Annotated in this window: 49 protein-coding genes and 2 pseudogenes (2 of these 51 only partly in view); 18 read left to right on the plus strand and 33 right to left on the minus strand. The window is 38.9% G+C overall.

Features of this window, described 5'->3' with window-relative positions; translation table 11 throughout:
* The 4 genes and pseudogenes from PLEUR7319_RS33905 to PLEUR7319_RS0102315 form a co-directional block, all read left to right on the plus strand.
* Positions 1 to 419, plus strand: partial view of a transposase DNA-binding-containing protein gene (locus PLEUR7319_RS33905; RefSeq protein ID WP_019503594.1) — the 3' portion only. 244 nt of this gene lie to the left of the window's left edge; the window shows 419 of its 663 coding nt (coding positions 245-663); the start codon falls outside the window, past its left edge; its stop codon occupies positions 417 to 419.
* Between the two features lie 43 nt (positions 420 to 462).
* Positions 463 to 1541, plus strand: a pseudogene (locus tag PLEUR7319_RS39885) (IS630 family transposase).
* A gap of 9 nt (positions 1542 to 1550) precedes the next feature.
* Positions 1551 to 2324: an IS4 family transposase gene (locus PLEUR7319_RS33910; protein WP_237743507.1), complete on the plus strand. Its 774-nt coding sequence runs from the start codon at positions 1551 to 1553 to the stop codon at positions 2322 to 2324.
* A 95-nt stretch (positions 2325 to 2419) separates the two neighbouring features.
* Entirely contained in the window at positions 2420 to 2812 is a 393-nt protein-coding gene (locus PLEUR7319_RS0102315) for a hypothetical protein (protein WP_019503396.1), read from the plus strand.
* Between the two features lie 67 nt (positions 2813 to 2879).
* Here PLEUR7319_RS0102315 and PLEUR7319_RS0102320 read toward each other — a convergent pair.
* A pseudogene (locus tag PLEUR7319_RS0102320) lies at positions 2880 to 3230 on the minus strand (Uma2 family endonuclease); the annotation flags it as partial.
* 152 nt (positions 3231 to 3382) lie between these two features.
* Between PLEUR7319_RS0102320 and PLEUR7319_RS33915 the strand changes: the two are divergent.
* The 3 genes from PLEUR7319_RS33915 (at position 3383) to PLEUR7319_RS33920 (ending at position 6695) form a co-directional block, all read left to right on the plus strand.
* A complete protein-coding gene (locus PLEUR7319_RS33915; protein ID WP_019503597.1) occupies positions 3383 to 4825 on the plus strand; it encodes an aldehyde dehydrogenase family protein in 1443 nt (480 codons plus the stop codon).
* A gap of 136 nt (positions 4826 to 4961) precedes the next feature.
* Entirely contained in the window at positions 4962 to 6122 is a 1161-nt protein-coding gene (locus PLEUR7319_RS0102330; RefSeq protein WP_026102257.1) for an iron-containing alcohol dehydrogenase, read from the plus strand.
* A 195-nt stretch (positions 6123 to 6317) separates the two neighbouring features.
* Positions 6318 to 6695, plus strand: a complete 378-nt coding sequence (locus PLEUR7319_RS33920; RefSeq protein WP_019503599.1) for an NAD(P)-dependent oxidoreductase — start codon at positions 6318 to 6320, stop codon at positions 6693 to 6695.
* A gap of 25 nt (positions 6696 to 6720) precedes the next feature.
* Here the strand turns inward: PLEUR7319_RS33920 and PLEUR7319_RS0102340 are convergent, their stop codons facing one another.
* Together PLEUR7319_RS0102340 and PLEUR7319_RS0102345 are read right to left on the minus strand one after the other, a co-directional pair.
* Positions 6721 to 7644, minus strand: a complete 924-nt coding sequence (locus PLEUR7319_RS0102340) for an alpha/beta hydrolase (RefSeq protein WP_019503600.1) — start codon at positions 7642 to 7644, stop codon at positions 6721 to 6723.
* A 9-nt stretch (positions 7645 to 7653) separates the two neighbouring features.
* On the minus strand, positions 7654 to 10158 hold the full coding sequence (locus PLEUR7319_RS0102345; protein ID WP_019503601.1) for an acyl-CoA dehydrogenase: 2505 nt from the start codon (positions 10156 to 10158) through the stop codon (positions 7654 to 7656).
* A gap of 91 nt (positions 10159 to 10249) precedes the next feature.
* On the opposite strand from PLEUR7319_RS0102345, the gene PLEUR7319_RS37690 reads away from it, so the two are divergent.
* On the plus strand, positions 10250 to 10819 hold the full coding sequence (locus PLEUR7319_RS37690; RefSeq protein WP_019503602.1) for a hypothetical protein: 570 nt from the start codon (positions 10250 to 10252) through the stop codon (positions 10817 to 10819).
* Positions 10820 to 10873: 54 nt separating this feature from the next.
* Here the strand turns inward: PLEUR7319_RS37690 and PLEUR7319_RS0102355 are convergent, their stop codons facing one another.
* From PLEUR7319_RS0102355 to PLEUR7319_RS37695, 4 genes are all read right to left on the minus strand, one after another.
* Complete coding sequence (locus PLEUR7319_RS0102355; RefSeq protein WP_019503603.1) at positions 10874 to 12055, minus strand: acetyl-CoA C-acyltransferase; 1182 nt, start codon at positions 12053 to 12055, stop codon at positions 10874 to 10876.
* A 145-nt stretch (positions 12056 to 12200) separates the two neighbouring features.
* Entirely contained in the window at positions 12201 to 12572 is a 372-nt protein-coding gene (locus PLEUR7319_RS0102360; RefSeq protein WP_019503604.1) for a four helix bundle protein, read from the minus strand.
* A 99-nt stretch (positions 12573 to 12671) separates the two neighbouring features.
* Positions 12672 to 15014, minus strand: coding sequence for a 3-hydroxyacyl-CoA dehydrogenase/enoyl-CoA hydratase family protein (locus tag PLEUR7319_RS0102365; protein ID WP_019503605.1), 2343 nt, complete (start codon positions 15012 to 15014; stop codon positions 12672 to 12674).
* A 13-nt stretch (positions 15015 to 15027) separates the two neighbouring features.
* Entirely contained in the window at positions 15028 to 17556 is a 2529-nt protein-coding gene (locus tag PLEUR7319_RS37695) for a long-chain fatty acid--CoA ligase (protein WP_019503606.1), read from the minus strand.
* Positions 17557 to 18240: 684 nt separating this feature from the next.
* Here PLEUR7319_RS37695 and PLEUR7319_RS0102380 point away from each other — a divergent pair.
* Complete coding sequence (locus PLEUR7319_RS0102380; RefSeq protein WP_019503607.1) at positions 18241 to 18528, plus strand: hypothetical protein; 288 nt, start codon at positions 18241 to 18243, stop codon at positions 18526 to 18528.
* Positions 18529 to 18644: 116 nt separating this feature from the next.
* Here PLEUR7319_RS0102380 and PLEUR7319_RS0102385 read toward each other — a convergent pair whose 3' ends face one another.
* The 8 genes from PLEUR7319_RS0102385 to PLEUR7319_RS33935 form a co-directional block, all read right to left on the minus strand.
* Complete coding sequence (locus PLEUR7319_RS0102385) at positions 18645 to 18953, minus strand: PDZ domain-containing protein (RefSeq protein ID WP_019503608.1); 309 nt, start codon at positions 18951 to 18953, stop codon at positions 18645 to 18647.
* A complete protein-coding gene (locus PLEUR7319_RS0102390) occupies positions 18916 to 19698 on the minus strand; it encodes a PRC-barrel domain-containing protein (RefSeq protein ID WP_051044365.1) in 783 nt (260 codons plus the stop codon). Before PLEUR7319_RS0102390 ends, PLEUR7319_RS0102385 begins: the two co-directional genes overlap by 38 nt.
* Positions 19699 to 19799: 101 nt before the next feature.
* A complete protein-coding gene (locus PLEUR7319_RS0102395) occupies positions 19800 to 20105 on the minus strand; it encodes a chaperone modulator CbpM (protein WP_019503610.1) in 306 nt (101 codons plus the stop codon).
* On the minus strand, positions 20102 to 21103 hold the full coding sequence (locus PLEUR7319_RS0102400) for a DnaJ C-terminal domain-containing protein (RefSeq protein WP_026102259.1): 1002 nt from the start codon (positions 21101 to 21103) through the stop codon (positions 20102 to 20104). The genes PLEUR7319_RS0102395 and PLEUR7319_RS0102400 overlap by 4 nt, the downstream gene beginning before the upstream one ends.
* Before the next feature lie 334 nt (positions 21104 to 21437).
* Positions 21438 to 21875, minus strand: a complete 438-nt coding sequence (locus PLEUR7319_RS0102405) for an Hsp20/alpha crystallin family protein (RefSeq protein ID WP_019503612.1) — start codon at positions 21873 to 21875, stop codon at positions 21438 to 21440.
* A gap of 269 nt (positions 21876 to 22144) precedes the next feature.
* A complete protein-coding gene (locus PLEUR7319_RS0102410) occupies positions 22145 to 22687 on the minus strand; it encodes a WGxxGxxG family protein (RefSeq protein ID WP_019503613.1) in 543 nt (180 codons plus the stop codon).
* 566 nt (positions 22688 to 23253) lie between these two features.
* Positions 23254 to 23523 carry a hypothetical protein gene (locus PLEUR7319_RS0102415; protein WP_019503614.1) on the minus strand — a complete coding sequence of 90 codons (270 nt, stop codon included), beginning with the start codon at positions 23521 to 23523 and terminating at the stop codon, positions 23254 to 23256.
* A gap of 128 nt (positions 23524 to 23651) precedes the next feature.
* Complete coding sequence (locus PLEUR7319_RS33935) at positions 23652 to 24533, minus strand: M48 family metallopeptidase (protein ID WP_036798497.1); 882 nt, start codon at positions 24531 to 24533, stop codon at positions 23652 to 23654.
* Between the two features lie 271 nt (positions 24534 to 24804).
* Here PLEUR7319_RS33935 and PLEUR7319_RS0102425 point away from each other — a divergent pair, with 271 nt between their 5' ends.
* Positions 24805 to 25146, plus strand: coding sequence for a hypothetical protein (locus tag PLEUR7319_RS0102425; protein ID WP_019503616.1), 342 nt, complete (start codon positions 24805 to 24807; stop codon positions 25144 to 25146).
* Positions 25147 to 25325: 179 nt separating this feature from the next.
* Here the strand turns inward: PLEUR7319_RS0102425 and PLEUR7319_RS33940 are convergent, their stop codons facing one another.
* The 3 genes from PLEUR7319_RS33940 to PLEUR7319_RS0102440 are packed head-to-tail and all read right to left on the minus strand — an operon-like array spanning position 25326 to position 29301.
* Complete coding sequence (locus tag PLEUR7319_RS33940) at positions 25326 to 27635, minus strand: CHASE2 domain-containing protein (RefSeq protein ID WP_019503617.1); 2310 nt, start codon at positions 27633 to 27635, stop codon at positions 25326 to 25328.
* A 35-nt stretch (positions 27636 to 27670) separates the two neighbouring features.
* Entirely contained in the window at positions 27671 to 28648 is a 978-nt protein-coding gene (locus PLEUR7319_RS0102435) for a DUF1822 family protein (RefSeq protein WP_019503618.1), read from the minus strand.
* 17 nt (positions 28649 to 28665) lie between these two features.
* Positions 28666 to 29301 (minus strand): hypothetical protein, encoded by a 636-nt coding sequence (locus tag PLEUR7319_RS0102440; protein ID WP_026102260.1) that lies wholly within the window; start codon positions 29299 to 29301, stop codon positions 28666 to 28668.
* A 484-nt stretch (positions 29302 to 29785) separates the two neighbouring features.
* Between PLEUR7319_RS0102440 and PLEUR7319_RS0102445 the strand changes: the two genes are divergently transcribed.
* Positions 29786 to 30625: a DUF928 domain-containing protein gene (locus PLEUR7319_RS0102445; RefSeq protein WP_019503620.1), complete on the plus strand. Its 840-nt coding sequence runs from the start codon at positions 29786 to 29788 to the stop codon at positions 30623 to 30625.
* Positions 30626 to 30658: 33 nt separating this feature from the next.
* Here the strand turns inward: PLEUR7319_RS0102445 and PLEUR7319_RS0102450 are convergent, their stop codons facing one another.
* Both PLEUR7319_RS0102450 and PLEUR7319_RS0102455 read right to left on the minus strand, forming a co-directional pair.
* Positions 30659 to 33166: a CHAT domain-containing protein gene (locus tag PLEUR7319_RS0102450; protein WP_019503621.1), complete on the minus strand. Its 2508-nt coding sequence runs from the start codon at positions 33164 to 33166 to the stop codon at positions 30659 to 30661.
* A gap of 60 nt (positions 33167 to 33226) precedes the next feature.
* Positions 33227 to 34966: a ShlB/FhaC/HecB family hemolysin secretion/activation protein gene (locus PLEUR7319_RS0102455; RefSeq protein ID WP_019503622.1), complete on the minus strand. Its 1740-nt coding sequence runs from the start codon at positions 34964 to 34966 to the stop codon at positions 33227 to 33229.
* A 640-nt stretch (positions 34967 to 35606) separates the two neighbouring features.
* On the opposite strand from PLEUR7319_RS0102455, the gene PLEUR7319_RS0102460 reads away from it, so the two are divergent.
* The 5 genes from PLEUR7319_RS0102460 to PLEUR7319_RS37700 all read left to right on the plus strand — a co-directional run bounded on the left by PLEUR7319_RS0102460 (position 35607) and on the right by PLEUR7319_RS37700 (position 39651).
* Positions 35607 to 36119 (plus strand): hypothetical protein, encoded by a 513-nt coding sequence (locus PLEUR7319_RS0102460; protein WP_019503623.1) that lies wholly within the window; start codon positions 35607 to 35609, stop codon positions 36117 to 36119.
* A gap of 241 nt (positions 36120 to 36360) precedes the next feature.
* Positions 36361 to 37533 carry a transposase gene (locus tag PLEUR7319_RS0102465; RefSeq protein ID WP_019503624.1) on the plus strand — a complete coding sequence of 391 codons (1173 nt, stop codon included), beginning with the start codon at positions 36361 to 36363 and terminating at the stop codon, positions 37531 to 37533.
* A gap of 202 nt (positions 37534 to 37735) precedes the next feature.
* Positions 37736 to 37915 carry a hypothetical protein gene (locus tag PLEUR7319_RS42440; RefSeq protein ID WP_019503625.1) on the plus strand — a complete coding sequence of 60 codons (180 nt, stop codon included), beginning with the start codon at positions 37736 to 37738 and terminating at the stop codon, positions 37913 to 37915.
* 200 nt (positions 37916 to 38115) lie between these two features.
* A complete protein-coding gene (locus PLEUR7319_RS33945; protein ID WP_019503626.1) occupies positions 38116 to 38316 on the plus strand; it encodes a hypothetical protein in 201 nt (66 codons plus the stop codon).
* Between the two features lie 804 nt (positions 38317 to 39120).
* The gene (locus PLEUR7319_RS37700; RefSeq protein WP_019503627.1) at positions 39121 to 39651 is read left to right on the plus strand and encodes a pentapeptide repeat-containing protein; all 531 of its coding nucleotides are present in this window, start codon (positions 39121 to 39123) and stop codon (positions 39649 to 39651) included.
* Between the two features lie 259 nt (positions 39652 to 39910).
* Here PLEUR7319_RS37700 and PLEUR7319_RS0102485 read toward each other — a convergent pair whose 3' ends face one another.
* The 6 genes from PLEUR7319_RS0102485 to PLEUR7319_RS41840 form a co-directional block, all read right to left on the minus strand.
* Positions 39911 to 40852 (minus strand): DUF1350 family protein, encoded by a 942-nt coding sequence (locus tag PLEUR7319_RS0102485; RefSeq protein WP_019503628.1) that lies wholly within the window; start codon positions 40850 to 40852, stop codon positions 39911 to 39913.
* An 87-nt stretch (positions 40853 to 40939) separates the two neighbouring features.
* Positions 40940 to 42466, minus strand: a complete 1527-nt coding sequence (locus PLEUR7319_RS0102490; protein WP_019503629.1) for a hypothetical protein — start codon at positions 42464 to 42466, stop codon at positions 40940 to 40942.
* A gap of 77 nt (positions 42467 to 42543) precedes the next feature.
* On the minus strand, positions 42544 to 44256 hold the full coding sequence (locus tag PLEUR7319_RS0102495) for an IS1634 family transposase (protein WP_019503630.1): 1713 nt from the start codon (positions 44254 to 44256) through the stop codon (positions 42544 to 42546).
* A gap of 79 nt (positions 44257 to 44335) precedes the next feature.
* On the minus strand, positions 44336 to 45010 hold the full coding sequence (locus tag PLEUR7319_RS0102500) for a hypothetical protein (RefSeq protein WP_237743498.1): 675 nt from the start codon (positions 45008 to 45010) through the stop codon (positions 44336 to 44338).
* Between the two features lie 245 nt (positions 45011 to 45255).
* Positions 45256 to 45831, minus strand: a complete 576-nt coding sequence (locus tag PLEUR7319_RS41835; RefSeq protein WP_071592894.1) for a Tn3 family transposase — start codon at positions 45829 to 45831, stop codon at positions 45256 to 45258.
* Positions 45813 to 46637, minus strand: coding sequence for a DUF4158 domain-containing protein (locus PLEUR7319_RS41840; RefSeq protein ID WP_036798188.1), 825 nt, complete (start codon positions 46635 to 46637; stop codon positions 45813 to 45815). Before PLEUR7319_RS41840 ends, PLEUR7319_RS41835 begins: the two co-directional genes overlap by 19 nt.
* A 128-nt stretch (positions 46638 to 46765) precedes the next feature.
* Here PLEUR7319_RS41840 and PLEUR7319_RS0102515 point away from each other — a divergent pair, with 128 nt between their 5' ends.
* Both PLEUR7319_RS0102515 and PLEUR7319_RS33955 read left to right on the plus strand, forming a co-directional pair.
* Positions 46766 to 47380, plus strand: coding sequence for a tyrosine-type recombinase/integrase (locus tag PLEUR7319_RS0102515; RefSeq protein WP_019503302.1), 615 nt, complete (start codon positions 46766 to 46768; stop codon positions 47378 to 47380).
* A 38-nt stretch (positions 47381 to 47418) separates the two neighbouring features.
* Positions 47419 to 47874 carry a pentapeptide repeat-containing protein gene (locus PLEUR7319_RS33955; protein ID WP_019503301.1) on the plus strand — a complete coding sequence of 152 codons (456 nt, stop codon included), beginning with the start codon at positions 47419 to 47421 and terminating at the stop codon, positions 47872 to 47874.
* A 319-nt stretch (positions 47875 to 48193) separates the two neighbouring features.
* Here PLEUR7319_RS33955 and PLEUR7319_RS0102525 read toward each other — a convergent pair whose 3' ends face one another.
* The 7 genes from PLEUR7319_RS0102525 to PLEUR7319_RS33965 form a co-directional block, all read right to left on the minus strand.
* On the minus strand, positions 48194 to 50947 hold the full coding sequence (locus tag PLEUR7319_RS0102525) for a filamentous hemagglutinin N-terminal domain-containing protein (protein ID WP_019503632.1): 2754 nt from the start codon (positions 50945 to 50947) through the stop codon (positions 48194 to 48196).
* 206 nt (positions 50948 to 51153) lie between these two features.
* Positions 51154 to 51621, minus strand: a complete 468-nt coding sequence (locus PLEUR7319_RS0102530) for a hypothetical protein (protein WP_019503633.1) — start codon at positions 51619 to 51621, stop codon at positions 51154 to 51156.
* 341 nt (positions 51622 to 51962) lie between these two features.
* Positions 51963 to 54200 (minus strand): filamentous hemagglutinin N-terminal domain-containing protein, encoded by a 2238-nt coding sequence (locus PLEUR7319_RS33960; RefSeq protein ID WP_019503634.1) that lies wholly within the window; start codon positions 54198 to 54200, stop codon positions 51963 to 51965.
* A 136-nt stretch (positions 54201 to 54336) separates the two neighbouring features.
* The gene (locus tag PLEUR7319_RS0102540; protein WP_019503635.1) at positions 54337 to 54744 is read right to left on the minus strand and encodes a hypothetical protein; all 408 of its coding nucleotides are present in this window, start codon (positions 54742 to 54744) and stop codon (positions 54337 to 54339) included.
* 286 nt (positions 54745 to 55030) lie between these two features.
* Entirely contained in the window at positions 55031 to 55249 is a 219-nt protein-coding gene (locus tag PLEUR7319_RS42445; protein ID WP_019503636.1) for a hypothetical protein, read from the minus strand.
* 451 nt (positions 55250 to 55700) lie between these two features.
* Complete coding sequence (locus PLEUR7319_RS0102550) at positions 55701 to 57236, minus strand: bifunctional aminoglycoside phosphotransferase/ATP-binding protein (RefSeq protein WP_019503637.1); 1536 nt, start codon at positions 57234 to 57236, stop codon at positions 55701 to 55703.
* Positions 57237 to 57341: 105 nt separating this feature from the next.
* Positions 57342 to 57671 carry the 3' portion of a hypothetical protein gene (locus tag PLEUR7319_RS33965; protein ID WP_019503638.1) on the minus strand. It continues 117 nt past the right edge of the window, so the window shows 330 of its 447 coding nt (coding positions 118-447); its start codon lies off the right edge, out of view; its stop codon occupies positions 57342 to 57344.

The raw sequence follows: 57671 nt of genomic DNA on the forward strand, positions 1-57671 counted from the left end.
TCGTATTAGCAGTGGGAGATACAACCTATCTCGATTACAAAAAAATCCTCGACAAAAGAGCCGAATATGGACCGATTGGCAATGGGGGAAATGGACTAATTCTACATAGCACCTTAGCCCTTGATGCCGACAATGGACAACCAATAGGATTACTAACAGAAAAACTGTGGCATCGAGAGCATGAAGAAAAAGGGGAAAATCTAACGAAGAAACAGAGGAAGAAAAAACAAGCAGAAGCCAGAAAACGCCCAATTGAAGAGAAAGAATCTTATAAATGGATAGAAGCTCTCAAAGAAGTCGAAAAACTCTTAAAAATCTCCGTTCCAGAGCCTACAAGGCCCAAAATTATCCATGTATTTGACCGAGAAGGGGACATTGCGGAAGTCTTTGCTCAAGTCAGTAATATGAAGTCCGCTTAATTAGTTCTAAAATTAATTGAAGCTATCAATATGACATAAATCAATGCCCAGCTCCCTCAAATTAAAATCTCATCTGAGTTTAGAAGAACTAAAACAACGTTATCGAAACAGTTGTGACTCAGTAGAACGTTCTCATTATCAAATCATATGGCTTTTAGCTAGTGGCAAGACTGTAGCAGAAGTAAGTAGTATTACCAACTATAGTACAAAATGGATTTATAAGTTAGCTAGTCGCTATAACCATTTAGGAGAGGAAGGGTTAGGCGATCGCCGACATCAAAATCAGGGGAATAAACCTTTGCTAGATGATGTGCAGTTAGCTCATTTGTGGCAAAGATTACAAACCCCACCAGTAGATGGAGGTTTATGGAATAGTCGTAAAGTGGCAGACTGGATGTCGGAGCTTTTAGAACGTCCCGTGAGTAAACAAAGGGGATGGGAATATCTTAGAGGGTACGAACTCAGACTCAAACAACCGAGACCAGCTCATACTGAATCAGACCCTTTTGAGCAAGAAAAATGGAAAAAAAACTTCAAAACAGATATCAAAAACTATGCCGAGATAATCCCCAGGCCATAGTAGAACTATGGACTATGGATGAACACCGTTTGGGATTAAAACTAATTCCAAGACGAATTTGGGCAGAAATTGGCGAAAATCTGACAGCAGATGTTAATTGGAAGTATCAATGGCTCTGGTTGTATGGTTTTGTAGCTCCCCAGTCAGGAGAAACTTACTTTTGGATTCTTCCCTATGTCAACAAAGAGTTGTTTTTACAAGTTTTAGAAGATTTTGCGCGAGAGTTTAATCTTGGTGAAAGTAAACAGATTCTGTTAGTTTTGGATGGGGCTGGCTGGCACGTCAGCAAAGAAATTACTCAAAATTTACCATTAGGTTTACATCTGGAATTTCTCCCTCCTTATTCCCCTGAATTACAGCCAGCCGAAAGACTGTGGCCGATAGTAGATGAGCCTCTGGCTAATCGTAGCTTTACTAATTTGGAGCAATTAGAAGAAATCTTGTACACCAGATGTCAAGTCATTTTGCAACAACCAGAATTGGTCAAAGGAATTACTAATTTCTCTTGGTGGCCACAGTCTAGTTTAGCAACAGCCGTTTAATTAGAACTAATCAAACGGACTTCATATAAAACCTCAAATACAGGGTTAGTAGTAAGAGCAGCACATAATCGAGCACTTGAGGGAGAAAACAGTTATCTATGGTCATGGCTACCATCCCAACCGATCAAGATGGAAGTAGCGATAGAACTAGCCAAAACCAAACAGAGGACAGAGCGAATCGCAGTTTTGGCAATTAGATATGCACCTATTAAACTTCGTAGTCCCGCCAGAATTAAAGAACCAGAATCTTTTGAAGTTTATGGGGTTTATGCCGTAGAAATTGACCCCCCAGAGGGCTGTGAACGCGTAGAATGGATGATCTTGACTACAGAACCCGTTACAAATGAGGAACAGGCACAAACCATTTTACGGTGGTACACTTACCGTTGGCGAATTGAAGAATATCATAAAATTCTCAAGTCAGGATGTAAGGCGGAAAGCTATCGTCTATCTGGAAATAGTATGCAGGTATTATTAGGATTTTTAACAAATATTGCGGCACAATTGTTAAAAATGACTTATTTAAATCGAACCGAACCAGAAGCACCGGCATCTTCGGTTTTAAATGAGGTACAACTTGAGGTTTTAGCTGCCAAAGGAAGAAAATCAGTCCCCGTAGTAGATTTGACGGTAGCCTGGGCGATGCAAGCTGTAGCTCGTTTGGGCGGTTACTTGAGTCATCGAAAGAAAAGTAATATTGGTATTACCGTTTTATGGCGCGGATTTTTAGAATTGCAATCTTTGTGTGAAGGATGGCAATTACGCTCCCATTTTAAAGTTTAGGAGGGAGTTGATTGCTACGAGGTGCGGGAGTAGGATAAGGATTTGGTTAGCGAACTTTATTACATAATGAATTAGGACTTTTTCTGGTCTTAACTATGCCCAATGCCCGTCAACAGAAGGATGTAGCCAGTCGTCTAGATGAACTTAAACATCTTCTCAAACAACTCCAACAAGATATTGAAGACATCCGCTCTGAAGGAGAAATTGCTCCGTCTGGTTGTTGGATTGTCCGTTACCAAGCCAAAGGACAAAAGGGGGGTCGTTATTGGTATTACAAATGGATGTCCCATGAACCGATTTTTGTCACCAAAAATGGGACTCCATCTCGTCATCGATATTTAGGCAAAGCTGGAAGTAAAGATTATTTGAACGCGGTTGAAGCTCTATCTCGTCGTGGCCGAATTGAAGCATTGGAGCGAGGGATGAGTACACTTTCAATGGGGTTGGAGGATTTGGTAGAGGAAGCATCAAGATTCAGCAAAGGTTAGCGAACATTGTTACCTAACTTATACTCTTTTCCAAAGATGCCGTGAAAAGTCAGCGCATATGTCGCCCGTCGGGGGAGAGAATTTCAATTAGCCAGTCTGGGGCTATAGTAAACCTATTAGCTATCTGTCCATTGGCATCCAAGGGAATGTTCTGCCATTCAAATACAGCGATGTCGGGAACTATCGAACGTCCCGCAAAAGTACAGCGTAACTCAGGAAAAGCGTATGCTAATTTTTGTTTTTCTCCTGCTTCATTAATAGCGGAAGCTAATTTAATTTGTAATCTGCTGTGTTTTCCTTGTGGCATCGGTTTTTGATAAATTTTTCCATTGATATATTCCCTTGCTGGTTTGGTTTCTGGTAATTTTAAAAATTCTTCCAGGGTAGGTATGGGATTTGATCGCCGTAGGGATGTCATTGGCTATATCTCCTGTTTTGATAATTTTTTCATCGTATGTTGTATGGTTTTAATCGATACAATTGAACTTCGAGTGACTGCGATCTACAAAGACTCAACTTTAGTTAGAGATAAGTTTATAACTTTGAACCCATAAAAAATAGAGCGATAGGTTGGTAAAAGACTTTGCCACCATCGATCCTGCCACTGAAGAGAAACTAGCAGATATAGCTCAAGGTGGAGTTGAAGACATCGATCGCGCGGTTATTGCTGCTCGTCAAGCCTTTGAGCGGGGTTCTTGGTCGTCGATGACCCCATCCCAGCGACAGCGCATTCTCTATCGCTTAGGCGATCTGATTCTGGAAAACGCCGACGAACTGGCTTGGTTAGAAAGCCTTGATAATGGTAAACCTGTAAGTGTAGCTAGAGTTGCCGATATTCCTTTGACGGCTGATTTGTTTCACTACATGGCGGGTTGGGTTCGCACTCTTGAAGGCTCGGTCGTTCCCGTCTCGGATATTGCCGTTCCTGGTGCAGAATTTCACGCTTACACTCTCCGCGAACCAATTGGAGTTGTGGGACTGATTACTCCTTGGAACTATCCTTTATTAATCGCTGCGGGTTGGCAGATGGCAGCCTGTCTTGCTGCGGGTAACACCGTCGTTTTAAAACCCTCGGAAGTGACACCCCTATCGATCCTCCGCTTTGGCGAACTTGCTTTAGAAGCAGGTATTCCCGAAGGAGTAATTAATATCGTTCCAGGTGCTGGTTCTGATGCGGGGGCGCGTCTTTCCAGTCATCCCGATGTGGATAAAATTGGCTTTACAGGTTCTACTCGCACTGGGCGGGGTATCCTCAAAGCCATTGCCGATAGCAATTTGAAAAAAGTCACCTTAGAGTTGGGTGGAAAATCTCCAGATATTATTATGGATGATGCCGATCTTGAAGTTGCCATTCCTGGTGCTGCCGAAGGAATCTTCTTCAATCACGGTCAGTGTTGTTGTGCGGGTTCTCGCCTGTACGTACAGGAAAAGATATTCGATCGCGTCGTGGCAGGTATCAGCGATTACGCCAAAACCATTCGCCTCGGTTCTGGTCAAGATGCTGACACCCAAATGGGGCCATTGGTATCTAAAAATCAGGAAAATACAGTTCTCGGCTATATCCAATCGGGTCTGGATGAAGGTGCAGAAATCACCACAGGCGGACATAAAGTTGGCGATAAAGGCTTTTTTGTCGAACCTACCGTGTTTGTGAATACCAATTCCCAGATGAAAATGGTGCGCGAAGAAATCTTTGGTCCCGTGTTATCGATCGAACGTTTTAGCGGTTTGGAAGATTTGGTTCAAAAAGCCAACAATACCGAGTTCGGACTAGGTTCTGGTATTTGGACGACGGATTTAAGCAATGCTCACAAAGTTGCTAAAGCAATTCGCGCAGGTACTGTATTTATCAACTGCTACAACGTCTTTGATGCTGCGATGCCTTTTGGTGGCTACAAACAATCGGGCTGGGGACGCAATCGTGGTAAAGAAGCCTTTGAAGCCTATACCGAAACCAAAGCCGTATACGTGCGACTAGACGGAATTCATCACACCTCATTTGCCTGTGGTTAACAGGTGGAAAAATTTTGGTGGCAAACATTTGCCTCTCAATTCCAACTTATTATTTAACAAAGCTAACAGCTAAGAGCTAAAAGCTAAGAGCTAACCGCTTCGCGGTTTAATTACCATTCCAAACTAGAGGTAAATCATGGCTGAATATTTCTTCATGCCCCCGATGAACATTGCTGGAAAAGGTGCCCTCAAAAGTGCAGGGGATGAAATGGTGACAGAGGGCTACAACAAGGCACTAATTGTAACGGATGAAGTCTTACACCGTAAAGTAGGGGCAACCAAAGTTCTGACTAACTTACTGACTCAACTCAGTCTTGAATATACAGTGTACGATCGCGTTACTCCCAATCCTACTGTAGCGGAAGTCCAAGAAGGCGCGGAATTACTCAAAGCAGAAAACTGCGATTTCATTATTTCCTTTGGCGGTGGTTCGCCCCACGACTGCGCTAAAGGCATTGGCATTGTCGCTAATAATGGTGGCTCGATTCGAGACTATGCTGGGGTAAACAAACTGAAAACAAAAATGCTACCCATGTTTGCTGTCAATACCACATCAGGAACGGGCAGCGAAATGACCCGCTTTGCCATCATCACTGATGAAGAACGGCAATCTAAATTTCCCGTAGTTGATTGGCGTTGTACTCCCAGTGTTTCCGTTGACGATCCAGAACTGATGGTGGGGATGCCTCCTGGATTAACTGCTGCCACGGGTATGGATGCCCTCAGTCATGCGATCGAAGCGTATGTCTCTACGGCTGCCACTCCCCTAACTAATCCTGGCGCACTCCAGGCGATCCAACTGATAGGAAAATCACTGCTTACAGCCTATAAAGACGGTAAAAACGAACAGGCACGAGCGGATTTAACCTATGCCGAATTTTTGGCAGGAATGGCGTTTAATAATGCCAGTCTCGGTTATGTTCATGCCATGTCCCATCAGATTGGTGGAGTGTATCATAACCTGGCTCACGGTGTTATCAATGCGGTGTTGATGCCCTATGTTGAAGCTTACAATGCCGAAGCCGTACCCGATCGCTTTATTGCGATCGCTCAAGTCATGGGAGCAGAAGTAGGGCAATCTACTACACAAGCGATCAATTATGTACTGACTAAACTGCGTCGGTTCAATCAGGAACTAGGCATTCCCTCCACTCTAGCTGAATTGGGAGTCGAAGAGTCGGCAATTCCTTTGATGGCAACCAATGCACTTCAAGATCCCTGCTGTTTGACCAATCCCCGACAAGTAAGCCAGTCAGAAATGGAACGACTGTTTCAACAAGCATGGCACGGGGGTTAAATTTAACGGCGTTGGTCATTATGTAATGTCGCACTTCGAGGTTATTCTTCGTAGCTCTAAGCTCTAAGCCTCTCCAATTTCCAGATTATCTTCAAACAGACAAATAAATTATGAATAGCATTACGCATTTACCAACGCCACTCATTTTAATATCTATCAAACTTTAATCTCTTTCTACTTAAATCGAGCAATTTTATGACTAATAGCGATCAGGAAATCTTTTTCGACCAACTAACTCCCGATAATGCCACTATGCTACTCATCGATCATCAAGTGGGTACTAAAGGACACGGTAGATTTGTGTACGACAAATTAATCTTACCCTTGCTTTTAGGACGCATCTATGTCGATAAAAACCGTCAGAAACGAGAAGTAATGCAGAGTGATCTTGACTGGACTATAGTTCGACCCACCGAACTAACTAATGAACCAGAATCTGGTGATTATCGAGTTTTAAGCGATCTCAAAGGACAAAAAGCTCAAACTATTGCTCGTGCCGATGTCGCGGATTTTTTAGTCAAACAACTAGATAGCGATCGCTATTTACATCAAACACCGTTAATTACCCACTAACAAAAATTGGTTATTTGTTTATTTTTTAGTATCCCTCAATTTTTAAGTATGTTTTTGCCTCGTATCCCCCAGTTACTTCGTGGAACAAGGGGATTTCTCCCTCACACGTCAAATGTTTTGCTAGCCAATTTTCGATGTCAACGAAAACATCTTGATAATTAAGATCGTTATGTAATTCATGATAGCTTTCAGTATACTCTCGTATTTCTTTATCAGCCAAAGTTACTCGTTCAAACAACAAACGACTACTTTCAGGCAGGGTAATTCGGTCTGCTCCACCGTGAAGAATGAATAAAGGAACTTGAAGCATTGATGCGTGAGCTTCAATCCAGGCAACTGTATTAATAAATTCTGTTGCTAATCGTGCTGTTCCCCGAGTATGACGCAGGGGATCTTGAGCTAGTTCTCTAAGTACTTCCGCATTACGAGAACTAGCAGTGATGTCAATTCCTGTATCTAAAGCAAAACGAGGAAAAAATCGAGAAAGAATTCTGCCAATAGTCAATTTCCAAGGAGAAACACCTACTTGTAAAGCAGGAGCTAATAAAATTAGTCCTTGTAGGCGATCGCCATAGTGGAGGGCATAGTCTAGAGCGATTGTACCCCCTAAACTTTGACCCAATAAAAATATTGGCAGATCAGTTTCTTTGCTGGAAATTAACTGCAAAAAAGCTCTGAGGTCTTCTCGAAACTCACTCCAGCTATTGATGTATCCTCTTTGACCAGGAGAACGTCCATGTCCTTGCAGATCGAAGGCATAAACAGCATAGTCACGATTGACCAGAAATTCGATCATGTTATCAAAGATATCACTATGTACCCCTAAACCATGAACAATCGGTACGATCGCCCTTGATAAGACTTGAGGATGCCAGCTTTGATAAAATAAGCTAACGCCACCAGCACCTGAAAAATTGCCTGTTTGATGTTTGAAATTTTTGACCTTCATCTCGTATCCTCACTGCTCTAATAAATGCAGTTTATTTACTGTGGGTTTCAATTTGGTTGTGTCATCTTTTCCTTCACTAATTACTGAATGTCTTTGATATTCTTCCAAAGTAAAAGAATCAACTTGAATCGCATCATTGCGAGCCGATTCTGCTTGAGTCAATAGTTCGACTTCATCGAGATCGATAATTCCTAGTTCTAAAGCATCACGAACTAAGGTTGTGGGTTTACCCGCAGGTAATTTACCTTTTTTAGTTGCAGTTTTAATTTTCTGGAAGATAGATTCAGCTTTAACTGATAACAAGAATGCATTTTCTAATCTGCCTAAAGCTTCTTCGATATTAGTGGGAATATGAATATCTGCGGTCAGGCGATCTCTTTGAGAACCTGGAGTTTGGATAATGCGGGCAATCTGACTGCCGAGTTTATCAGTGGGCATCTTACCAACAGGATTCAGTCGCCACCAAGCTGTAATAACTCCTAATAAAGGTACTGGTAGATTATCAAAAATACCTATAAATCCCTGTTGAATTTGAGACAAAGCATATTTCAGCGACCAATGAACAAGAGGAAGATCTGCCTGATTGCGTCCTTCGGCTTCAAAGCGGCGTAAAGTAGCAGTAGCTAAATACATCCAAGAAAGAATATCTGCAAATCTACCTGTGATTTTTTCCTGCCGCTTAAGACTGCCACCAAAAGTGATCAAGGATAGATCCGTTAGACAAGCAAAAGTAGCTGATGCCCAGGCTAACTTACGATAATATTTCGCAGTCGTTCCAGTTACTGGTGAACGGGCTAAATAACCACGAGAAAAACTAAGTAAGACAGCGCGGAAGAGATTACGTACTATTGAACCAAGATGATGCCAAAAAACACGATCAAAAGCTTGAACATCGGATTGATTTAAAGCATCGATTTCTTGATAAACATAGGGATGGGAACGAATTACACCCTGTCCATAAATAATCATCGTGCGGGTGAGAATATTTGCCCCTTCAACAGTAATGGGTATGGGTATAGCAGTGTATATATTAGCTAGTAGGTTTCTGGGACCTCGACAAATCCCTGCACCACCGACAATATCCATGCCATCGTTAATAATTTGACGGGATAGTTCGGTAAAGTTGTATTTAGCGATCGCCGAAATTACTGCCGGTTGCTCACCTCGATCTACTGCACCGACTGTATACAGTCTCGCTGCTTCCATTAAGTAAGTTAATCCGCTAATTCGAGCTAAAGGCTCTTCAATCCCTTCAAAACGACCAATATTTAGTCCAAACTGTTTTCTAACTCTGGCATATGCGCCTGTAACTCTGGTGACTAATTTAGCAATACCAGTGCAAGTAGCAGGAAAACTAATTCCTCGTCCTGCAGCCAAAGACTGCATCAGCATTTTCCAGCCTCGCCCTGCTTGTTCAACTCCACCAATTATTTGGTCTACAGAAATAATTACATCATGCCCAATGGTGGGAGAGTTATAAAACGGTACGCCCATTGGATCGTGTCGGTGATCGATGATTACTCCAGGAGTATTAGTATGTACTAAGGCGCAGGTAATCCCGACATCTTCTCCTTTACCTAATAGGTTATCTGGATCGCGCAGTCGAAACGCCAATCCCATCAAAGTCGCGATCGTGGCAAGAGTAATATAGCGTTTCTCCCAGTTCAAGCGCAGATATAATTTACCATCATCGCCCTGAAATACTACTCCATTGGACACAATGCTACCTGCATCAGAACCAGCATTAGGTTCAGTTAGGGCAAAACAAGGAATTTCTTCACCGCTTGCCAATCGAGGTAAATAATAGTCTTTTTGAGCTTCTGTTCCATAGCGTAAGAGTAATTTAGCTGGTCCTAGAGAGTTAGTTACCCCGACTGTAGCAGTGTGGGTAAATGAACGCGAAGCTAACTTGGTCATAATACTGCTGTATGCCAAGTTAGAAAATCCCAACCCTCCATATTTTTTGGGAATCATCATGCCAAAGAAACGCTCTTGTCTTAAATAATCCCAAACTCGGGGAGGCAGATCTTGACGAGAATGAATTTCCCAATCAGTTGCCATTTGACAGACTGTTTCTACCTGGTTGTCGAGGAAAGAACGGATTTTATTGAATTCGGAGTTCGGAGTTCGGAGTTCGGAGTTTTCAGGTATTAGTGGATAAGATTCTGCAAGGAGGCGTTTGAAATTGGGTTTACCAGAGAAGAATTCACCATCTACCCAGACGTTTCCCGCTTCGATCGCTTCTCGTTCAGTATCAGAGATTTTGGGCAGGAGTTTTAGTGAGGCGATCGCTTTAACAATATAGGCTGTAATCAGTCTTTGACGTAGCAGGGGAAGATTAAAAGTTAACGCTACAACACCAAAGATAATCCAGCCCCAAAGTGGTACATGGCAAATACCTAAAATAGCGGCTACATATAAAGACCACAACCAGAGAGGAACACCGATGTAACCTAAGATAACGAAAAGAAGAATAAAAGTGGGGATAATGATTTTAAGTTCGAGAATATTCATAACGATTTCTAAACTAGTGATGTAAATGACGTAATTAATAGTTAGTGATTAGTGAGGGGTAAAAATAGTAATATCGAAAAATCTATAAGTCATGGCAAAAACATCGAAAGGATTCGGCGATCTACTTAAGTTTGAGAGGAAAAAAGGTAAAAAGTCACCTAAATCGGAACCGAAAATTACCATTTTGAAAACAGAAAATGATAATGAGCCTTATGTTGAGTCCAATGTTAAGGAACAAGAACAAAGAATTGGCGCAATTGTAGGTTTAGATGAAGACGGAGAAGTGTTAGACGTTAATGCTCAGACTTTAGCTTCCTATCGCAGTTATCTCGAACAACATTTAACATCTCTTTGTTCTGTCACAGGCATCGAAGATTTAGGGTGTTTTGGATGGGAAGAGTACTACACTATCGGCCCTGGTTCTAAGAAGGAACACGAACGGTTAAGAAAAACCAAACCTTCTTATCAAGATACTTATGAATTGCTGGGGTTTGAAAATCGAGTACAGGATGAATCTTATGGTCTCTTGGTTAACGTTAAAAGAATCTCAGATAAGAAGAAATTTTGCCTCACTTTATCAGATTTAAAAGCTACTGCTGAGAATACCAAAAACTATCAACTTCTTGATGATTACTCAGTGTGGTTTGTAAACTGGCGATAAAGAAATTACTGATTCTGTGTGGGCGAACGGCCGTTCGCCCCTACCAATCCGAATTCATAACATCAGATTTTCAAACACTCCCGCAGCACCCATACCACCGCCAATACACATGGTTATCATGCCGTAGCGAATACCTCGTCTTTGTATTTCGTGAAGTAAAGTAGCAGTTAGTTTTGCTCCCGTGCAACCTAAAGGATGTCCTAAAGCGATCGCACCACCATTGACGTTGATAATATCTTCATCAAGTCCCAGTTTGCGAATAACTGCTAAAGACTGTCCAGCAAAGGCTTCATTAAGCTCAATTAACCCAATATCATTTAAGGTTAAACCGACTTGTTTGAGTACTTTGGGTACGGCTGCTACTGGTCCAATCCCCATGATTTCTGGTGCGACTCCAGCTACGGCATAACCTAGCAGTTTAGCCATCGGTCGTACTTTAAGCTGATTTATCATTCTCATGCTCATGACCACTGCTGCTGCCGCTCCATCAGACATTTGCGACGAGTTACCTGCCGTTACTGTACCTTGAGCATGAAATACTGGTTTTAATTTTGCCAAGGCTGCCATACTGGTATCGCTACGAGGTCCTTCATCTACCTCAAATATCCGTTCTAATGTTTGAGGTTTACCCTCAGCATAGATAGTTTCTTTAAATTTAACGGGGATAATTTCAGCTTGGAAACGGTCTCTACTGATCGCAGCTAAAGCTCGTTTGTGCGATCGCAGGGCAAATTGATCTTGATCGTGTCGGGAAATATGATACTCTCTAGCTACATTTTCGGCAGTAATACCCATGGTGATATAGGTATTGGGCGAGTTTGACATCAGCTCAGGGTTGGGGGAAAGATAGTTCCCACCCATCGGCATTAAGCTCATGGATTCTGCACCACCAGCAACAATAAGATCTGCTTGTCCTGTCATAATTGCCTGAGATGCCATAGCGATCGTTTGTAGTCCCGAGGCACAGAAACGATTGACCGTACAACCTGGTACCGAATCAGGTAATCCTGCCCGTTGAGCGACAATTCTACCTAAGTTAAATCCTTGTTCCCCTTCGGGAAAAGCACACCCCATAATCACATCATCGATTCGCTCTGGTTCGAGGTTGGGAACTTTGGCGATCGCACCTGATACCACAGTCGCTCCTAAATCATCGGGACGCACGTTACGTAAAGTTCCCCGTGGTGCTTTACCAATGGCAGTTCTAACACTGCTGACTATATATGCTTCTTTCATAACCCTATTTAGAGTTCGGAATTCGGAATTTTTATTTAAGTTCAGAGTTCGGAATTCGGAATTCGGAGTTATTAATAACTCCGAACTCTGAAATACTGATCACCAACTCTCTTTCTACTAACTCCTAACTACGAACTACTAACTCCTAACTCATTTGTATTTTTTGTTTAATTTTTTTAGTTATGACAACTAAGATTTTGATAATCTCTTCGCATTCTTGTCTGAGTAATCTAATTCTTTGTTCTTTAACTAAGTCAGCCTCTACTAAAAGAATGAGCCAATACTCCGTCTCTCTAGCTTCCTTGAGGGCAATTTCTAATTTATGCAGAAAATCACGATCCGATTGAGCAGATTGAGCTTCACGAACATTTGCTCCAATTGATGTACCACTTCTAATTAGTTGTTTGTATAAAACCCTGGTTACATCACTTTGTTCTGACAAAAACTTACAAAGTTTCACAACTCTAACCGCAAAACTTAGGGTTCTATCCTGAATTTTCTGCTTCTCATCACTCATAATAAACTAACTATCCATAAGCATCTCCAAAATAATTTTTCCCCAACTAAATAGATTTCTAATTCCGAACTCCGAACTCCGAATTCCGAACTCAAAAAACTAATTCCGTAAAGGTTTTTTAGTTTTCAACAAATGGGCGATCCTTGCTTGTGTTTTTTCTTCTTTGAGTAGTGGCACAAACAAATCTCTTTCTAGTTGCAGTAGATAATCTTCACTAACTAAAGAGGGTGATGAGAGTTCGCCACCTGTGAGAACATAAGCTAAACGATTGGCAAGAAAGCGATCATATTCGGAGATATATCCTCCTTGCTGGAAGACATAAGCTGCGTGTTCTAATGCTGCTTTGGCTGGTTGACCTAAAACCATGATCGAGTCCCGATTAGGTATAGGTGCATAGCCTTCGAGAGCGAGACGGATAACTTCTTGCTTGGCTACATATAAACGGCGATCGCTATTGATGATAATCTTCGCCGTAGGCGATAAGAAACCGAGTTCTTGAGCTTCATAACCACTATTGGCAACTTTTGCCATACCCACAGTTTCAAAAACTTTTTGTAAGAATGGTTGAATTTGGGTTGCGGTTTCTTGGGCTGAGTGTTCTGCTGCCCAGGCTGCCATCCGCATAATGCCACCAGCCCCAGGAATTAAGCCCACACTGAGTTCTACCAGCCCAATATAGCTTTCGGCAGCGGCTACTACTTGGGGACAAGCCATCACTAACTCACAACCGCCACCCAGAGCTAGTCCTCTAACAGCAGCGACGATTGGTTTGGGGAAGTAATGAATTCTTTGTAGGGTTTTTTGGAATTGCAGCACTAGATCGGCGATCGCATCTAATTGACCTGATTGAGCTAGCTTGCCAATTTCTGCCAGATTAGCACCACCACAGAAGTTAACATTGCTGTTACCAATTACCATGCCATGATAGTCGCTATTTTCCAGAATATCTAAAACCTCTACCAAACCAGACATCACTTTGAAGCTCAGAGTATTGCCTTTAGAGCGAAATTCGTATAAAACTACTTCTTCACCAATATCAAGTAGTGCGGCTTCTTCATTTTGCCAGATAATATTCTCTGGATGGGATTTAATTACTTGAAGATCGATTTCATCTTGAGGAGTATTTAAAGCGATATATTCGTGGGTTGGAGTGTAGACTTGATCGTGTTGATAAAATCCAGCAACTTGATGATGTTTAATCATTGTTGCTACCCAATCGGCTAAGGGAATATCGGCTGTCTGCATATCGGTGACTACAGTTTTGAAGCCCAGGACATCCCAAATTTCAAAAGGACCTAATTCCCAACCAAATCCCCAGCGCATAGCCCGGTCAATCTCAGCAGGACTATCGGTAATTTCAGGAATACGGTACGAACTGTAGCTAAGTATGGATAAGATGTACTTGCGGAAAAACTTGCCAGCATGACCTCGATCTTGATACAAAGCTCTTAATCGTTTAGGTAATTCTAGCTTGTTCATGGATTTAAGATCGCCTAAATCCATTGATTTTGCCGACTCGTAAGCCAAGGTTTTAGGGTTTAAAGAGAGAATTTGACCTTTTTCTTTTTTATAAAAACCCTGACCTGTTTTTGCACCTAATATTCCTGCTGATACTAACTTGTCTAGTAATGCTGGCACGCGGAAAACTTCACGACTTTCATCTTCAGGAACTGCCGGATAGAGATTTTTAGCTACATAAACTAGGGTGTCTAATCCTACTAAGTCAGCAGTGCGAAAAGTTCCCGATTTAGGTCGTCCAACTAAAGTTCCTGTCAGAGTATCAATTTCCTCAATAGTATATCCCTCATCTGTAAAAGCTTTGATTCCCAGCATGGTGGCATAAATGCCAATGCGATTAGCTATGAAGTTAGGAGTATCTTTAGCTACCACAACTCCTTTACCAAGATGAAGACGAGCAAACCATTCTAGTCTCAGTAGGATCTCTGTATCTGTATCTTCAGTCGGAATTAGTTCCAATAATTTAAGATAGCGGGGAGGATTGAAGAAATGAGTACCTAAGAAACGTTTGCGAAATGATTGAGGTAATCCACGAGCTATTTCTTTAATAGGTAAACCACTAGTATTAGTAGAAACGATCGCATCGTGACTGACAATCCCTTCTATCCTTGCCATTAACTGCTGTTTGATTTCCAGATTTTCGACTACAACTTCAATCACCCAATCTACATCAGCTAAACGATCAAGATGTTCGTCAAAATTGCCAAGAGTAATACGACGAGCTATTTTTTCTGTATATAGAATCGGCGGTTTAAGTTTAAGTGCCTTGTGCCAAGCAGCTTCCACGATCGCATTTTTATTTCCTTCTGGGGCTGGTATGTCTAGTAAATGAACTGTTAATCCTGCATTAGCTAGGTGAGCTGCAATCTGCGACCCCATAACTCCAGCACCTAAAACGGCAGCGTTTCGGAACGGTTTAAACATCTGTTTTCCTCCCTTAAATTTTGTCTAAGTCTTCAGAGTTGCTGTTTTTTTCAAATTTCCACGGCATCGTAGAGGGTAGAGTAATATAATTTTTAATGCGCTTCCAAAACAGTTTTGGTTTAACTAAAAGAGTTCGTAGTTCTAAGTTCGTAGTTCGGAATTTAGCAGCTCTGCCTTGTCTTTCGCGATCGTGCATCTTTTCGATAAAATCGATGCTCTTATGTTGAGGAGAGCGAAAGTAACCTATAAAGACTTGCCAAGATGGAAGTATGAACTTTTTAAGCCGCAATACTAATTTCGAACTTAGTTGCGAAGCCTCTTGTGAAGCGACTAATACTAATTCCGAACTCAAAATTGTCTCTTCTCCATATAGAGCATCAATTTCTCTAGCAAATACCTCGTTGACTTTAGCCCTATTGACGGTCATGTTGGGCAATAATAGACCATTTGCTATAGTGAGATGGGCATTAAGTAGTTGAAATCGCTTAACTTTCGACCAACTGGGAAGCTGCTGATTCGCATTATCAACTAAGGTTTGATAAAGGGCGATAATTTCCGGTTGTTGTAATAACTTGTTAATCGGAACGTATAAATTCAAGACCCTAGCTTGTTCTCGTAAGCTATCTAGTCGGGGAAAAATCAACATGCCACAGAATTTTTTTTGCATTCCCACTACCATCGCTTGTTCGACCAAAGAGGATTTTTTAACTTGCTCTTCTAGAGGTTGAGGAGTGACATATTTACCAGTGGAAAGTTTAAATAGTTCTTTTTTACTACCAGTAATGGTTAAGTATCCTTCGGTGGTAAATTCGCCGAGATCTCCCGTATGCAGCCAGCCTTGATCATCCATAACTGACTGAGTAGCTTCAGGATTTTCATAATAGCCCTGCATTACATAAGGAGCTTTGACTAAGATTTCTCCATCATCAGCGATCGCAATTTTTACTCCAGGTATGGGCAATCCTACTGTTCCCGCACGGTTGAAACCATCTCGATTACAGCAAATTACCGAACTAGTTTCAGTTAAACCATAACCCTGTAAGACAGTCATCTTAGCTGCACTCAGTATATTGGCAATATCGCCTTTTAGTGCAGCACCACCACTAATAAAGTATTTAAGCCTGCCGCCAAAAGGCTTGCGCCATTGAGAAAAGACTAAGCGATCTGCCAATTTAAATTGCAGACTATTAAGTAGTCCTGTTGTTTGACCTAAATCGTAACTTTGAGCTAGTTTTAAAGCCCAAGTGAATATTATTTTTTTGATTCCTTGAAGCTTGTGCCCGCGATCAAGAATTTTTTGATAAATCTTCTCTAATAGTCGCGGAACGGTAGCCACAATAGTTGGTTGTACTTTAGTGAAATCTCTAACCGCTCGATTGGGAGTAGAAAAGTAAATGCTATGTCCGTAATTAAGATGACCGTAAACAAATGCCCGCGCAAAAATATGAGTTAGAGGTAAGAAAGATAGAATCGTTTCTGTTGCTCCTGGTTTGAGGTCGGGAATACTTTTAAAAGTAGTCAGAATATCAGCACTAATATTCTCGTGGCTTAACATGACACCTTTGGGCTGTCCTGTCTCTCCTGCGATATAGACTATAGTTGCTAAGTCTTGAGGTGAAATTAGCGATCGCAATTTCTGTCTTCGCTTCTCGCTCCATAATTTTTTACCTCTAGCGCGAACTTCATCAAGAGAAAATAGCTGAATGCACTGTGGTAGTTCGGGACAAGATAGCTCTGGCTTACTTTGGCAGAGCAACATCGGAATACATAAACAAGCTGGGGACGAGTTAGTAGTTAGTAGTTCGGAGTTAGTAGTTCGGAGTTGAACGTCTAAATGACTGGATTCTAAATCCTGACTATTCTTGTTTGACAATTTGTTAGCCGTGAACTCTCTATCTTCAAAAGTCTGAACTCCGAATTCTGAGACAGTTGCGTTGGGCGGGTTCCCCGACTTGAGCAAACTGTCGAACCCGTAGGGCGAATTCCGAATTCCGAACTCTTTATCTAGTCCACACGTCAGTAATTGAGTTCGTTTTACCTCCCAATCTTCAGGAATATTAGCAACAATAACTGTCTGAAGTTTAGGAGTACTCTCAAAATAGGGAATGACTTGAGCGAGTAGATCTATATCAGAAACAATTAATACTTTAGCTTCTGAATGACGCAAAATAAAACCAATATTATCTAAGGTCTGAGATAGATCTATTGGTACGTCGATTAATCCTGCTAATAAAGAGCCGAAATCTGCCAGACAGAAATTGACATCGTCGTGCATTAACAGGGCAATGCGATCCTTAGGGTACGCGGATGCGTAATCGCTTCGCTCTAATTTTTCCTCTAACAACCCCAAAGCTAAATGTTCGGCAGCAGTTAGTAATTCTTGATTAGATAAGGACTGCCAAGTATTTGTCTGCCACTGATTGAAGGCATGATGATTAGGATAATGATTGACAGCTTCATCTAGTAGTGAAGGTAAAGTCCGACCCAAAATTGGACGATCAATTGGGGAAAAAGATCGATTAATCTTGTTAGCATAAAACATTGACAACTCAAAGAGATGACATCTCTTTTCTCCTTAAGGCTATCTTTAGCCTCTTAAGCTGTTGCCACACATTTTTTGCAACTATAAGACTAACTTGATAGCTATGTAATTAAAGTACAGATTAGCAATTGACTTTTACCAGTACTATAAAAACTCTACGGATATTATCCGACCGTAAATATCGATAAAATAGTTTGATTTTAAAAGCTTTATTCTTACTGGATCAAAGCTAATTGATAAGGTAATTTGATATACTAATCAGTATAGCATATTTATAGCAAATCAATTGTAGGATAGCCAATGGCTAGTCAACATCATGTGTCAGAAACAAATAAACATAAGAGTTCCCGCACATGAGCTTAAAATTTTAAACCGTTATGCAATCCAAACTAAGCGAACTAAAACTGATATTTTGCGGGAATTTATTCGCTCTCTAAATCAAGAATCAAAAATACTTAGAAAAAATAAATAATTTCTTAACTTTTGCCTTAAATAATCTTCTTGATTTATTCAGATTTATGTCAAAAAATCGGACATTAGATCGAACTAATAAATAAATAAATTAAAAAATTCATTCTATTAGCTGAAAAATCTACTAGACTCAGAGGGTATCAATTGTTAATCTCTTAGAGCTTAAGTCATAAACCGAAATAAAATACAGAGTTAAGCTCATCCCAAGTATAAATGACGTGGAATTTCGCGCGCCTGATTTCAACTGCGCGGAAGATTCAGGTAGTTGCGAACTTGAATCATAGACGCAAGACGATTATTGTTTTACGCATAACTAACACTATCAAGCCTAAAATTAAAACCTTAGTGCCATTGCCAGATAATTTATCCATTACAGGCTCGGTTGATACCGAACAGGTGCGAAATTTAGCTCTAGGCGATCGCTGGTGGAAAATCACTGGTGTTGTTCTCGACCGAGATTTGACTGATTATTATATGGTGGGAATACTTATACCAAATTGAATAGCTTTGACTACACATTGATCGTAAGGGCGCATTGCCATGCGCCCCTACACAAACGATCTGTTGTCTTTTAAATTTAAAACGGTATTACAACTTTACTTAGCGTCGGGAAAACGTCACTTTCCAGCTTTTTGTAACTCTTGGGGGCGTACGGATAGCTTCTGAGTTTGTTCTCCCCGTTGAACAGAAATACTTAGAGGTTTACCAATTTGACTTTGTTCTACTGCCTTTTGTAACTGTTCGGCAGTTTCAATTTTATTACCTGCCACTGCCGTAATTACATCACCACGACGTATGCCACCATCTGCTGCAGGACTATCAGCAACTACACGTACTACCAAGACTCCTTTTATTTCAGGAACCAGCATTAATGAATTAGGATCGTCATTAAATTGTTGTGCCACTTCGGGAGTCAAGGTCAACATTTGAATACTTCCAGGCAGAATCCAAAGCCGACTTCATTCGCTTACTGGTGCGGTCGATACTATGCTGTAGATCTTGCCATTTATGTTGGAGAAATTCAGTGGCTTCAGCTAAGCTATGACGATTGTGTTTGCCAGAAGCTGCTAGTTCGTCGCTTACTTCTCTAATCTTGACTCGCACTACTTCTGGTTCATCTTGAGGAGAGACTAAAGAGCGAAGGCGATCGCCCATTTTCTTAACTAAATGTTTGACCTGTTGCGATTTTTCGCTCATAAAGTCTTTGAGTCCTTCCGATTCAGTTTGGAGACGGTTTTTCGCTCCTTCTTTAATTACTATTACTTCCGCGTCAATGGTTTCGATATCATCGGGAAATAATACCGCTCTGCCACCATAAGGTTCGGCAATATCACCGCTCAATACATAGGCAGCAATATCTCCTGTTTCCCAATCAAAGAGAAAGTCCTCTACCCAACCGAGTGGATCTGACATTGTCGAACTTACCTGCATACGGTTGAGACGACGCAGATTATCAGCAGGCTCAAAGAGCTCACTGCTGTAGGTTAAAACTGCATCAGGACCAATTACCGATACCTGTTCCAAGGGGGTATAGCCTTCCCTACCTGTTAGATAAACAACCCGTCCGTTTTCATCTAACCATACTTCTTCGACGCGATCATATTCAGTAGCGGTAGAACCATCCATGGTCATTAACCCAATGATCTGACTACGACGAATTACATTCATAATTTTTTACCTCCTAAGTAAACATAGATTTCAAGTAAGAAGTAAAGCAAACAAACCGCACAGAGCAATACCATCAAAAAAAATTTAGAGCTGAGATAATATAGCTAAAACTGTTGTTGTCGCACAGCTTTTATCTGGGCTTTTAATTGGGAAATTTCTGCTGCCATATCTAGAGCGATCGCCGCACCGACAAGATTCAATCCTAAATCTCGTCGCAAACGCATAATCTGCATTACACGAGTTAAATCAGACAGTTGCATCATCGATTCTACTCGTTCAATTAAACCCAGATCAGCAAAGCGTTCTAAAGTTATTACCGAAGTGTGGGTGAGATAGGCAGCTTGTTCAAAAGTAATTAAGCGATTGCCTTTTCTAGAGACTACGATCTGCGATAAACTCATCGGCTTCATAACCGCACCTCCTCTAGTTTACGACGAGGATTAAAACTACTGGCTTGACCAAGTTTTTCGTAGTATTCTCGCTCTTGAGAAGACAATTGTTTAGGAGTAACAATTTTTAGCTTCACAATTTGATCGCTACGTTTGCCATTGGGAGCCTTCCAACCCTTATTTCTCAGTCGTAAGGATTGTCCCGAATTTACCCCTGGGGGAATTTTCATCGATACACTACCATCAGGAGTCGGAACTTTTATCTCTGTTCCCAAAACTGCTTCTTCCGGAGCTATGGGAACTTCGCAGATAATATTTTTGCCCTCAAACTTAAAGATAGGATGGGGTTGCAAACTAATGTTTAGATATAAATCTCCACGTTGCTGGTTAAATGGACTAATTTGCCCTTTACCTTTGATGCGAATGCGACTACCTGGTTTAGCCCCAGGAGGAATTCTGACGTTAATAGTTTCACCATCTAGCTGTAAGCGTTTTTGCGTTCCGTGAAAAGCTTCCGAAAAAGTCAGAGTAATTGCTGCTTCGGTATCCGTAGTAGGTATATTGGAAAATCCGCCACCGCCAAAAGCATCTTCAAAGCCGCTGAATCCTCCAGGGAAACCTTCAGGACTACCAGTACTATAAGTATAAACTCTTCTTCCTCCTGTAGAGTCTCTGCCAGTCCTACCACCAAAGCGTCCTAAAAGTTCGTTAATAAAATCATCAAAACTACCGTACTGTCCAAAATCAACACCCATACCAGCTCCAGGAGGTGTTCCTGTTGCTCCTTGTTGCCAATATTGACCAAATTGATCGTATTTAGCACGTTTTTCAGGGTCAGATAGTACTTCTTGAGCTTCGTTGATTTCTTTAAAACGTTGTTCGGCTTTCTTGTCTCCTGGATTAAGATCGGGATGATATTTTCTGGCTAATTTACGGTAAGCTTTCTTAATTTCTTCTGGAGTTGCAGTTTTGCTCACTCCGAGAATTTGATAATAATCTTTAAAGTCAGTTGCTGCCACTTCGGCTTTCACCTCCTGAATTTATGTAGTCAGAGATTACTCCGCCGTCCCCATTCGAGGATAAATAAAACGACGGAGCTTTCTTACGAAGTTTGCTTATGCTTGTGGTATCCCTTTGGGACAACGGGGGAAACCGCCGCAACCCTAAACAAAGGCGTATAGTTCGCCGCATGTACTCGCTTCGCATCGCGCAACTTCGCGCTGCTGTGACCGTTGGTTAATTGGGTTTCTATTGACGGCTCAAAATACCTTTAGAAACCCAATTGTATAAGTTTAACTTGTCATATCTAGTTTCTCGTTCTACCTAACAAGTTGAATCACTTAAAAGAGAAGCTTAGCTAATATCAACTTTGACGACTTTATTTTTTTCTTCTTCAGCTTTAGGTAAGGTGAGATTTAGAATACCGTCTTTGTATTCTGCATTTACATTAGTATTTTGGACGCGAGTAGGTAAAGGAATAACGCGGTTAAAGCTACCATAGTGAAATTCACTTCGGGTCAGACCGTTAGATTCGGTTTTGCTTTCTGATTTTCGTTCTCCGCTAATGGAAATAGATTCAGCAGCAACTTGAATATCGATGTCTTTGGCATCCATACCAGGAACTTCTAATTTAAGATGAATTGCTGATGGTGTTTCTTCCATTTCCGCAGCAGGGACAAAACCTGAACTAAGTCTGTCGGTAGTTGTTGGAACTAAACTATCAAACAAACTGTTCATTTCTCTTTGTAAACTGTTAATTTCTGAGAAAGGTTGCCAACGAATTAAGGACATAATTTAGACCTCCAAAACTTTGGTGTTGAGATTGATTTAGAGAGTTTTTATTGATAATGGTTGAGTTAATTGGCGAGTAATATTGTATTTGTTTGACTCACACTATTAAATATACAAAAAATCTTAAAAAAGTAATGTTCGGTTTTATGACCTCTGTAAGTTGAGATCTCCTCATATTAAAAAGCTGAACGGCTTGTTTTACTTGTAGGAGCACTAAAAAAAGGGACAAAAATATTGCCCCTTCAAATTAATCAACTTAATAATGTAGATTAACTGTTATACATAGTTGGGCGATCGCCCTGGTCTAAGGGGTCTAAGTTACGGCGCTCTTCAACCACAGTAGTTTTTTTATTTTTGCCAGCTAAACCGAATAATCCTAGTAGACCAAGCAAACCTAACCAACCCCAGTTAGATCTTTGTTCAATGGCGGCAACATTTTCGGCAATCTCAGCCTCGGCAGCTTCAGCAGCTTGATTAATTTTCTCTTCAGCTTCGGCAGCAGTTTGCTGCACTTGTTCTTCAGCTTGATTATAGTTACGCTCAATGGCATTACCGGCATCGTTTAGACCTTCTTCTACAGCCTCACCGGTATTTTCGAGTCCTTGTCCGGCTGCTTCACCAGTATTTTCAACACTATTACCTAGAGCTTTTCCAGCATCTTTTAAATTCTCACCGACATTATCAATATTTTGTTCGGCTTGATTCAAGTTTTGGTCTACAGTTTCCTCTTTTTCTTGGCTTAATGCTACGCCAGCAGGTAAAGCCATACTTAAAGTAATAATAGTAGTAGTAGTAAGTTTAGCTAAGTTCATAAAAAACTCCTTGTTATTATTTGTGTAAAAGTGTTACTAGTTTTAGGTATAAAAATTGATGATGATAACGTTTAAACTTCTATCAAATAACCTAATTAAGCAACTTCTATCTAGAATTTGTCGATAATATAGCCGTCAAACAATTGCAGTGAAAAAGAGACAAGAGAAACTTATATTCTATTCATTGCATGTATGAACACGATATTATCTGAATAATAAATAATAGAATTGATATTCATATGTGTATTGTAGTTGCATTAGTTGTAGACTACATCTTTCACTAGGTATAAATCATTAGTTAGAGATTATATTAGGCTGAGTTTTAAAGCTAGTACATAAAAAAGCACCTCAAAAGCTGAAGTGCAGAATTAGATATTTGTGAGTTTGACTAAGTTAAAAACTCACGAGTTTATCAGAATTTATCAGTTTTAAAATGTCTGAATTCTAGATTATCTGTTGCAGAGATGGCAATTATACTGTCTAGAGCAGATGCAGGTAAAACTATCCCGAATACTGGAAATAAGCAAAAAACCTAAAAATAGATATTTTTACTCTATTGATAGCTCTTACCACTTGCGATCGCCATCCTCATCGGTTCTGGCTTGACGAATTACATCTGAAATCTCCTCGGCATCTTTGACGTGATGTAATGCCTCTTCCTCCCCATTTTCGTTCTCTACGGGGAAGTAGGTAGGAACTTCCACATGACCTGCAGGATCCCAACTATCTACTGCTACTTGCTCTTTTTTCTCTTCTAAAGACTTAGAATCATCAATTACATCGCCTTTGTTAGCTGTGCGAAATGCCTGGTCATTATTATCTTTTTGGTTGTCCATAATATTTTTATTTATGTTCTTACATCTCATTAAAAAAGACAATTCAAATAATATGATCTGGCGAGGGATAGAAATCTTAATCTAACTATTGATTGATTGGCTTGGCAATCGGTAATTATGATCGGAATCTATATTAAAGAAAGAACATTCTGGTAATATTCTGCTTTATCTTGACCTTTAAGATTACTAGGATTATTTGTCTTTGATTTTTGAGCGATCGCCTCAATTCTATTGTCACTGCTGGGATGGGTACGTAAAAATTCTGGTGTCCCACCGCTACTTTCTAATTTAGCTAAAAACTGGGAAAAGGCTTCTGCAGGATAGCCAGCCTGTTGTAACGTATCCAGTCCATCACTGTCAGCTTCATACTCAAAAGAACGACTTTTAGGTAAATCTACAGTTAATTGATAGGCGATCTGAGCTAAAGCACTAGTATCTACTCCTACAGTACTAGCTATACCTTTAGCTGCTACAGCTTGTTTTAAACCTTTAACACCATGTTTGTTATTGATATGGGCAATTTCATGGGCCATTACCGATGCTAATTGCGCTCTATTTTCAGCAGTCTTTAATAATCCTGTGGTGACGTAGACAAATCCTCCGGGAGTTGCGAACGCATTAACTTCATCACTAACAACTACCTGAAAGTGAAATGGAATATTTCGACTGTCGCCACTATTAACCAACTCTTGACCGAGGTTTTCAACGTATCCTTGAACTTGAGGATTATCGTAGAGTTGATATTCTGCTAATATTTGCTCGTTAGTTTGTTTGCCGATTTCGATCTCTTGTTCATCAGAAATATTGGCTATTTGAATAAACTCTGCTGCACCTTGAACTGCATCCAAAATATCAATTGCAACTATTGCCGATTTGGTCTCGGAAAAATCTTCTATTTGATGTTGAACGCTATTATTAGCGGATACAGGTAGATTATTAATCCCAAACATCCACAAGATCAGTACAGGCTTTTGCCACATTTTTGAGCATTTATTACTGTTTATATTCATTAAAATTTTTTCTATAGTTGACATTCTTCTAATTTAATAACTTATTGTATATAAATTTTCCAAGTAACTAAAAGTATATCTTGAGATAGATACAGTCATGAATATAAGATAATATGCAGTATTCAAAATTTAGGTCAATAACTCTGCGTTATTAATCAATTTCTCAGGCTTTTTTCTAAATTTGCAAATTTTATATATCTTTAGTTAGATGTGAGTAAGTTACGATAACAGCTATTAATATGAGTAATAGAAAAAATATTGAGGTAAACTTATGTTATTCAATAAGTTAAACAACTGGTTAAAATCTTCTTTGCGTTTATTGTTAACAGCTTTTGTCTGTGGATTATTGTTTATCTCTAGTGCTTATCCAGCACAGGCAGCAACTAGTAGAGCAACTGAGGGAGAAGCTAGTTTAAATAGAGTTCAAGCAAAAACTGATGAAGTTGCTAGTTCTAATCCCCGTGGCATCAATGAAGTAACTAAAGAAGCACAAAAAGGCTTAAATGCTGTGCAAGGTGGTGCAGATGCAGATAAAATGATTTCTCCCGACGAAGCTAATGCAACTACTGTGAAAGAAAAAGCAGCTAACTTGTTGGATAATTTGAAAAACTAGTGGACAAAAGTTTATAGGATAGAAAACTCTAAGCCATTAGGTATTTAATATTATTAATCCTGATTATCTCTAGTTCTTTTTGAGCAGGTATAATCGGGATTTTAACCTTATTGACGTTATTGACAAAATTTAAACTGACGCGATATCGATGGTTAGTCATGCCAAATCTATCGTAGATGTCAATGCCGCCAAATAATGATAGTAGTAGTCAAAGCGATCGCCATTGTTCCTGGAATCAAAGCTAACCAACCGCCTTGGCTTAAAACTAACCAACAGACACCAGACAAAACAATCACACAACCAGTAATAGCCAAGCTGCGATACAGATAATTTTGCTTAAGAACTATAATTAATCCGCTACCAAGAGACCAAAACCAAATCCAGAGGTAGTCTCCCCAAAAAGGTAGCCACCAAATCAGCGGACGATTGTCTTCTACGGCACTGACAAGTTGACTAACAACATGGGCATGAAGATATAAGCCTCTGATTTCTCCGATCGGAGTATCGTGAAGATCGGGAACTGATTTAGCGGTTACACCAATCAAAACAATACGATTTTTGATCCAGCTAGGATCGAAAGTATCCTGTTCTTCTAAAATGTCTCTAACAGATACTTGCTGAGCGATTTGGGGAGTACGACGATAAGAAATAAGTAATTGATTGCCACGATCATCAAATTTTTGATATCCGCCACTACCATTAACTAATCTGGTAACTAATTGTGAGCCAAATTGCCAATTATTTCCCTTGGTAGTTACGGGTATATTGCGACTTTGAAAAAAACGAGAAACTAATTGCAACACAAAAGAATAATTACTCTCACAATATGAGGTTTGAGTGAGTGGGTTATCGCTGCGAGAGAGTAAATAGCGACGGACATGATCGTCTTGACCATTGGTTATTTTCAAGTCGTCGTAAATGTTATCAAAACCTACCTGTTCAGGAGGACTATCTGGTGGTGGAGCAACACTATTATTTAAACTATCACCCAGACAAATACTAATTACATTAGGGTATTGCCAATAGCTTTGGGATTTTGAATTTTGGTGCTTATTATTAGATGGAACTGGATAGTCGCGAAATATATCAATCCCAATAATTGCTGGTTGATGCTGCTGTATCTTATCAACTAACTCAGCTAAAATATCATCTGGAAGAGGATATTTATAATTGTTGCTGCTAATATCCTGCTCATCTGCACCGATAATTAGCATCCGTTGATCCCCTGATTCTGAGGGCAGTTTTTGACTGAGATAATCAAAGGCTTTTAATTCCCAACCCTGGAGCATTCCTAAAGATCTTAAGCCAATTACTGCCACAGTAGCGATCGCACTACTAGCTAAAACCAGAGGAATTTTTAGTCGTCGCCGGAAAACATGGTTAGTAACAGACTCTCGTTTTTGCCGATAAAGTTGTTGCCATGCTGGAGGTATTTCTGCTGGATTTTGCACAATTACCGGCAACCAGGTGGCACAGGGATAATGGTCTTCTAATCCTTGTAATCTGGCTCTAGCTTCCCGTACTGCCAGGTAAAAACTTTCTCCCTTGGCATAAGCAGTTAAGAAATATTTTAAAAATTCCTGAGCTACTTTATCCTCCACTGGTTCTCGCATGACAATAATTTGAGGAATCTTTAAATCTGCTAGCTCGTGAGCTAATCCCAGACCATCACAGGAATTAAAAATCGCGATTTTTAAACCGCTGGCTACAGCTTTGGTCAAGGCATACCTTAACTCATTGGTGGTTAAATTATCCTGTTGATTAATTTGAATGCAGCCTGTCTTTTTATGGCAATCACTATTACTATGTCCCGCAAAAAAAAGAATATCCCATCCTTGAGTATCCCATAACTTTTCGGTTATCTCTTTTCTGCTTGTTTCAGTTAATAAGGTAACGGAGCTATTAGGCAACTGTTCCAGTAAACAGCGATCGAGATCTGTATTAATTCCCTGGCTATTACCAATAATGGCTAAGATTCTGACATGAGTTTTTAAATTAATTACACTTCGCTTTTCCTTTTCATAAGACGGCTTACTAAGAGCTATTTCTGCTTTAGTATAAGGCTCAAACCAATTAACTAAATGCCAAGGTAAACACTGTAGTAGTATATTTTCTGTTTGAATGAGAATTCTAATTTCATCAACAGGACTTAATCTCGATAAAAATCTTTCTTTGAGGTGGCGAAAAGAATCTGCATCTAGCCAATTATTGATGCTGCTTAACAATTTTGTGGCAGCGCGATCGCAATTTTCTGAACGAGAATAGTTTGAAATAAATGCTTTATTTGATTCTAATCGAGTTGATAATCTTAACCCTAAATAAGCTGTTTGCCATAATTTATATTGTTGAAGAATATGAGGAGCTGCTGGCAGTTGAGAACAAATTTCTAGTTCAGCAGGTAAACCTTCTTGGCTTATTTGTAAGGTAACAGAAAACCCTGTGGCCAAACTTCCTTCTGTAATTTTCAAAGAAACTATATAGACAGACATAAGCTGTTAATCATGGAATATTGAGTCAGGAAATTTTAAAGCTGAAATTGTTCCGTAAGCTCAGCATTATCTAAAATTATTTTGACTGTAAACCGCTCTTCCTTTTGTCCACTAAATTGCAGTTGAATAAAGTTATCTTGGCTTCTGGATTGAGCTTGCATAAAAACTTCCCCCGATGATTCTATGACTTTCAAGATAAGAGCTTCAGGTAAGTAAGCATCATTGGGTCGAGGATGTACTTGTAGGGTAACGGCAATTTTGTCCTTTAGTTCAGGGTTAATTTCTACTAGCAGTACTACCTGGCGATCTCTTAATTGAATTCCCAGGTCGATTAATTTGGCTCTCTGGACAATATTTTCTATATTTTCTGATTCTAAAGAATTCTCGGGAGTCAATTCAGTATTTCTAAATCCCCAGTTTAGAGTTAATTGCTCTGGATTTAAGAGACTCTCTACTGTTTTCCAACCAGCAGTGAAAATATTATGCAACCAGAGGTCAAGATTAACTAATGGGGGAGTAAAAGTTAATTCTTTTACATCGTGTAAATGATCTATTAATGCTTCTATAGGTCTTAAGTCAGTAATAGTCAACTCTTCGGTAGTTACTTGGGGTACAAATCCGAGGAGTTTAGCATTTTTAAAGGAATCGTCAATTTTGACAATGACATATCCAAGACGTAAATCCCAAACTTCCATCGGAATATGACAACTAGAATCGGCACTTCTAACGGGTCGGCATTCTAGTTTCCCCAGCTCGAAAATGTCTAAATCTGCGACATTGTCACAGATTCGCATAACTGGATCCCAGCTATCACTACCAGCTAAATTTGTAGGTATACCCAGTAGATCCAAATAATTTTTGACTGTTAAAACTGCAAGGGTATTTAAAAATATTTGTTCTGCTTTTTGCTGATTAAATTGTTGGCTAGCAAAATTATTGGCTATTTTTCTACTGTCTGAGGTTATAGGTAATGCAATAGCAATATTTTCTATATTTTGAAAATCAAGAATCATAATAACTTAAACCGTATTTATATATACCCTTGAGATCTACTAAATTCTCGTAGAAGTGGTTTACATTTACGTTGATAAAAACTACTCAAAGTTCCTGCCGGAATTCCATATTCTGCTGCTAAATTTTTCCAAGGAGTTTCTGGCGGTAACCTGTTCAAAATTAAAAGCTGACAAGTGATTTGCGGATGTCGATCTAAATAAGTGTAACTTAACTTATCCTCGGGATCGTTTGTCGCCCATTCTTCAATCTCTTGTAATATGGGAAAAAAATTAGCTTTGGCAGGTAAATTATCTACAGGATCAATAATTTTATTGTTTTCATCAACTCGAACAGATGCTCTTTGTTTTTTTTGCTTTTCTATTTTGATGTAACCATCTTTTAATCGCCATCTCAGATAGTTATTTAGCCAAGTGATAATACTAGCTTTATTTGGATCATATGGCTTAGCAGTTTTTTGCTCACAAATATTTTGACAAAAATAAATCCAGGTTTCTTGTAATGCATCTTCGTAATAGGGAGTGTTTTCTTTCCATAACTTATGATCGACCAATCGTATAATTCGCGTTAATATTTTTTGACGTTTTCTATGCCCAGGAGGGTATTTACAGGCTTCTTGGACGAGCCAGGTTAAATTGTCTGATATTTTCACAATATAGTACTTTTGTACCAAAATAGCCAGTAACAAATAGCGGTTAGTAAGCCACACACCGACAACTTTAAACTTTAATCAATAGTGGGCTAATTTAAACCCACATCTAATAGTTTTAAGTAGACTTTTGATTTTGCTAATTTCAGCAGTTTGGATTCTACACTGTATTCAGCTCAATAATGAGGTCTAGTTAAATTTCAAGTTTAAACATAATCGTTGTGCAATTTGTTATAAAAATTAATATTATATTTAGTTTAAATTAAGCATTAAATTTACTGGTATCATTCAGTTGAGACTATAGCTTAATCATCTATCAACTAGTTATTGACTAATTGAAAATGTATGTTTAGACTTCTTGTAAGTTGTAGTATAAATATGAATAATACGAAGTTAAATCTAAAAAACTCTTCCACTTAATAGCTGATAGTTAATAGCCACCAGCTTTTATGACAACTAAATATTTGTTTTTCTACGAAAGTATCTAAAAATGTTTTTAAAAACTATTTACTCCCAAAGGCAAAGGCAAAATAATCAGTGGATAATTGGGTATTTAAAAGCTTGGCAATTAATCTTTATTTTGCTTGTAATTACTTTTTGTGCTGCTCCTCAATCTGCACAAGGTAAAGAAAAAAAGAATACCAGTAATAGATTACCTCCAGCGCCAAAAACAGGTTCTCCTGAAGGAGATTTTTCTGCTGGGGGAACTAGAGGAAATAAGCCCTGGAATTTTGTTTGTGGAGACAAGACTCAAAATATATCTTATTTACTAGGAGACAGAAATAGAGAGTTTACGGCCGCTGCTTATCCTAGTTTCTGGTTTCACATTCCTAATAATATTGATCGTACAACCGAGATCAAGTTCGTAGTTTCAGAGCTAAAAACCGGAAAAAAAGTATACGAGCGAGTAATTCAGGGAACAAATAAATCAGGAATTTTAGGTATTACCTTACCTCAAGAAAAACAATACGCTTTATCTTCAGAAGCAAACTACAGTTGGAGTCTCTCAGTGGATTGTGCTGGACCATATCGGGGGTCAGAAACTATTTTGGCAGGATGGATAACTCGTTTGTCATCGGACTCTAAATTAGAAAAACAATTAGCTGCAGCTTCTAAGCCAGAAAGGTCTGAGGTTTACCTAGAAAACAACTTTTTATACGATGCCCTAACCGAATTAGCCCAGGGTCGCATGGCTCAACCAAATAACACTCAAATAGAAAGGGCTTGGAATCAGTTACTGATTAAACTAGGTTGGCAAGACTTAGCTCATCAAAAGTCCTCTATTGAACCATGTATCTTAGATCTACAAATTAGTAGCAATCAAAAGTAAAGGGCGAAGCCCTTTACTAGCTAAATCTTAGTTTTATAGCCAATTTCCCACTAAGATAAATGCCGACCAAAAAAAAGGGTGGGCAAACGAATCGTTCTTTAGGGTCGAGATTTGGGCTTGACGGAGTGCTTCAGCTTTAGTTATGTTGCCTTGAGCTAATGCCTCATAAAAATGTGTCATTAGGGTGGCAGTAGCTAGATCGCTAACTGGCCATAAAGATGCCACTGTACTCCTGGCTCCTGCACGAACTGCAATTCCTGCTAATCCCAAGGCAGCTAAGCGATCGCCTGAAGCTGTTTCACAAGCACTAAGCACCAGTAAATCAATGGGACGTAGTTGCTTACTATCTCCACGAAGGAGACGACTTAACTCATCAATATTGATTCGATTATCCCAAGTCAAAATAAAGGTATCATCAGCATTGGAGCTAAATTGACCATGAGTTGCCAGGTGAACTACCCGAAAAGGAGTCTGACTGGCAAAGCGATTAAAGTTGAGTTCCGTAAAACTATCATTGAGCAACACCGAGGAAGTAAATAGAGGTTGAATTCGCTCAATTTCTTGTTTAACTCCTGGCAAGCTAGGAAAACCCTGACGAGATTCAGAAAGTCCTGCTAATAATATGTTTTGTTGCTCTACGTCAATGGCTTGTAATTCGGTTAGTTGTAAACTAGGAGCGATCGCCACACTGTATTTCTCAATTAAATATTGTTGACCATCATGTAGGGCAGCAGGGGGAAGGTTACGCAAAATACCATCGGGAACAAAAACTAAAGTTTGGATATTGTTAGTTTTTAGCTCTGCCTCTAAAGGGCGAATTAACCAATCATAAGCCTGCTGGAAGAGCTTTAAATTTAGACGGCGAGGCTCAAGCAGTTGACTATTAGCAGAGGTAATCACCAGCTCGATTTCTGCTGGAGGTAGTTTAGTAGCATAATGGCGTAATGGTTGATTAGGAATAGCTGCAACCACTTCTAGCCGATTACCAAGCACAATAGTGTAGATAACTGCTGCTGTAGGATCTAGTTGATCGATTTGTTGGGGTTTGGTATCTAAACAGGCATCGCGAAAGAAATTATCTAGTTCAGCCACTTGTAGCGATTCAATTATTTGTCTCGTTTGATTTAATTCAGCTTGGCTTGCTTGAGGATCTAACAAGAGAACTGCTAATTCCCGATAAACAGGCTCGATTTGATCGCGAAAAGAGTATTGTACATCCGAACTAATAGCTACCAAATCGCTTCTTAAAATCTGTAGATTGTCCGTTGCCTGAGTATAAGCGGCGATCGCCTTGGCTCTATTGCCCTGAGCCTTCAGGATGCGACCCAGTTGCCATTGCCATTGATAAGTTAATTCTCTGGCATTGATACTTTGTGCAGTCACTAAAGCTTTTTGGGTAATGGCTCTGGCTGCTGACCATTGTTGATTACGTTCATAAAGATGACCCAAAACTCCCAGGGCTTCGGCTTCAGTCCTTTTAATATCTAATTTTTGAGCTTGCTTAATTCCACTAACTAATAATTCTGCTATTTGTCTTGGTTCAGTATCCAAATTAAGCAGATGTCGCGCTAAACTAATTTGACCCTGAATGGTAGTTTGCTGCTCAGGGAGTTGAGTTAGAAGTTGCTCAATTTCTGTGACTAAGTTGGAGGTAGCTTTCTTGTCTTGTAAGCTAATTAAAACACCGAGCAGATCCAGTTTGGCTCTTAATTGAATGCTTGGCTGCGGTGCTATATCAATCGCCTGTTGATAATAGTCAAGGGCTACTGGCAGTCGCTCTTGAAATCTGGCGTTATTCCCTAAACTCAAGAAAATATCAGCTATAGTCGAATTATCCTCTAGTTTTTTGGCGATCGCTAGTCCTGAATTTAATGTTGTCTGAGCAGCCTGATATTTCCCAACTCGATTCAAAACGTCACCAAGATTGAGTAAAGCCTGAGCTTTGATTAAAGTATCAGGTTTATTTTGAAGTTGTTTTTTAGTTGCAGTGAGAGTTTTAATACTCTGAGAGTACAGACCCAATGCCTGTAGCGCGTATGCTTGGTAAATTTTCCCCTGAATTAATCCTGAAATATTCCCTTGCTCTTCATACAAAGAAGTAGCCTGCTGCCAAGTCTCTAAAGCTGCTTGCGATCGCCCTAAAGATAATTCTACTTGTCCTTTAACTTCCCCAACTTGGGCTAATAACTGACTCCTTTCTGGTTCATGATTAATCGCTTGAATCAACTGTTCAGCTTGAGTGAGGGTTGCTTTTGCCTGTTCCCATTCTCCTAACTTCTGATAAATTAAAGCTAAATTACGAGTGGCGATCGCTCTGCCGATCCGATCGCCCTGCTGTTGATATTGTTTAATCGCAGTTTTTAATAAGGCGATCGCCTCTGAATATTGATTTTGTTGATATAGCTCTTGCGCTTCTTGCTCGATTGATTGAATTGATTGAATCGTTTGATTGCTGGTAGCCACTACAATCTGTGGCTGTTGAATTAAGAAAATTAAGGCGATCGCACTGATAAATAATAATAATCTGTTTAATTTATACATAATCTCGATTCGATAATTAATGTAAGGGCGAACAGCTGTTCGCCCCTACCAAACGCATCATTAAAACGGTTTTAATTCGAGGGAAAAATAAACCCCTTCTTCCTGTAAACTATCCCCTGCCGTATCCAGATCTACTAAAGGAATCCCCCAATCTAAACGAGCGGCGAAATAATCGCTAACTTGTAACCGTAGCCCAACACCAACAGAGAATAAAGTATTAGTATCTAATGGCAAATCATCCAAATCATCTGAATTCCAAACCTTACCAAAATCAACAAATGGAGTTAGTTGCATAGTAGTTTCCCATTGGGGCAAACGAAGAATTGTGGCTCTAATTTCAGCAGAATTAAACCAACCGTTATCTCCTAATAAAGCATCTTGACGATAACCTCGAACACTTAAACCACCTCCCAAACTAAACTGTTCTGTTGGGACTAAGGCTTTATTAGCTATTTGAAGATCCGAGCGTAATAACAGGGTAAAAGTGGGATTGAGCAGCCTGAGATATTGAGCTTGTCCGCGCCAAGCAAAAAACTTACTATCTGGTTCTTCATTATTATTAATAGTGGCATCAAAAACATCGATACCTAAACTAAATTGAGATAGCAAAGCAAAAACTTGGTTAGCATCACGTCTTGTATATTCTTGGAAAAAACGCAGCGCACTAATTTTAGTTTCCCCATCTACTTCTGCTCCTCGCGATAACTGTTCTGGTTCACCACCCAAGGTGATTAGAGAATTATTTCTGGCAAAAGTTAAACCAAGAGCTAAATCTTGGGTGGGTTTTTGTAAGATAGGCTGACGATAGGTAAATTCGTAATTAGTGTTTTCTGACTCAATATCAAACTGATCGAAAGGTGAGGTAATAATTTGGCTATCTGTCAAACTAAAACGAAAATTAAGCGTACCATTGTAAGGATTAAATGGAACCGTATAGTTAAGATCATTGAGGGAGTTGCTACCGTCGGTATTCAGATAACCAATACTAAAGCGATCGCCTAATCCTAGTAAATTACGATGAGTTAGTTGTATACTTCTGCGATCCGTCCCGACACTAGGAGCGCGAAAATTATCAAAGCTCAAAGTTAAGTCAAAAGGATCGGCTTCCTGTAGATTAAGCTCCAGAATACTACTTCCCTGTCTGGTTCCTGCGGTCAACTCCGCAGCTAAATTTTCAATTAATGGATCTAACTGTAAAAGTTGCAGCGCATTAAGGAGTTTATCTCTATTTAAAGGAGCATTAGTAGCAATTTCAAGGCGACTACGAACATAGCCAGAATTAAGTCGGTTTAAACCAGAAATGTTGATTTCCTCTAAAGTTCCCTCGACCACTTCAATGGTGATGATGCCATTTTCGAGTTTCTGTGGTGGTAAAAAAGTTCCCGAAGTAATATAACCATTCTGAACATAAAGGCGATCAATCGCCTGTTGGGCAGCTAAAATTTCAGTAAACGACAAACGACGCAGAGTATAAGGTTTGAGAACTACTGCTAATTCTTCTGGGGTAAAAACTGTACTGTCTACAATCTCAAACTTTTTGACAAAAACAGTATTGAGGATGTCTTTGATCGTATCTGAATTATCTGGTGTAGGCTGATTCTCCAGTTCGGGGAGTATTTCTTCTAAAGAGGGGAGAGTCTCTGGTTCTTCTGGTTGAGTTGGAGGTGGTAAGGGGGGAGTTGGAGGTTCTGGAACATCCTGTGCTTTAGCCAGTTTAGTTATTGTTAATAAATAAACTATCGATAGCAAAGGTATTTTAGTAACTTTAAATCTATGAATAAAAGTTTTTTGCTTCACCATGTATAACTCTGTTGGACAGTAGACTAATATCTGAGGGAAAACTAAGAGCTACATTACTATGATGATTAAGTGCGTTAGGGTGATTAATGCACTTTCTAGTGAAAAGATACTCTCGAACTATAGACTTATCATGACGCTTAAAGTGTATTCTGCATTTTGTTACATTTAGTTACTCGTTGCCTTTAAATTGGGATTCAAGTTGCATTAATCTCAAATTAAAGGGAACAGGGAACAGGGAATAGGGAATAGTGACAAGAATGGTGCGAGGATTTAGACCTCTCCCAAACTCCTTCCGTCTTGAAAGACGACAAAGGCGACGGTTCGCCGCATGTGTTCAGACCAAGGGAACAGCGCGTGGGCTACGCTGCATCGCACACAGCTAGTAAAACCACGTAAGACGGGAACAGAAAAGCACTGTTGCCCGTTGCCTATTCCCTATTCCCTCCAAGGCAACAGCCTTGGTGAAATCAACTTTGGGGGACTTTAGTCTTAAGTAAATGTACTCAACAAATCAGCGAAAGTGGGAGGGTAGTTATCCCTTTCGTTGAGGGATGATTCAAGACGTTTTTCAGATGTATTTCCCTGGTCGAATCTCTACTATGAATTTAGTTAAAAGAATTTGATTAAGGAGAATTAAATTATGAAATCTACAGTTGCAATCGTTAGTACTTTATTAGTTACAACTTTAGGCTTTAGTAATGTTGCCACAGCTAATGAAGGTTTGGTTGATATGACAAACCAACAAAATCAGCAAGAAACTCTCATGGCGGGTGCAGGTGCTGCTGCCGGTGTCGCTGGTGAGGCTGCCGCCGGTACAGTAGATCCGGTAGGAATTGCCGAACTGATCATGCAAAGAGTGGGAACTGACGAAAATCGTGACGCATTTGTTAAAGCAATGGTACAAGAGACTTGGCAAGCTTACGATCAACAATACAACGTGATGGTTTTTAACTTGAATCAAGAATATGATTCTCAAATCGATCAAGTTGATTACAAAACGGTAAATTATGATGGCATACCTTATGGTGTTTGGATTTTTCGAGAAGGTGAATTTACCAACCAAGGTGATGGTGGCTATATTAATTGGGCTTTTAAAGGTAAGTTTGACCGAGAAGGGGAAGATGGTAAACACGTGAAATTTTATGCTAACTAATAATTTAATTAAGGGGAAATAAAAGGAGTAATTAGTAGTTAGTTATTAGTAGTTAGTCGTTCAAATATAGTCTTGAACTGCGGAATGCAGCGGGCAGCGGACACCGCATGTGACAGACAAAGGCGCATAGTTCGCCGCCTGTGGCTGGCTGATGGACACAAGTGGGTGAAAAGTATGATTAGCGTAGAAAAGTGGGCAATCATCATGAGACACTGAGATGGCGAAAAACCCGTGAAAAATCATGACTCAACATCCACCTCTTTATAATCAACTAATGCAATATCTGCGTCAACACAGTCATTATTCAGACAAAAGACATTTAATTACGTTGAGTTGGATGGTAATGGGGGTGTTATTGAGTCAAAGTCTTCATTTAACAGAGTGGGAACCCTATGTGGTGAGCCGAGCTACTCAAGCTCAAAGCTATCAGAAACGCTGGGGACGCTTTTTAACCAATCAAAAAGTGGAAGTGGCCAAAATTTATCTTCCTCTAGTGATGGCAGCAATCAACAACTGGTCGAAGGGAAGAATATATTTAGCTTTAGACACTACAATGCTCTGGAATAAATATTGCATGACTCATTTATCTATTATCTGTAGTGGTCGAGCAATTCCATTTCTCTGGTCAGTCACAGAGCATAACAGCGCCACAATTGCATTTGAGATTTATCAACCGCTTCTGAGAAAAGCATCATGGTTATTACGAAACCAAAGTGATGTCATGTTATTGGCAGACAGAGGTTTTGCCAATCAGGCACTTTTGAAATGGTTAAAACAGAGAACTTGGCATTATTCAATTCGTATTCCCAGTGATACTCTAATTTGGGGTGTTCATCGCTGGTGTGCTTGTCCTGTTTCTAGGCTACGGGCTGTTCGGGGAGAAGCAAAGATGTATCATCAGATTCGACTTTGGGAATCAGGAATAGAGACTGTTAATCTTGCTTTGGCTTATCCAAAAACAGTTGCCGAACCCTGGGCAGTAATCACCGATGAAACTCCTACTCTTCAGACTCTGTGGCAATATGGTTTTCGTTTTCGTGTTGAGGAACTATTTTTAGATAGCAAATCTGGGATTTTTGGTTTAACTGATTCTCGTTTACGAGATACTCAAAAACTGAATCGTCTTTATTTAGTGGTAGCTATAGCTATTCTTTACAGCACTATTATGGGAACTACAGTCGAGTTGTCAGGATTAAGGCAGCAAGTTGATCTTCATTATTCGAGAGGGTTGAGTTATTTAAAGATCGGCTTGCGATGGCTACGAGGTACAATTCACAAAGGCAGAGAGTTACTTCAATTGTTGCCCTTACCCTATCGAACTCCACAGCGTTGTTTTGCTAGTCGTCGAGCAGAAGCCGACTATTATGAGCAGTTACTATTTTCTCGTATACGCTCTCTTCATTGTGCTCAATAAGATTGAGCTTTGATTGAGATGTGTCCATCAGCCAGGATTACGACTTTAGTTACAGAGAAAAATACTTAACTTATCAGCGAAAGTTATACGATGATTATTACTTTTGTTGAGGTTGAATTCGAGACGTTTTTCAGATGTTTTTTCTCTATTAAATTTCTAAGATTAATTTAATTGAAAGAATTTAATTAAGGAGAAATAAAACATGAAATCTAAAGGTAAAGTTTTGAGTATTTTATTAATTACAACTTTCGGCTTTGACAGTATTGTAAAGATTTCAAATTTACTAACAAAGATGATATCAGCTGGATTAACTGGAGCCTTTCAGCTTCGTTTGATTGAAATTATGAGTACGAATAATTTCATACACTTTAATAGTTTTTAAATGCAGCAGTAACAATTTGAGAGATTCAATTTAACCCCATCTTTCAAATCAAAAATTATCAGATCTGGGTAAAAAAAAAGAATTTCGCGCATAAAAGGTTTCTTATATAGTTGACACAACTTATATTGCATCAACTTACGTCTCATGAAACCGAATTATAGATTTACGCCAAAATCTACAAGACAAAGGAGGTGATAAAGATGACAATTAGATGGCAAAAATTATGCACTAATTTTCTCTTTTGGGCGATCGCTGAAACTACTTTAAACTTTGTTGACTTAGATACCATCGCTGACTATAGCGAATATCTCACGATAAAAAAAGAACACGTCACTATTACAGCAGAGCTTTCACTTCGCGCTCACTATAGTATTCCCGATCAAGAATTAACTATCTCCTAGGTTTTACTCTTTATCTAAAATTCAATCAGTCAGAAAAGAGAACAGATAAAAAGGATGATTTAGTTTGTGAGGGTAAGCTTGGGCGCGATCGTGCGATTGGCTTTGCCACTGCCCGAAGGGCGATTGGACTCCGTCCAGGCTACGCGATCGCTATCAGGGTAATTGGAATTGTTCAATACTATCGCCACAGGTGATAAAGATTTGGTAAAAGCTTCATACCAACACAACCAACTAAATCATTAAACTATTATGACTCCTATAATTGTGATGATCATCTTACTCATCGCCACAACTTTAATTAAAGCTTAGCAGCAGACTAAAATATTACTTGCTACTTGCTTACGTCGCCAAACTTACGGCTCCCCTATGCTACTTTTTCTGAAAATCATCTGGTTGCTATTTGGAATGACTATATCTATGAATACTTCGCATATATTTTCTTAGATTGATCATTTTGGTTACTATAAATATTTTAGTTTGGTAACTTTAGTCTTAGGTTAATATACTCAACAAATCAACGAAAGTTGGAAGGTAGTTATCCCTTTCGTTGAGGGAAGAATCAAGACGTTTTTCAGATGTTTTTCCTTAGTCGAATCTCTACGATTAACTTAAATGAATCTAATTAAGGAGAAACGAATCATGAAATCTAAAGTTGCAATAATTAGTACTTTATTAATTACAACTTACTGACGAAGATTGCCAAGAACTAAACAGTTGGCTTGACAGTAATTTAGATGATGACCAAAAAAGTCGTCTTCATAGAGTCGAAACAGAAGAATCATGATGAAATAGGAGAAAATAACGGTGAAAAGGAAAAAAGAACTTGAATTTTTGGCTCACGATGCCTTAAATTCTATTCTAGAAAAACTATCTCTCTATCAAACTTCTAAGGGGAAACCAGGGGAGAGTGTAGATTTGTCAGCGTACATAATCGAAGATTTTGATTTTAGTCAACTTAATCTTTCAAATATTGATGTTGTTGGTTCGGTATTTGCTCGATGTAAATTTGTAAATTGCAATCTCTACGGCACTATCTTCGACAAGTCTAAATTGACTGCTGTAGACTTTAGGGGTGCGAATTTAAATGAAGCTGAATTTCATCGTGTAGAAGCAAAAAATGCTAATTTTGACAATACTGATTGTTTTGCGGCAGAATTTTACGAGGCAAATTTAAGTAGAGCAACTTTTCGTAATGCTAGTCTGCTGGGTACATCATTCTTAGACTGCAATCTGACTAATGTTATTTTTGATGAAGCGGATCTTCGATACGCTTCAATCGAAAACAGCATAGAAGACGGTACAAGCTGGAAAAATGTGAAACGCTTGAATCAGTGATTCAGGATGATGCGCAAAGAATACTGAAAATGTTGTTTGTTGAGGAAAAGTTACTGAGGTTGATTAGTTTTTCGGGCATTGCTGAATGGAAACGCAAGCATAAGCCAATAGTATAGCACTACGAACTTTTATTAGGACACTCATTACTCGTTACTCGTTACTCATTACTTACGAGCAATCAAATAAACTTGTCCTAACGTAACTTTGTACGGCTATATCATGACAGTTTGTGCTTTCAAATATTATCACTATTCACTGCTCAAGTTTCACATTCAACAGTTCCTGCTATGCCGTAACGTTGACGTTGTCTTAGTTCTTGTAGGATTAGATTGATGCAAGATACTAAATTCTCAACATTACTTTCCAGTGGCTCATTATGTGTTCCTTCAAATACTTTGTGGAGTAAAGGTTTAAATGTTCGATTTTGCAGTTGACGCTTTAAAAATTCAACGTCATCTTTGGCAATTGTGTCACGATTGAAGGAAATTAATCCCATTAAGTTGAAAATTTCTGTACTAGCTGTGATTAGACACTGTATTGTATCTAGACTTGGGAAATCCCAGAAACTAAACAAACTAATATATTGGTTAGCTATCTGTACTGTGTTATTAATTTCAGGAGCTACCAATAAACTCGGTTGATCTTTGATAAACGGATTTATTTGGCACGATCTTCCAAGTAGGTCTGAAATGCTATTGATAGCTTCCTCTCGATTGCGATCGGCTCTTTCTATATCTTTTTGTGTTTTCTTAAAATCTTTTTTACTTAAACACGAGCTTAAGACTTCATCCCTTCGTTGAAATCTCTCATAATCATCACTAAGAATTTCCAGTAATAAGATGTATTTACATCCCAAACTGTAACCTAACCAAAAATAGTTACTATCATCGGTATAAAAATTTAATTGGCGATCGCTAACTGTAGTGCAAAATAACTTCTTGATAATTTCAAAACGTACTTTGTATAAATCATCTAAGATTTCAATAGCTACCGACCAATGATTAAATTGCAATGGATGAAATGGAAAATGATAAACAATCAGTGAATAACCTGCCTCGTATAAATGCTGAAAAAGATGTTTAAAAGAAATTTGTGGGAAAGAACCAGAAATAAAGCCTCCAACAAACTGGATAACACCTTTAGGTTGAGGATGAAAGGCGACTTTAGTATTTGAACCTTTTATAGAATCAAAATTAACCATGAAATGTTTCAAGTAATTGGGGTTGTCATAATTTTTGAAGCAGATAAGTACTTCCTAAACAATACTTCAATTGCTTATCTATTACTTCTAATTTGAAGATTTATACTCCAAATTTAAATCTTTTTCTATTGTGAATATATCTGGACAGCGAGCTTCAATATTTTTAGTAATAGGGAAAGATGGTTTTCCAGCAATAGATTGACTTGGAGAGAGAGAGTTAAAATATTCATTTAGATTTACTACTTGTGTGCAGAAACCTTCTTCTTTGAAAGGAGGCATGGCATCATTAGGTGAATAGAGATTTCCTAAGCTTAAAGGTGTGGGCGTAATAAAGGAGTTAGTTAGTATCAAGCTTTCATGAAGTACATTCTGATTTCCATTTGAGATACTAAACAAGTCACCAAACACTGGAATAGCACCAAATATTGCATTCCAAATATTACCAATAATCGGAATTGGGGTACGTCCACCATCTAATGTAGCTTGACTAGTAAAGGTAGAAAGATCGAAAAAATCTAAAGCTTGAGTATAGACAGTAGTATGCAATTCCTGTTTGCCAATGCGGGATATTGAAAGTACGTTTTCTTCTGCTGTGGGCTTAATCGTAGGATCGGCGACTGTTAAATTGATGTTAAGTTCGGCTGAATTTAAACTTCGTGAGATGCCAGGGGTAAAGGACAGGCTTGTACCTGTTTCTATTTCAACTGGGGTAGATTTTTGCTCTAATGCTGCAACAGCTAAAGCTATGACTTGGGATGAAGGCAGTGGAGCAACTTTAACTATTTCACTAGCTTCTGAAGCACCTGGTGACGTTTCCGTAGGGATAAAACCTCCAATTAACTTTTGGAGTTCTTCGGCTCTGGCTAACAATTCACCCAAATCTTGAGACTGAGGTATTTGGAAACCACTAGTTGAGCTGGTGCTAATTTGCGTCTCAACACCATCGAGAGTAGAGATAGTACTCCTACCTACTTGAGCAAAATCTACGCCTTTATTATCACCAACTTCTTGTTGAATCATTGCCAGAGTTGGTTTGATAAATAAATCTTCGATATCTTTCTGAAGAAGATCGGATGTTGTCTGAAGCAGTTTATTAAGGTTATCAGCAGTTCTTTTCAGCTCTTGTGGGTCAAAATTATTGGGGTTTTCGATAAAATCAGCATAATAAAACGCAAATTCTAGTAATACCTTTCTCTCAAAATTAGCAGTTATATCTACCAGAGGAATTTTTGTATCTTTCTTCCACTCCCATTGTTTGCATTTTAGCTCTCTATTTTCCTCTTGCTGTTTAAGCTTTTCATAATTATGAGGTTGAATGCAATCAGGTTTTAGTCCGCGGGATCTAAAAATTCTTTCAAAGGGAGGACGATCTATATCATTTTTAAGTTCATCAAGATACGGCTTAAGAGGAGAATAATTTTGCACTTCGCTATTTGCTTGATTATCTTCCTTCATCTGTCCGACAAGAGAATTGTATAAACTATTATAAAATTTAACTCTTTGTTCTTTTTTTACGGTATTACCAACCAAAAAAACTTCTAATATCGATGATTCACCTCCTAAACCATCGATCGCATCTTCATACCCTAATTGCTTTGCAATATCGGTACTCACGGTTCGCTTAAATAAAATGCATTGAATCAAATAAAGAGGATAGAATCAAGTCACAGCAATTATTTGCTGGATTGGAGTCAATCAGGAACTAGCTGGGGAAGAATGTAAATCGATTCAGGAATCTTCATCAGATTTAAAATCTGTCTTTGAAGAGAATTAAGAGAACTAATTTCAGTAGAGCCATCAGGATAAAGATACAAAGTTAGATCGCCAAAAGCAGCTAGCAATTGTTCAGCAGTGGGACGAAAAGTAGTGCGCTTGGGATTGCCTGAATAAAGTCCAGGAAGTGATTGCTTTGTCACCGCTAGTTGGCGACGAACCACAAATTCCATCAAGGTAAACAGAGTCAGGGCGATCGTTAGTAAAAACATCAGCCCTCGAATCCGTTCTTCATCTTGAAAATAGATGGGTAAAGCGGGAAGACGACCTCGTTTAAAACGATGAAAACCTCTTTCAGGTTGCCATTGCTCCCGATAAGAGTTAACAGCTTGCTCAAGAGAAAGACGCTGTGAATTAGCATTAGTTACATACAATCTCCAACCAGCGATGGATTGTTGATGGGTGATAGCGGTCTCACAACGTTGATAAGTCAAGGAAAGAGTAGTTTGACGAACACGACGAGAGGGACGATTCTTACTTCCTCGACCAGCACCTTGATAAACTTTTTGATAGCCAATTTTCTTCTCAATCGCAGTTAAGATCTGCCCCGTAACTCGATAACGTTTCAGAATAGTCTCCACTTTGGTTTGTAGAGCTACCTCATCTTGTGGTGGTTTTTTAGCGAGTTTTTCTAGGGCAAGTTCCGCTTTACTCAGACGAGCTGACAAGCTTTTAAGTTGACGCTGTTGTAAAGCATAAGAACAAACCACTAACCATCGTTCTGACCAACGATGCCACTTTTGATGTTCTTTTTCATACCAGAGACTGCCCAACGGAACTTCAAAACCCTTACCAATGGGAGATTCTGACTCGGCTTCGGAGTTGAGACAAATTTCTTGCACTGCTGTTGGTGGATTAGCCACCCATTGCGATAACAGTTTGGGACGAGGCTGATGCATCGCTAGCGGAAAACAGTAAATTCCTCCTTGTTGATTAATTTTCCCCCGATTATTCCAAGTAGAGCCTTTAGAATCGGCGAGAAACAAGAAATCTTTGTGACCAATAATCTCCACCAATTGTTGCCATGTTGGTAGATAATGAGATTCATCTGTTCCATTTCCTGATAATGTAGCTCCCAATAGAGGCATTCCCATGGGGTCGAGAGTAGCTAACATTTGACGATATTGAACCAAATCAGGGCGGCGGTCTTTACTATAACCAAAATTCAGCAAGTTAGTTCCTTCTGTTTCTTTTGTGGGCTGATGATAGACACTAAAACTTGTGGTATCGCTTCTGGCTTTGTCCGTTGGTAATTCATAAGCTCGTATTGTGCTTTGTCCCAATTGAATTGCTACTTTCTCTCGCCCTTGATTTTCCGATGAACCGATGACACTTAATAAGTCAGCTAGTCGGTCATCTGTGGCATCTTTGCCCCCAATGTTCCATCCTGTTGCTATTTCTAAGGTTTGCCGATGTTTTTCTACCCATGGTTCTACGGCACATAATCGATGGTCTGATTGGCTCACTACATAACTTAGAAATAGGACTGATAATTGACCGTAGCTTAATCCTTTTCGATTCCCATGAGGAACAGGTAGCTCTCGATCAATTATTGATGCTATTTCCATTTGCTTTAGCCAATGAATAATTAGAGGAAGATCATCTGCTCTTTCTGAGTTAGTTCCTTTCAAGACGGGTTGGTCTCTCTATTCTTTCAACTTCTTTCTCAGCATACAGTTGAGCTGTTTTATTTTTCTAGCCATCTTTGATTTAAGCGAACCGTGAGTCGGTAAATTCAGTATCTACCTCAAAGTTGGGATCTAAATTTTGCAAAGTAACTTGTGAAATTCCTTGAATCAGAGCCAAAGTATCTCTTAATAGTCTTTGAGTTTCCGAGATGCGCCAGCGTACTTTAGAGGTAGTTTTAGCTAGCTTTTCAGAGTCTTTACTTGAAATTTGAACTCCCCACAATTGCAGATTAATTCCAGGTAACGGAAGATCGAGGGAAGCAATAAATCTTTGAGCATCATCGATATATTCTTGAGTACCGTAGAGTGATAGGATATTGCCCCCTCCACGTCCAACTCCCTGTCCAGCTTGAAATGAATTTAGTGGTAAGTTGATCGCGCAACCTTCTTCTAGAGGTATTTGACCTAATAGGTTAACTATATTTTTTGCATTTCGATAATAAAATAGTTCGACTCTTTGGCTGCGATTTTCTATATTTTGCTTAGTTTTTAGACCACAGTCATTACCTGTTGTTGGAGGTGTTACAGGAGCTGTAGATTTTGCAGGAGCTGGAGGCACGAGTCCTACTTCAAATGGCGGTCTAGCATTTTCAGTCTCTTCTGAGAATGCTGGCAATCCACTTCCTAGTATTGCGATCGCACTAAGCCCTAAATAGCAAAAAAGTTTTTGATAAGCCATATTATTTCGATAGCCCACGATAATTAATTCAATGAATATTTCGGCAATAATAATTGTCAGGAAAGCAATTACTCTCTGTGTACCCTTCGGATCGTCCTAGTTTTTTGTCAATTTTAAAATGACGGGTTGAGACGTGTAGTAGTCTGCTAATTTTGAAATGATGGATGCAAAAAAAGTTCGGAATTCAAAGTTATAGGCTATAGGTTAATATTCGGGGGAGAGCCGAGATACATGTAAAATAGTGCAACATCTCCCTCAAAAGCTTACTCTGACTGACTTTCAAAAATATCTACTGGCAGGTTAATCGCCCCCTCAAATGGTTGGGGAATGTTCTTCAAATCCACCACGTAATCCCCGTACCGTTTGAGATTGCGGTTGGTATAAGGACTCATAGTTGCCAACATCCGACGATTAATCTTAAATCCCTCTGCACTCAAAGAACGAATTACACCAGTCATATCTACCGTATTCTGGAGAATTACCGCACTAGCCACCAAATCTAAATACTTCAACCGCTTTTCTTGTTCTACGGGGTCATTGTCTGTAATTACGCCATCTTTGCCAAAGAACAGCCAGTCCAAGAAATGATGATAGCTCTCAACGATATTAGTACAGGCATTAACCTCTCGACGCAAAGCGCGATCGGAAATAAATCGCAGCAGATACATAGTACGTATAACTTTACCTAAAGCTCGAAAAGCCTGATACAACCTGTTCTTCCGACTATAACTACCCAACTTCCTTAAAACAGTTGAAGGTAAAAGTTTTCCCGCTTTAATCGACAGTACCACCCGCATTAGATCTTGCCAGTGGGTCTGGATTAACTTCCATTCCGCCACATCATCGAATAAAGGGTCAATATAATCGCAGCGAAGGATTTAACTTTGGTAGCGGGGATAAATGAGAGTAATTTCTGGGCATCTCCTATCAGCATCATGGTATCGAACTTATCCTGTAGTTCTTTGATGTACTTGAGTTTGTGACTTTTGGGAGGAGATTTAAGGAGATTAAGATTGGCATTAGTATTCTCAACTGAATCGGGAACTAGCAAGCCATCTATATTCTGCCTGTCAGTGGGGGATAATTTGCGGGCTACCCGCTTGAACAGACGAGTATTTACAATCGAGCGAATATGACAGGCTAAACGGTCGAGAGTGCTGAAGGCTGGCAATTCATAGCGTTGTCTCACCAACTCTTCAATGGCGACGTTAATTAAATCTGCGGGATGATCTCTAACAAAAGCTGCATCCCTAATCGCAATCGCTGCTAATTCCTGACCCCGATTATTGTAGGGACTGATATTCAGATATTCTCTAATGGCTTCTTGATAGTAGCGAATCGACCGTAGAGAAGGAACGGGAGAGACTTGGTAATTTAGCCGAAGACAGGTGCGGAGGTGAATAATAATTGGCTGGGGTACTAATTCTGGATGAGTGAAATAGCCCAATCTTTGAAAGGATTTGAGCATTACCATTAATCCCAAGAAACCCGTTTTACTTCTGGTGCGACTGGTGACAAACTTTATTTCTTCAACTGTTGGGGTGTAAAGTTCGTGGAGTTCTTTGTTAGATGGATAACGCTTGAACTGAGGATAGGCAGTTCGACTAATTACGGTAATAGCGATCGCCTCCACAGATAAACTCAACTAACTTAAATTGAGATTACAGCATTGATTTGACCTTTATTCGTGCTACGAAACATTACTTTGCCTAAAAGACATCATTCTCGGCAAAGTATCATTAAGGCATAGACCGCAGCATGAGGTGTTTACCTATGCTACAAATAACTGCTCCAGGTTCTTTTTCGGCAAAGTTAAAAAATCTCCCTCCAATCAAACAGCCCTCGAAGGGAGAAAGGGAATATTTGCGTCCGTCAGAGGTCAAAGCTTTGATAAAAGCTGCCAAGAGTTTCGGTAGGAATAGAGTAAGGGATGCTGCAATGATTCTGTTAATGTTTCGTCACGGTCTGCGGACGGCAGAATTAGTAGCTCTTAAATGGTCGAGAGTAGACCTAGTTTCTGGCTATCTAGAGGTTCAAAGAGTCAAACACGGTCATCATAGCGTACATCCCCTTCGTTCTCCTGAGTTAAGAGCTTTAAGACAGTTAAAGAGAGATTATCCCGACACCCAGTATGTCTTTGTCTCCGAGCGCAAAGCACCTCTGTCTACTCGTTCGATTCGTCATATTATTGCTAGGGCAGGAAGATTGGCGGGAATTGAAGGTCGAGTGCATCCCCATCAGCTGCGTCATTCCTGTGGTTACTATCTGGCAACCAACGGACATGATACCAGAGCGATTCAGGATTATTTGGGACATCGAAATATTCAGCATACCGTTCGTTACACTCAACTAAATCCTTCTAGATTTGAGAGTTTTTGGACTGATTAGGGCAAATAAATAAAAGATAGAAACAAGAGAATTGCATCATGACTGCTGAAGAATTGCTTGAAAGGTATGCTGCTGGGGAAAGAGATTTTTCTGGGGTCTCTTTACGAGAACTCGATTTTAGTGATTGCGATCTTAGAGGAATCAATTTGAGTAATGCCGATCTTTCTCTGACTGGATGGGAAGGGGCTAACTTGAGTAATGCAGATTTAAGTAATGCTATTTTAGATGAGAGCGGGTTCAATAATGCTATTTTGATCGAAGCCAATTTTAGAAAAGCTCATCTTCAAGAATGTGCTTTTAGGAATGCTGATTTGACTGATGCTTGTGTTCAAGGAGCAGTTTTTGGACCTCCTTATTTGGTTGGAGCAAATTTAACTGGTGTAGATTTAAGTAAATCCAAAATAGATCTCCCTGGAGGAATTGATAACCCTAGAATTGCTGGTGCTATTTTATGCGATACGACTCTTCCTGATGGGGGTAATTGGACATTATAGGTTTTAAGTTTTCATGTTTATGAAACTTATGCAGAGCAAGTTTTTGAGGGTTATCTTGCACTATTTTACACGTATCTCGGCTCTCCCCCTATTCGGTACGATCGCTAAATTTCAAGCATTATTCGATGCTTTCCTCTAAATTATCCCCTTTGATCATGTTTTCTTTAGACTTATCTGGGCAATTGTGGGTTATTCTGCATTTTGTTACATTTAGTAACCTGCTGCTGTTAAACAATGATTGTATCTGAGCTTCATTGTTATCAAAAAAAACCATAGCAGACTTTGATCTTAAAAAGAGATACCAAACTTGGCAGCAAACTTAATTTTTCGATTCTGAAGTTCGACAGTCTGGATGCACGGTTGGGGAATTTTGGGGAGCTGTGTTGGGTGCATTGGCGGTTAACCAAGTACTACCATCGGATGCTACTACTAACCCCTGGGATTGTTGAATTTCAGGGTATTTTTTATTTATGCTTTCTTTTTCGGTTCGTTGGCGTATTCCCACTACGCCATTTTTGCTGACTTCGAGATCGTCGCGACTTGCCCAGTTAACAATGCGATCGCGATTGCCTAAAGATTCTTCGGATGTGGGAGTTAAACCACCCCGCCCAGTAATAATAAAGGAGCTACCCTTAGCAATTTTTTCGTCCTGAAATTTACAGAGGTCTTGAGCAAATATGGCACCGGCATCAATCGGAACATCAGATAATTCAACAACCCCTGAAGCGGGATCGACTTCGGGACTATTAATCGTAATTGTGCCGTCAATACCTAACTCTGAAGCAGCTGTAATTTCGCTATCAGGCTCTCGAAAAATACTCTGAGCAGTAATTTGAATATTGCCCCCTTGTCCGCGAACTGCTTTGGCGGTAATGTCGCTATTGTCTAAAAGAGCAATGCCATCAGAGCTAATGAAAATATCTCCTCCAGTAGCTAATTCGGCGGCATTGGTCGTAATTTGGCTATTATTGCGAAGCAACAGAGTATCTGCGTTATTGAGGGTGATATTACCTTGTTCTCCTACTCTAGTTTCTGCAGTGAGACTTCCTCGGTCTAAAGTTACATTTTGAGCCTCAATGTTTAAGCTTCCTGCTTCTCCTGTACCTGTAGAACTAACGTTAACTTCTGCACCTTCTTGAATATCTAAATGTCCTGCTGTAACTTGGATATCACCACCGATACCTGAAGCTTCTGAACGAACATTAGCAAATAGTCCACTATTTCCTGGGGCTTCATTGCCAACAAATAAATCACCGAATTCAGCAAGTCGATTAGCAAAATTAGGATCATTGCCTGAGAGCAAAAGATTGTCGGCAACTTGGATATCTATATTACCAGCATTACCAGAACTATCTGACGAAGTAACTATTTGTCCACCATTAATAGCTGAAAAGGTATTAGCATTGATGAAAATATTTCCGCCATTACTCTCATTAAAAGTTTGAGAACTAACAAGCCCGCCATCAACAATTTTAAAACTACTTGTATTAACTGAAATATTTCCTGCTTGACCTTCACCTCCTGCTTCTGTTGTGGTAACAATACCACTGGAAAAACCATCTGTGCCAAATCCACTAATATTAAATGTATCAATAATATTTAACGAAATATCACCACCTGTACCGCTTCCTAAAACATTAGCTATCAATATTGAACCACTATTAAGAGAGATATTTTTTGCTTCTATATTAATCTGCCCAGCATTTCCTACTGCTTCTGGGTTTACACCGCTAAAAATACGACTCTCAGAAGCAATGTCTATATCTTCTTCCACGAATAGATCTATATTTCCTGCATTTCCTTGTCCTAGAGTGTTGGCATCTACAATAGATTTATCTTTTAGCGAAATTTCTTGAGCAACAATTTTAATATTTCCACTTCTACCTATTCCATTAGAAGCAACATTTGTATTAATTCGTGAAGTACTTCTAATTTCAATCATTCCATTAGGTGCATTGATCTTGATATTACCAGCATTTCCAATACCAAAAGTTGCTGTTTGAAGAAAACTATTATTGCTAACGAAAAGTGATTCCGTATTAATGTTTATATCACCTCCATTCCCTATGGCTCCTAATGATGTTTGATTGATAACGATGCTTTCATTTTTTATTTCCAGTTTTTCTGTGGCATTAAGAGTTATATTTCCTGCTTGATTGTCGAAAGTTCCTAAATTTGATCCAATACCAGTAAATACAAAACTTGCTTCAGAAATAGTCAAATTCTGGGCATTGATAACAATGTTGCCTCCTTGTTCAGAAGGCACGCTAACACCAGATCCATTAGTAAGGGATACATTTGCTTTTTGAAACTGATCGGTAAAACTAAGGCTCAAAGTTTGCTCGTCAATATTCGAAAAATTAAGCTTAATCTCTCCTGCTTCAGCCAATCCACCTAATTCTACTCTACCTCCAAAAGCATTTGATATTCCACCATCAAAAATTATATCTCCACCTATTAACAATAAGCTTTTTCCATTAGGAACTCGAAGACCAAAGGTTTCAAAACCAGAAAGATCTTTTCCTGCAGCAGCAATTGATTCATTGCGGATAACTCCTTTATTTCCGGTGGCAAATAATAGCGCAGAAGGGTTGATAGTCAATAGAGGAATCTCATTCGGAGAAGTATTTAGCAAGCCCTGTTCGTTAAACCTAATCATATTTGCAGTAGTAGCTAAAAAAGAACCATTCAAATCTAAGTGGGAATCTACTCCAAATATTATTCCATTCGGATTAACCAGGAATAAATTGGCATCTCCACCATTGATTCCAAGAGTTCCTAATATCTCAGAAATTTCATTGCCCGTAACTCTACTTAAGATATTTGCTACACCAGGATCTTGAAACAAAACTGTTCCTTTAACATCAACGTTAAATCTAACAAAACTATGAAACAAATTATTTCCATGTTGCAATCCACCTTTAATCAAACAATCTCCAGAACAACTTGTCGGTTGAGTAGGTGTTGTACCGTCAGGTTGTATAGATTGAGCTGTTACCAACTTATTATTACTAACAAATAAGCTGATTAAGAAATAGACTAAAACGTAAAAACTGATAACAGAAAATTTCACAATTTTTCTAAAAAAATATTATTTTTATTTTTAATGTGAATTTAGATGGAGTCGGAAAACTGAGTTTAATTCATTCAATTTAATTTATTTTAAAAAGTTGATTGTGTGATCTTTATTAGCTATATTTAAGTACAAAACATAATTTTTTTTGTGTATTCAAATTTAAATCATAAATGTAAAGTATGGATTAAAAATTAATGCATTTATTAACAATGAGGAGGACCATAAGGACAAGTTGGTCCTCCACTGGGGGGTCCTACACTTGAGAATAATACTCTTGGTTCTTGAATCTGTTTAATGATTTCTAAAGATACTATTCTGTTATCTTTATAAGAAATTATCACTACAAAGTGATAATTAAATCCTTCTTGTAACCTTAATTGAAAATCTTTTAGATTGATTATTTTGAGAGTGTTATATTTGCTTTCTGCATCAGGATTATCTGAAAGAACAAATATATTACCGATATAGTTATCTTGTATTGTAATTTCTACAAGATTATTACCATTTTCCTCATAACGCAGATTGATTATTTGTCCCAATAACATAATTGGTTTAGGATTTAAATAATCAACAATAAGTCTAATTTGCTCTTCAGTTAGATTTTTATTAATACCTTGAAAAACTTTTATAATTTTAGGATCTAATCCATTTTGATGATTGATAGAACTCATGTTTTTTCCCTAAAATTTAGATTTGGTGTTATTTGTAACGTAGGTCGTAACAGCAAAAATGATACAGTTTATCTAACCAGTTAATCAAAACTATACATAACTTAATTTACAGCAATTTTTAAGAAGGCGATTACGCTCCGTATACCCTTCGGATCTCTCCAGAGCCAAAAGAAATATTTAGAGCGATCGCCGAATTTTTAACACTTGTCATAATGCATTCATCAAAAATTATTCCCCATAATCTTTGTTCTCTTTAGAGCTATCAGTTCTAAAACCAGGTATTCTGCAATTTGTTACATTTAGTTACTTGTAGTTGGAAAATAAGCATTTTGCTTGTGATTCTAGCTTTGACAATCTGGATGCACGGTTGGGAAATTTTGAAGAATGGTGTTCGGTGCATTGGCGGTTAACCACTTACTGCCATCGGATGCTACCACTAACCCTTGAGATTGTTTGATTTCAGGGTATTTTTTATTGACGCTTTCTTTTTCGGCTCGTTGGCGTATTCCCACCGCTCCATTTTTGCTAACTTCGAGATCGTCGCGACTTGCCCAGTTAACAATACGATCGCGATTCCCTAAAGATTCTTCAGATGTAGGAGTTAAGCCACCCCGTCCAGTAATAATAAAGGAACTACCCTTAGCAATCTTTTCGTCCTGGAATTTACAAATATCTTGAGCTAAAATTGCTTCAGCATCAACAGGAATATCAGATAATTCAAAAACCCCTGAAGCGGGATCGACATCGGGATTATTAATCGTAATTGTGCCGTCAATCCCTAATTCAGAAGCAGCTGTAATTTCGCTATCAGGCTCTTGAAAAATACCCTGAGTAGTAATTTGAATATTGCCCCCTTGTCCGCGAACTGCTTTGGCGGTAATGTCGCTATTGTCTAAAAGAGCAATACCTTCTGAGCTAATCGTAATATCTCCTCCTGTCGCTGATTCCGCTGCATTGGTAGTAATTTGGCTATTGTTGCGAAGTAACAGAGTATCTGTGTTATTCAGAGTGATATTACCGCGATCGCCTACTCTAGTTTCAGCATTTAGAGAACTGCGATCGAGATTAATAGAATTTGCTGTAATCTCTAAATTTCCTGCTAGTCCAGATCCCGAAGCACTAACGCTAATTTCTGAACCATCTAAAATACTGAGGCGATCGGTTTTCAGGCTCAAACTCCCCGCATCATCCCCTAGACCACTAGTGCTAGAAGAGATAAAACCGCCATTTAGTCTAATCGATTCAGAGGCATTAATCTCAATTTCTCCTCCAAGTCCTGTTGCTATAGCTCTCCCTACAAGATCTGCTCCAGTAGATTCAGCAGTTATAATTGCTCCATTGCTAATCGATAAGTCTTTTGTATTGATAGTTATTTTTCCTGCTAAGCCAAATCCTGCTGAAGAAGAAAATATTCCAGAGTCTTCATCGACTAATTCTATAGATTCTGAGGCATTGATGATCACATCACCACCATTGCCAGTGGCAGGGGTAATATCTGTTCCATCGAGGTTGAAAGTTCCTGATACCTGCGACGTAATTTGCCCCCCATCCCGAATAATTAATCTATCAGTATCAATCAATAAATCTCCACCATTGTTCTCGTCGGCAGATTCGCCAGTTATTTGACTAAAATTGGGAGCATCTCCAGCTATTTGAGCCGTTTCTTGATTTGAACCAGAAATTTTCAGAGTGTCAGAAGCTGATATAGAAGCGTTCTGCAGAATAATGAACTGTTTTCCTGCTAGTAGGGATATATTTTTTCCCTGAATCTGCAATTTATTAGTAAATAAAGCTACAGGAAACTCTAATGCTCTATCCTCCGCAGTTGCGGCTTGACCAAAGCTAATGTCTTGGAAATTTTCTACATTTTCATAATCTAAGGTCCATCCTGTTTCTATAGGAATTAGATTTACTTGACTATTACGAGCAACGCTTCCTAGCTCAATATTACCGTCAGCAAATATGCTTCCTCCCTCTAGGTTAAAATTACCTCCAACCAAAGCAAAAGTTTTAAGTTGATTCAAACCTAAATCAAGAGAAGCTGCTTGAATACTAATATCCCCCACCTGGCTACCAAACTGTAAACCGACAGGAATACTAATAGTTAATAGGGGAGAAGTCTGGGGATTGCTGGCACTAAACTCGATACCATCTTCAAATTGCAGGCTATCTGCAGTAGTAGTAATAAAAGAACCACCAATATCTAAGCTAGAGTTTGAGCCGAAAATAACGCCATTAGGGTTTAAGAAAAATAGATTGGCACTACCCATAGTTCCCAACAAGCCGTCTATGTTAGATACTGAATTACCTGTAACCCGAGTAAGAATATTTTGAATAGCCAAATTATTATTGAAAATAGTTTCTGTGCCTATAGGAACAGAAAAGCTTTCAAAACTATGAAATAAATTTTCTCCAGCTACAGTTCCACCACTTATTTGATAAGTTCTATCTTCTAAATTAACCTCAGAATTATTGGGTAAGGTTACATCAGGAACGGGCTGAGCGTTGCCTATAGAGGCAAACAAAAAGCAGGTAGTCAATACAACTCCCGCTCCACATATATTGTTAATAATTGACATTGTGCCTACTTACTTTAACCCTCTTTCATAACTATAGGGATTTTTAAAGAAAATACGTTGATTCAGCCTATGAAAATCAAGGTTTGATCTCAAAGTCATAATAGAGGGTTTATAAGGAGCTTAGCAACTAATTTTCTTAACTTACCAAGAATGCACCACACCAAGGTCGACCACAATTACCAGGTCTACATCCCATTACAGTAATTAAATCTGTTATCGAGTTGTTGTTTTGATCGTTAAATTTGAGAGTCAATGTTTTTTCGTCGGGAAGAAAGCTTCCTAGTTCAGTTTCAATGATAGCTGGATTCATAAATTTTTCTGTTAAAGCATTTTTAAACTCTTTAACAGAACTTGTTTGAGATGAAGTTCTTTTCTTTTCAGTTGCTGATGGTACTGGACAAGTTGCAGCAGCTTGAGAATTTTCACCAAAATACATCTTAAGTTTAACTTCTGCATCTTCTGGTAAGCCGAACTTAGTTAACATATCTCTGACTTTAAATTCAGAGATTGCTTTTGTGAGACATGTTTCCAATTCTGAACTCATGATTGTGTTCTCCTCTTGATAGTAAAATTTAGTACTTGATTTTTGATTGGCGATCGCTATAAAGAGCAAGAATTTAAAATCTCGCTTATGTTAAATAGCTTAAATAAGCTATAGGCACCAGGATCTGAAAATATGCACCAGACTTTGTCGGAAATAGACCAAAAGTCGGTCTATGTTCCTCATTAGAAAAAGATTTTGTTTATCTTAAGTGATAAAAATATTAAACGCGATCAGCCCTTCGGGCATGGCTTCACTTTCCACGTAATTAAAATATGAGTAAAAAAATTTAAAACACAATAAAGTCGCAGTCACCCAGGGTTCGGCAACTATCCAAATTATTAATTTTCGCTTGTCCAGAACGACTTACAAAAATATCGTTACTTAAACTACTAGACCGAATATTGTTTTGAAAACTACTTTGAGAAAAATTTTCATTTTTCTGACCTGTAATTTTTCCGATTGTTTTTTGATGATGGGTATTATCGCTCCGGCAAGTTGAAATCATCGCTAATACTCCCAAACTAACTTTACTCGAGTAGTGTTTTTGGAAAAAAGCGATCGCCCCCGAGCTAGAGGAAATTGTTAAGAGCGATCGCGCTTAGTTACCTACAAATATTTCTTTGTAAGCTGCTCTTTATAGCTATCTGGATTAAACATAAAGTCTCTGCAATCTTGTAATATTACTTAACAAAACATGAATTCGGAATTCGGAGTTAGGAGTTATAAATTTTTCATAAAAAAAGCTGAAATTAAGAAAATTCAAAGAAAGTGATCCGAAGGATACGCGGAGCTTAATCGCCTTTTATTGTAAGTACTACGTAGGAATACCTGGTCGTGAGTCTAGGGAAGCCTGCGCTATACTGCTTGCAGTTAGCGTCGGGAGAATGTAACTTTAAAAGACTATAATTCTGAACTCTGAACTCCGAACTCCGAACTCCGAACTCCGAATTCCTAACTCACGTTGTGGAGTCTAGCTTTGTTTGCCAATCAGCTTCAGAAGTATCGATCTTAATTACATAAGCTTGTTCTGCTGGGGTAAAAGATTCCGTATTAGCCTGTTGTTGGGCAATTAAATCAGCCGTGGCATCTGAGATATCATCTTGACGTGTATTTATGCGATCGCGCAATACTGATTCTGGTGCAGTACAGTGAATAATCTTGAGGGGAATGTGGTATAAGTTTGCTTGGGAAATTGCTGGGTGGCGCAAAGCGAGGCGATCGTATTTGGCATCCAGAATTACTGTATATCCCTCTCTGGCTAAGGTTATGCCTAAATTTAACAGGCGATCGTAGGTTTTTTGAGTCATTTCTGCAGTATAGATGCTATCTTCTCCCGACTCATCTAAAGATATTCCGGCTAAATGTTTACGAACTGCATCAGAGCGAATTTGAATTGCACCTTTGGTTCTGGCAATATTTTTGGCAACAGTACTTTTACCCGAACCTGATAACCCTGACATTAAAATTAGGCTACCCGATTTATCTTGGGTATATTGATAAGCTTGTCGATAATAGGAACTGGCAGTTATTTTGGCTTGCTGTCGCTCAGTTTCACTAACTTCAGTCTCGTCGAGCAAAAAAGAGTTCACTTTAGCTCTAACGTAAGCCTGTCTACTTAAATATAAAGGTAATAAAAGTAATCCCGTCCAATCACCAGTATATTCCAAATAGCTATTAAGAAAGATATTAGCAAAATTGGGTTGATTCCGGGCTTCTAAATCCATGACAGTAAATGCTATGTCGTAGATCGTATCTACATATCGAAAGGATTCATTAAATTCAATCCGATCAAATAGCTGAATTTTATCTCGCCATAGACAGATATTCTTGAGGTGTAAATCGCCATGACATTCTTTGATTTTCTGTTGTTCTATTCTGATTTTAAATAAATTGGCTCGCTCAATAAAAAATGAATCAGTATAAGCTTTGGTAGCTTCAAATTGTTCTTTTGTTTGAACTATACCGATATACTTTTTAGTTTGTTGATAGTTTTCATCAAAAGCAGTTCTAATTTTAGCCGTTGTTCCAAAACTGCTGATGTAGTTATTAGTTTCAGCAGTTTGATGAAACTGAGCTACAATTTTACCCAGATCAGTAAAGCGATCGCTGGTTAATTTATTTGCTGCTAAAAGATTAACAAAAAGGTTTTCTTGAGGAAACTGATGCATCTTAAGTGCATACTCGATAATGTTGTCTGAGTTATTGAGTATAAATTGCTTGTTATGCTCGCTAATAGGAACAACTTCTAAATATAACTCTGGAGCTATTTTTTTATTGAGTCTTAGCTCTGCTTCTAAAAAATATTTTCTTTTTGTTAATGTAGAATAATCGAGAAAACCAAAATTAACATTTTTCTTAACTTTATAGGCATATTTCCCTATTAGAAAAAGATAGGAAGCATGAGTTTGGATCATTTTTACCTTTTTCGCAATAGTATGAGGATAAAAACTTGCCTGTTGCATTTGAAATACTAAACTAGAAATATTAGTCATATTAACTTTCTAAGTTCAATTTCTGACTTCGGTGAGTCATTATCCATTACTTCGTTTATTTACTGTGCTTTTCACATGGGTAGACCACACCTAAAATTTAGGAAATCAGTATATGTTGATTACAGTTCGATACATTTCTCCTAAATGAGCAATGACATCTATCAAAGTTAAACGATAATCACTGAGATGATCGGTGTGTAGCCCTTCAAATTTGAGTTGATGCTCTAAATTATCAATTAATTCCATATGAATTTCTACCACCTTATTCATGGGTAAATTGATAAAAAAAGCTTCTTCAACAAATCGATCAATTAGTGTGTTGATGCTATCTTCTGAGGAAAAGTAATTAAAAAGAATTTGAGAGTATATTACTTTAAGTTTCTCAAGTAATTTCTTTTGTTCAAAATTGGAAAGACGATTGAAAAAATACTGTGA

The organism is Pleurocapsa sp. PCC 7319, from assembly GCF_000332195.1.
Lineage (GTDB): Bacteria > Cyanobacteriota > Cyanobacteriia > Cyanobacteriales > Xenococcaceae > Waterburya.

Bases quoted from the DNA above. Each gene is read 5' to 3' on its own strand.
- PLEUR7319_RS33940 (WP_019503617.1), bottom strand. From the start codon at position 27,635: ATGTCTGTCTATATAGTTTCTTTGAAAATTACAGAAGGAAGTTTGGCC.
- PLEUR7319_RS33960 (WP_019503634.1), bottom strand. From the start codon at position 54,200: ATGTCAATTATTAACAATATATGTGGAGCGGGAGTTGTATTGACTACC.
- PLEUR7319_RS0102405 (WP_019503612.1), bottom strand. From the start codon at position 21,875: ATGTCCTTAATTCGTTGGCAACCTTTCTCAGAAATTAACAGTTTACAA.
- PLEUR7319_RS0102485 (WP_019503628.1), bottom strand. From the start codon at position 40,852: ATGGTTAATTTTGATTCTATAAAAGGTTCAAATACTAAAGTCGCCTTT.
- PLEUR7319_RS0102360 (WP_019503604.1), bottom strand. From the start codon at position 12,572: ATGAGTGATGAGAAGCAGAAAATTCAGGATAGAACCCTAAGTTTTGCG.
- PLEUR7319_RS0102345 (WP_019503601.1), bottom strand. From the start codon at position 10,158: ATGAATATTCTCGAACTTAAAATCATTATCCCCACTTTTATTCTTCTT.
- PLEUR7319_RS0102540 (WP_019503635.1), bottom strand. From the start codon at position 54,744: ATGAGTTCAGAATTGGAAACATGTCTCACAAAAGCAATCTCTGAATTT.
- PLEUR7319_RS0102330 (WP_026102257.1), top strand. From the start codon at position 4,962: ATGGCTGAATATTTCTTCATGCCCCCGATGAACATTGCTGGAAAAGGT.
- PLEUR7319_RS37690 (WP_019503602.1), top strand. From the start codon at position 10,250: ATGGCAAAAACATCGAAAGGATTCGGCGATCTACTTAAGTTTGAGAGG.
- PLEUR7319_RS0102515 (WP_019503302.1), top strand. From the start codon at position 46,766: ATGCTACAAATAACTGCTCCAGGTTCTTTTTCGGCAAAGTTAAAAAAT.
- PLEUR7319_RS0102410 (WP_019503613.1), bottom strand. From the start codon at position 22,687: ATGAACTTAGCTAAACTTACTACTACTACTATTATTACTTTAAGTATG.
- PLEUR7319_RS0102395 (WP_019503610.1), bottom strand. From the start codon at position 20,105: ATGAAGCCGATGAGTTTATCGCAGATCGTAGTCTCTAGAAAAGGCAAT.
- PLEUR7319_RS0102455 (WP_019503622.1), bottom strand. From the start codon at position 34,966: ATGGTGAAGCAAAAAACTTTTATTCATAGATTTAAAGTTACTAAAATA.
- PLEUR7319_RS0102425 (WP_019503616.1), top strand. From the start codon at position 24,805: ATGTTATTCAATAAGTTAAACAACTGGTTAAAATCTTCTTTGCGTTTA.
- PLEUR7319_RS0102450 (WP_019503621.1), bottom strand. From the start codon at position 33,166: ATGTATAAATTAAACAGATTATTATTATTTATCAGTGCGATCGCCTTA.
- PLEUR7319_RS0102415 (WP_019503614.1), bottom strand. From the start codon at position 23,523: ATGGACAACCAAAAAGATAATAATGACCAGGCATTTCGCACAGCTAAC.
- PLEUR7319_RS0102550 (WP_019503637.1), bottom strand. From the start codon at position 57,236: ATGACTAATATTTCTAGTTTAGTATTTCAAATGCAACAGGCAAGTTTT.
- PLEUR7319_RS0102380 (WP_019503607.1), top strand. From the start codon at position 18,241: ATGACGTGGAATTTCGCGCGCCTGATTTCAACTGCGCGGAAGATTCAG.
- PLEUR7319_RS42445 (WP_019503636.1), bottom strand. From the start codon at position 55,249: ATGATTTCAACTTGCCGGAGCGATAATACCCATCATCAAAAAACAATC.
- PLEUR7319_RS0102465 (WP_019503624.1), top strand. From the start codon at position 36,361: ATGACTCAACATCCACCTCTTTATAATCAACTAATGCAATATCTGCGT.
- PLEUR7319_RS33945 (WP_019503626.1), top strand. From the start codon at position 38,116: ATGACAATTAGATGGCAAAAATTATGCACTAATTTTCTCTTTTGGGCG.
- PLEUR7319_RS33955 (WP_019503301.1), top strand. From the start codon at position 47,419: ATGACTGCTGAAGAATTGCTTGAAAGGTATGCTGCTGGGGAAAGAGAT.
- PLEUR7319_RS0102445 (WP_019503620.1), top strand. From the start codon at position 29,786: ATGTTTTTAAAAACTATTTACTCCCAAAGGCAAAGGCAAAATAATCAG.
- PLEUR7319_RS33935 (WP_036798497.1), bottom strand. From the start codon at position 24,533: ATGAATATAAACAGTAATAAATGCTCAAAAATGTGGCAAAAGCCTGTA.
- PLEUR7319_RS0102315 (WP_019503396.1), top strand. From the start codon at position 2,420: ATGCCCAATGCCCGTCAACAGAAGGATGTAGCCAGTCGTCTAGATGAA.
- PLEUR7319_RS0102530 (WP_019503633.1), bottom strand. From the start codon at position 51,621: ATGAGTTCTATCAATCATCAAAATGGATTAGATCCTAAAATTATAAAA.
- PLEUR7319_RS0102340 (WP_019503600.1), bottom strand. From the start codon at position 7,644: ATGAAGGTCAAAAATTTCAAACATCAAACAGGCAATTTTTCAGGTGCT.
- PLEUR7319_RS0102435 (WP_019503618.1), bottom strand. From the start codon at position 28,648: ATGATTCTTGATTTTCAAAATATAGAAAATATTGCTATTGCATTACCT.
- PLEUR7319_RS0102355 (WP_019503603.1), bottom strand. From the start codon at position 12,055: ATGAAAGAAGCATATATAGTCAGCAGTGTTAGAACTGCCATTGGTAAA.
- PLEUR7319_RS0102460 (WP_019503623.1), top strand. From the start codon at position 35,607: ATGAAATCTACAGTTGCAATCGTTAGTACTTTATTAGTTACAACTTTA.
- PLEUR7319_RS42440 (WP_019503625.1), top strand. From the start codon at position 37,736: ATGAAATCTAAAGGTAAAGTTTTGAGTATTTTATTAATTACAACTTTC.
- PLEUR7319_RS33920 (WP_019503599.1), top strand. From the start codon at position 6,318: ATGACTAATAGCGATCAGGAAATCTTTTTCGACCAACTAACTCCCGAT.
- PLEUR7319_RS37695 (WP_019503606.1), bottom strand. From the start codon at position 17,556: ATGTTTTATGCTAACAAGATTAATCGATCTTTTTCCCCAATTGATCGT.
- PLEUR7319_RS0102385 (WP_019503608.1), bottom strand. From the start codon at position 18,953: ATGTTGACCTTGACTCCCGAAGTGGCACAACAATTTAATGACGATCCT.
- PLEUR7319_RS0102365 (WP_019503605.1), bottom strand. From the start codon at position 15,014: ATGTTTAAACCGTTCCGAAACGCTGCCGTTTTAGGTGCTGGAGTTATG.